Genomic DNA, 41027 nt, shown 5'->3' on the forward strand with positions numbered 1-41027 from the left:
GCCGCGCTGGTCGGCTCCAGCGGCGCGCTGGTCGGCGGCGGCCTGGCGCTGGCCGTCGCCGCGGTCGCCGCGACCGAGCTGCTGCGGTTCGCCTGGCGCGACCGGGCGGCGGCCGGCGTGGCGGTCCTGCTGCTGGCGCTGGCGCCGCTGCTGGTGCTGCTGTCGGCTCACGGCGGGTACGGCCAGCGCCGGGACGACGTCCTCGACGTTGCCTGCGGCGCGCTCCTGGTCGCGACCGCGATCCTGGTCTTCGCCGGCGTGCGGCGGCTCGCCGTGGCACGCCGCAGCGAGGCGGGCGACACCCCGTGGCGGGCCTTCGTCGGCCGCGACCGCGCGGTCGGCGGGCGACGGCCGGCCGGAGTCGGCCACGTCGCGTCCGGCCTCGCGCTGCTCTCGATCGCGCTGATCCGGCTCGGCGACCAGGCGATCGGCTACCGCAGCGGGGTGCCCGCCGTGGCCGGCGCGCTGCTGCCGCCGGTCCTGGCCGCGGTCGTCACCGTCGTCGTCGCTCCGGCGCTGGCCGCCGTCGCGCTCGTCGGCCGTCGCGACCGCGGCGAGCGCGAGCGGGCGCTCCAGCGTCAGGCCGTCGCGGCCCACCTGCACGACTCGGTCCTGCAGACCTTCGCGCTGGTCCAGCGGCGGCTCGACGATCCCGACGAGGTCCGGCGCCTGATCCGGCGCCAGGAGCGTGAGCTGCGCGACTGGCTGGCCGGCCGCGAGCCGGTCCGCGCCGGCACCCTCGCTGGGGCGCTGCAGCAGATCGCGGACGAGGTCGAGGCCGAGCTGGGACCGGCGATCGAGTTGGAGATGCTCGGCGATCGCCCGACCGACGAGCGGCTCGGCCAACTGCTCGACGCGACCCGCGAGGCGCTCCGCAACGCGGCGCGCCACGCCCGCGGCGCCGCGATCCGCGTCGTCTGCGACGCCGAGGGGCCCACGATCGCCGTCTACGTGCGCGACGAGGGCCCGGGCTTCGCGATCGACGCCGTCCCACCCGAGCGGCGGGGCATCCGCGATGCGATCATCGCCCGGATGGAGGCCGCCGGGGGGAGCGCGGTGATCGACACCGCGCCGGGTGCGGGGACCGAGGTCGTCCTGCGGCTGCCGGCGGCGGGGGCTGATCGATGAGCGCCTATCGCGCCCGTGTCGTGATCGTCGACGACCACGCGATCTTCCGCGCTGGCGTGCGCGCCGAGCTGGCCGCCGCCTGCGAGGTGGTCGGCGAGGCCGGCGACGTCGGCGAGGCGCTGGCCGTCATCCGCCGGACCGAGCCCGATGTCGTGCTGCTCGACGTCCACCTGCCCGGCGGCGGAGGCGTCGCCGTCCTCGAGGGCCTGCCGGGCCTCGACCGCCGGCCATCGGTGCTGGCGCTGTCGGTCTCCGACGCGGCCGAGGACGTGGTCGCGGTGATCCGCGCCGGCGCGCTCGGCTACGTCACCAAGACGATCGTCGGCGACGCCCTCGTGGCGGCGATCGACCGCACCCGCGAGGGCGAGCCGGTCTTCGGCCCGCGGCTCGCCGGCTTCGTGCTGCAGGCCTTCAGCGGCGCCGGCGACGCCGAGCAGGAGGACGACCTCGATCGCCTGACCCCGCGCGAGCGCGAGGTGCTCCTGCACCTGGCCCGCGGCTACGCCTACAAGGCGATCGCGCTGCGGATGGAGATCAGCCCGCGGACGGTCGAGTCCCACGTCGGGGCCGTCCTGCGGAAGCTGCAGCTCACGAGTCGCCACGAGGTCAGCCACTGGGCGGCGCGGCGCGGGATGCTCGACGGCGAGGACGAGTAGTCCCGGCGCCCGGCCGTGGTCGGGCGGGTCGGTACCCTCGCCCGCATGCTTGCGGTGATCACGGCCTACACGGTCGCCAAGGCGATCCACATCCTCGGCGTCGTCTTCGCCTTCGGCGCCACGATCGTGGTCCCGCCGATCGGCGCCTACCTGCAGCGGCACCAGCCGCAGGCGCTGGGCGCCTTCCACGGCGCGGTCGCGCAGCTCGGCCGGACGGTCGTCACGCCGGCGATGACGATCGTGCTGATCGCCGGGCTCTACATGGCCGCCGACGCGTCGCTGTTCTCGAAGGCCTGGGTCTCGGCCTCGCTGCTGATCCTGTTCGTGCTCTTCGGCCTCTACGGCGCGCTGATCATCCCGCGCTCGGAGGAGCTGTCCAAGCGCGCCGAGGCGATCGCGGCCGGGGACGCCGGGGCCGACCCGACGACCGACGGCCAGTACTCGACGATCGCGGCGCTCGTCGCGCGGCTGCACCTGGCTGCGATCGGGCTGGTGATCGTCGCCGTGCTGGTGATGACGCTGAAGCCCGGCAACTGAGCGCGCTCGGCGCCGCGGACCGGCCGGACGCCGCCAGCCGGGTCGCGGTCTGGCCGGCGCCCCCGGAGGGCGGGGCGTCCCACGGCCGCTTGGGGATCGTTGCCATCGTGGCAACGATCCCCAAGCGCGTCCGCGGAGCGGTCGCTAGCGGACGCTCGTCGTCCGCCCGGCGCCGCTGGCCTTGACCGTCAGCGTCCGGCTGGCGCTGCCGATCCGCGCGGTGAAGCGGATCGGGGTCGTGGCGCTGAGCCGTCGCTTGGCGTGGGTGGTGAACGCGAACGAGCGGCTGCTGCGGGTGATGGTGCGCGAGCGCCCCGCCACCCGGACGGTCGCCCGGACCTTCGCCTTCGAGCTGCTGCGGACCGCGCAGCGGACCGAGCGGCGCCCGTTCACGAGCCGGCAGGAGACGGTGATCCGCGGCGTCGCCCCGGCAGCGCCCTTCGCGCCCTTGTCACCCTTGTCGCCCTTCGGCCCGGCGGGACCCGTGCTGCCGCCCGGGCCCTGCGGCCCGCCGGCGCCGTCCTGGCCCTTCGGCCCCTGCGGGCCGCTCGGCCCGGCGGCGCCGTCGTCGCCCGGCTCGCCCTTCGGCAGGCCGCTGCTGGTCCCCGTCAGCGCGACCGCGTGCTCGCGGTCGGCCGTGTTGGTGTCGAACTCGAGCGTCGCGTTGGACGTCGCGTCCTTGCGGCTGGGCGCGAACCGGACCAGCACGCGGCAGGTCGCGTCGGGCGCGACCTCGGCGTTCGCGCACGAGTCGGACGAGGCGAGGAAGTCGCCCTCCGAGCCCGCGTCGGCGGCCTTCACGCGCACGCTCCCGATCTTCAGCGGCTGGTCGCCCGTGTTGCGGACGGTCACCCACTGGCCGGCGCTGATCGTGCCCTGCGGCTGGAGCGTGAACACCGGCACGTCGGCCGAGAACCGCGGGCCCTGGCCGGCGTAGGGCACGACCTGGATCCGCTTCTCGGTCGTGACCGGCGCCAGCGACGCCGCGTCGCTGAACTCGCGCATCGAGTCGTTGGTCACCGAGACGTCGATCGTGCCGGCCCGCAGGCCGGTCAGCTCGCGCGTCTGCGGATCGAGGATCGCGACCTTGCCGGCGCGACGGGCCGCGTCGGCGGCGTCCTGCCCGCGACCGATCGCCAGCGCGTCCGAGCCGCCCCAGTGGACCGACATCGGGTAGCGCAGCGGCACGATCCGCGTCCCGCTCTGCACGCCCGAGGGCTGGACGATGCTGCCCGACAGGGTCGCGCTGGTCGAGACCTCGAGCGTCTCCGGGGCCTGCAGGTCGATCGACTGCGCGAACGCCCGCACGTCGGCGGTCAGCCACTGCTGGTCGGCGCCGGCGTCACGGTCGACCGACCACTTCAGCCAGCCGGTGAAGCCGCCGCGATCGGGCGTCCCGTAGGGCGACTTGCCCGACGAGGGCAGGACCGTGTACGGCACCCCCTCGACGCGGTGGACGTCGGCGATCTGGGCGTGGCTGCCGGTCATCGTCGCGCCCTTGCCCGACGCCTCGCGGAAGTCGGTCAGGAGCTTCTCGATCAGCTGCACCTCGGTCCGGTCGCCGAGCTGGCTCTGCTTCGTCGCCGCCGGATCGTCGACCGGGTGGTGGGCGAAGACGGCCACGTTCTTGACCGCGTTGTCGCCCTCGGCGCTCTTCAGCGCCTGCTGGAGCATCGCCAGCTGGCCGAAGTCCGAGCCGCGCAGCGACCCCAGCGCGCTGTTGAGCAGGATGAACCGCGTGCCCTTGTGGTCGAACGTCCCCGACGTCGGCCCGAACTCCGCGGTGAACGGCGCCAGGTCGCCCTGGCCGGCTGCCCGGTAGGACTCGTGGTTGCCGGGCACGTAGTAGCAGGGCGTCTTGTCGGCGGACGGCGCCGGCGTGTCGTCACGCCCGATCTCGCTGCTGAGCGGGATCAGCTGGCAGCCGCCGGCCTCGAGCGTCTGGCGGGCGAGCGTCAGGTCCTCGGCCGCGCCGAGGTCGGTGATGTCGCCGTTGAGCACGATCAGGTCGGGGTGCTGCTGGCGGATCCGCTGCAGCGCCGCGACGCCGACCTTGGCCAGCTCCGGGTTGGCGGCCGTGAACTGGACGTCCGAGAGGGTCGCGAACGACCAGTCGTCCTTGCCGTTGGTCCGCCCGTCGGGCGAGAACAGCGGGTCGGGCCGCAGCGGCTCCTGCTCGGGGATCTCGACCGGCGCCGCGTTGTCGGCCTCGATCTTCTGGAAGATCACGTAGCCGTTGCGCTGCTTGGCGGTCGCGGTCTGGATCGCCTGCAGCTGCGTGACCTTGATCGGGAACTTCGTGTCCGCCGGCAGGGTCCACTCGATGTTCGTCCAGCCGGCGCTCTTCGGGCCCGCGGTCAGCAGGTTCTTCGACGCCCCGCTGGCATCGATCCAGTAGAGCGATCCGAACTCGAACTCGCCGTCGGAGTACAGGCGCACCCGCACCCGCAGCGGCTGGCCGGGAACGTCCGGACGGGTCTCGATCGGGGTCTTCGTGATCCCCATGTTGCGCCCGGGCGCGTAGGTCAGGCGCAGGCCCTCGGGATCGTTGGAGAGCGTCTTGGCGACGCCGCTGGTGCCGTTGGTCGTCCAGCGCGAGGCCTCGTCGGCGGCGTCGAAGGTGTAGACGTGGTCGGTCGAGACGCCGACGCTGGTCGGCAGCTTCGCCTGCTGGCCCCCGGCCTTGACGGTGATCACGGTGCCGCCGTCGGCGACGGCCGCGACCTTCAGGGCCGATCCGGACGGGGTGATCTTGACGACCCTGCGGTCGTAGTCCAGCTCCAGGTCGGTCGCCTCGATCGGGGCCGTGAAGCCCTGGGCGTCGCGGCCGACGACGCGCAGCGTGGTCGACTTGGTGGCGTCGGCGAACGACAGCCGCTCGCTCGACAGCTCGAGCGTGCGCAGCGGCCCGAGCACCCGCACCGGGGTGTCGGCCTGGGCGCCGTCGGTCGTCGCGCGGACGCGGATCGAGCCGCTCGCGTCGGCCGGGGCGCGCAGCACGCCGTCCGACGCCGAGCCCTCGTCGGCGCTCCAGCGGACGTCGCCGCGACCGATCGCGACCGGCGTCTGGTGGGAGTCCACGGCGGTCGCGGTCAGCGTCCGGTGGAGGCCCGGGAAGACCTTCGCGTCCTCGCCGTCGGGCGTCACGACCAGATCGCGGACGGCGCCGTCACCGCGGGTCACGAAGACGCCGACGCCGTTGGGGTCGCTGCGCTCGTTGCCGTCGGAGGGCACGTTGCGGACGCTCACCTGCTCGTCGCCGAGCTTGCGGCCGACCATCGTGGTCGAGCCGCCGCCGTCGAGGTTGACCGCGGTCTCGGCGTGCAGGTCGGCCATCATCCGCGCGACCTGGGGCAGCGTCGCGCCGCCCTTGCCGGTCCCACCGGGGCCGTCGACGGTCAGCAGGATCATCGTCTTGCCGCCGTCCTTGAACCCGATCGCGGTGCGCGGGGCGATCGAGTTGCCGGACGCTCCCGCGCCGGACTCGGAGTCGGGAACCTGCTCGCCGTTGCGGACGAGCTGGGCGTCGGTCCCGAGCGCGAAGCGGAACTGGCCCGCGATCTCGGGGCTGACGCCGTAGGAGACGGTCACCGGGTCGCCGACCTGGAGCGTCCGCAGCGCGTCGGCGCCGGCGTCGCGACCGACCAGCGCCGAGGTGCCGTCGGGCAGCTGGCCGGCGCCCGGGGCGGCGGCCGCGCGGGTGACCTTGCCGTCGGCCACGAGGACCTCGGCGGTGTTGCCGTTGCCGGCCTGGACGGCGCGGCTCGACGCGCCCCACTCGTCGCTGTAGACGCCGATCTTGCCGGCGGCGACGCCGACCTGGTTGAGGCCGCTGACCGGGTGGTCCTGGCCGCCGAAGGTCGCCTTCGCGTCGAGCGCCAGGTTGGCGAGCGCGCCGACCCGGTCGTTGGTGACGCCGATCGTCTGGCCGTTGTTGCGGGTGCCGGTCTTGCGCAGGCGGCCTCCCTGGTATTCGAAGCCGAGAGCGGCGTTCGAGTTGCCGATGTCGAAGAAGTCGCCGTTGACGCCGGCGACGGCCCCGGCGCGGTTGGCCTGCTCGCTCAGCGGCGAGCCCTGGGCGACCTTCTCGGCGTGCAGCAGGTCGGTGCCGACGGCCGGATCGGCGAGGTCGACGGTCAGCACCTGGCGGTCGACCCAGCCGGTCGACTCGAGGTACTTCTGGTGCTGGAGGACGATCCCCGGGCCGAGCGGCTCGCGGTCGTCGATCAGGGACAGGGGGTCGGCCGCGGCGGCCGCGCCGGGCAGGGCCAGCGCGATCGCCACGGTCGCGAATGGGACGCGCCAATGGCGGCGGCGCGCAGCACTTGATGACTCGGTCACCCGAGCTCCTTCGTTGCGAGGGGGGGGAAACGTTTTCGGCAACGATCGGCCGGAGCCGACGTCGTTGCCGAGATCTCCTAGCCTGAAGCCGCGTACGGAGCCGACTTGTGACGGGTCGGTGCAGTTCCTGTGAACAACCGGGGCCTGCGCCGGCGTCGGCGCACCGCCGCGCGCCACGCGCCGCACAGCGGCCCCTCGCCGGCCTCGTGCCGCCCCGTCGGGGGGTCGCCGGGCGAGCGGTCAGCGGCGAAGGCGGGTGCGGGGATAGCATCTCCCGCCTCATGAGCCAGCGTCTGCATTCGCCCGAGACGTTCGAGGAGAAGCTCGATCTCCTCCGCGACCTCCGCCATCAGGCGATCCACTCGGCGTCCGAGAAGGCCGTCGAGAAGCAGCACGCCAAGGGCAAGTACACGGCGCGCGAGCGGATCGAGAAGCTGCTCGACGAGGGCTCCTTCCAGGAGCTCGACACGTTCGTCCGCCACCGGACCTACGACTTCGACATGCAGAAGTCGCGGGCCTGGGGCGACGCGGTCGTCACCGGTCACGGCACGATCGACGGCCGCCCGGTCGCGGTCTTCAGCCAGGACTTCACCGTCTTCGGCGGCTCGCTCGGCGAGGTGATGGCCGAGAAGATGTGCAAGGTCATGGACCTGGCCGCCAAGATCGGCTGTCCGGTGATCGGCATCAACGACTCGGGCGGCGCCCGGATCCAGGAGGGCGTCGTCTCGCTCGGCGCCTACGGCGAGGTCTTCCAGCGCAACGTCGACTCGTCCGGCGTGATCCCCCAGATCTCGCTGATCATGGGGCCGTGCGCCGGCGGCGCCGTCTACTCGCCGGCGATCACCGACTTCATCGGGATGGTCAAGGAGACCTCCCACATGTTCATCACCGGCCCCGACGTGATCAAGACGGTCACCGGCGAGGAGGTCGAGTTCGAGGAGCTCGGCGGCGCGATGAGCCACAACACGAAGTCGGGCGTCGCCCACTTCGCGTTCGAGGACGAGGACCACGCGCTGGAGGAGACGCGCTACCTGCTCTCGTTCCTGCCCCAGAACAACCTCGAGACCCCGCCGGTCGTGCCGACCAGCGACCCGGTCGACCGCGACGTCCCCGAGCTCAACGACGCGGTCCCGGCGAACCCGAACAAGCCGTACGACATGCGCGAGGTCATCAAGCTCGTCGCCGACGACGGCGAGTTCTTCGAGGTCCACGAGCACTTCGCCAAGAACATCCTCGTCGGCTTCTCGCGGATCGACGGCCACGCGGTCGGGATGGTCGGCAACCAGCCGAACCAGATGGCTGGCGTGCTCGACATCGAGGCGTCGGAGAAGGCCGCGCGGTTCCTGCGCACCTGCGACGCGTTCAACATCCCGATCGTCACCTTCTGCGACGTCCCGGGCTTCCTGCCGGGCACCTCGCAGGAGTGGAACGGGATCATCCGCCACGGCGCCAAGATGCTCTACGCCTACGCCGAGGCGACGGTCCCCAAGGTCACGGTCATCACCCGCAAGGCCTACGGCGGCGCCTACGACGTGATGGCGTCCAAGCACCTCGGCTCGGACTTCAACTTCGCCTGGCCCCAGGCCGAGGTCGCCGTGATGGGCGCCGAGGGCGCTGTCAACATCATCTACCGTCGCGACATCGCCGGGTCGCCGACGCCCGACGAGCGCCGCAAGGTCCTGATGGACGACTACAAGGCCCGCTTCGCCAACCCCTACGTGGCGGCCGAGCGCGGCTACATCGACGACGTGATCGAGCCGTCGCAGACCCGCGCCAAGGTCGCCGGCGCGCTGCGCGTGCTGCAGACCAAGCGCGTCACCCAGCCGAAGCGCAAGCACGGCAACATCCCGCTGTAGGGCACCGCCGGCCCCGGCCTGCGCCGCTCGTCGCCCCGCAGGATCGGGGGCACCCCCGATGCGTCCCCCGGCCCGGCCGGCCAGGGTTCGCGGCATGCCGCCGCACGGGTCGCGAGCGGCGTCGCGCAATCGTCGAACGGGGTGCAGCATGTCGGTGTCGGAGGACCTCACGGTCCCGTACTACCAGCAGGAGACCAGCTACTACTGCGGCGCGGCCTGCGCCAAGATGGTCCTGGAGGAGATCGGCGCCGGCGCGCTCGATCAGGACGACCTCTACAACGACAACCACAGCCACAGCACGGCCGAGTCCGGGTGGTACAGCGGGCCGGACGGCGTGAACTGGACGATGAACGCCCGCAAGCCGGCGACGTTCAACAACTTCTTCGTCCTCTTCGACCAGTCGACCGAGGACTCGATCTCGCGCAAGATCGCCTGGACGATCCACCATTACCAGGTGGCGCCGATCGCGATGGTCTACGGCTCCGCCCACTGGATCGTCGTCCGCGGCTACCAGGCGGACAAGGCGCCGACGAGCAGCTCGGACACCAGCTACGCGCTGACCGGCCTGTTCATCAACAACCCGTGGCCGCCGACCGGGTCGTCGACGTCGGGCATCGCCGACGAGCACATCTCCTACACCAGCTGGCAGGGCACCTACATGACGGGCGTGCCCGGCGGCCACTGGGCCGGGAGCTTCCTCGCGGTCTGCGACCCGGAGCCGGCGGCCAAGGAGGTCGGCCGTCAGGTGCTGGAGCCCGGCGAGCGGCGGCGGACGATCCTCGATCCGCGCGAGGCGATCGAGGCCGGCCTGGCGGGCGTCGAGCGGCACGGCCTGCTCGACCACGACTCGTTCGCGCCGGCCTTCCGCGGCGCCGAGCCCGGCGAACCGCGCCTGGTCCAGCGCCTCGACCGCAGCGACAGCTTCTACTACGTGGTGCCCGTGCGGCAGCGCGACCGGACCAGCGGGATCGTCTCGGTCGGCGGGCTCGACGCGCGCTACCACCAGGCCGCGGCGCTGCCCGAGGACTCCGACTGGGATCTCGACTCGCTCGCGCGCGACGCGATCCGCGAGCGGTTCGTCGGCTCGCGGATCCTCGTCGAGGGATCGCGCGTCCGGGTGCCGATCCGGCCCGAGGCGGTCTGCGTCTACCCGACCCTGGTCTGGCGGCCGTGCCGCGAGTCGTTGTCGCCGAGCTACCCGTTCGCGATGATCACCGTCGGTGACCAGCGCTTCTACGTGCGATCCGACGGCCAGGTCTTCTCGCGGCTGCACACCGCCGACCGCGGCATCTAGCCCGCGCCGCGGGTGACGGGCGATGACCGAGCGGGAGGCCATCGCCCGGGCCCGCGCCGAGGCCGCCGTGCCGACCGACGGCGCGCCGATCGCGCGCCGGGTCGGGCACGGCGGTCCCGCCGGCCCGTACTGGCTGGTGACGCTGGAGGGCGCGAACCGGACGCTGGCCGTGGTGGCGATCGGCGACGACGGCAGCATCGTCGGCGCCGGGCGCCCGGCTCGCGCGACGCGCCACGTCGCGGTCGACGCCGGCCGCGCGCGAGAGCTGGCGGGCGCCGCGCCCGGCGCGACCGCCGAGCTGGTCTGGTGGCCGTCGACCGCCAGCCGCTCGCCGCTGTTCCCGCTCTGGCAGGTGCGGGTCGGCGACCACGACAGCTGGGTCGCGCTCGACGGGACCGTCCTGCGGGAACGCCCCGGCGCCGCGGCTCGGGCGGGGTGAGGCGGCGACGCCCAGGCGCTAATGGATGAAAGCCGATCGGGAATCTGTATATAGTGACGGGCCCACCGAGCCCCGGAGCCCGCCATGTCCTTCTCCGCCCTGATCGACGAGTACGACCGCGCCACCACCGCCGAGCCGGCGCGGGCGACCGTGGTCTTCTCGACCCGCGGCAGCCTGACCGGCCCGACCCGCGTCGAGCTGACCAGCCGCGACCACGCGATCGTCGTCGACGAGCCGCCGACGCTCGGCGGCGAGGACCAGGGCGCCAACCCGGTCGAGCACGCGCTGGTCGCGCTCGCCAGCTGCCAGGCGATCAGCTATCGCTTCTGGGCCGCGAAGCTCGGGGTCGAGTTGGACTCGGTCGAGATCGAGGCCGAGGGCGATCTGGACGTGCGCGGGTTCTTCGGGTTCGACGACGAGGTCCGCGCGGGCTACACCGGCGTCCGCCTGCGCGTCACCCCGCGCGGCCCCGAGAGCGAGCAGCGCTACCGCGAGCTGGCCGACGCGGTCGACGCCCACTGCCCGGTCCTCGACCTCTTCCGCAACCCGACGCCGGTCGCGCGCGAGCTGCTCGCGCCGACCGCCGCGGCGGCGTGAGCGACGCCACTCCCGGCGGCCTCCTCGCCCGCCTGCGCCGCGCCCTGGGCGGCGGCTACGCTCCGAAGATCGCGCCAGGACGAACCTCTGCCCCCGCCGCCGGCGAGGGCCCCGACACCCCGAACGAAAGCAGCCCCGTGTCAGACGACCCGCAGCCCCAGCACCGCCCCGAGACCGTCGTCCTGCACGGCGGCCAGTCGCCCGACAGCGCCACCAACGCCCGCGCGGTGCCGATCTACCAGACGACGTCGTTCACCTTCGACGACACCGACCACGCGGCCGACCTGTTCGCGCTCAAGGTCCCCGGCAACATCTACTCGCGGATCAACAACCCGACGTGGGACGTGCTGGAGCAGCGGATCGCCGCGCTCGAGGGCGGCGTCGGCGCGCTGGTGACGGCGTCGGGCCAGGCGGCGGTGACCTACGCGGTCCTCAACATCGCCCGCGCCGGCGACAACATCATCAGCGTCTCGCAGCTCTACGGCGGGACCTACAACCTCTTCGCCCACACGCTGCCGCAGTACGGGATCGAGGTCCGCTGGGCCGACGCCGACGATCCGGGAGCGGTCGCCCGGCTGGCCGACGAGAACACCAAGCTCGTCTTCGGCGAGACGATCGGCAACCCGCGCCTGAACGTCCTCGACGTGCCGGCCTGGGCCGAGGCGGCGCATGCCCACGGCCTGCCGCTGATCGTCGACAACACCGTCGCGACCCCGATCGGCGCCCGGATCTTCGAGCAGGGAGCCGACGTCGCCGTCCACTCGCTGACCAAGTTCATCGGCGGCCACGGGACGTCGATCGGCGGGGCGATCGTCGACAGCGGCAACTTCGACTGGGACGCCCAGGCCGACCGCTTCCCCGGCCTGACCAAGCCCGATCCCTCCTACCACGGGGTCGTCTGGCGCGAGGCGCTCGGCCCGGCCGCCTACATCGGCCGCGCGCGGGTGGTGCTGCTGCGCAACACCGGCGCGGCGCTCTCGCCGTTCAACGCCTTCCTCTTCCTGCAGGGGATCGAGACGCTGCCGTTGCGGCTCGAGCGCCACAACCAGAACGCGCTCGCGGTCGCCCGGCACCTCGAGGCGCACGACGCGGTCGACTGGGTCGCCTACCCCGGCCTCGAGTCCAGCCCCTACCACGAGGTCGCCCAGCGGGTCCTCCGCGGCGGCGCCAGCGCGCTGGTCACCTTCGGGGTCAAGGGCGGGCAGGAGGCCGGCCGCAAGCTGATCGAGTCACTGGAGCTGTTCAGCCACCTGGTCAACATCGGCGACGCCAAGTCGCTGGCCGTGCACAACGCCTCGACCACCCACGCCCAGCTCAACGAGGAGGAGCTGGCGGCCGCGGGCGTCACCCCCGACACCGTCCGGCTCTCGGTCGGTATCGAGCACATCGACGACATCCTGGCCGACCTCGACCAGGCGCTGGCCAAGGCCGCCGCCGCGGTCGCGGCCTGACCACGCCGAGTCCGGGAACCGTGGCCCGGGGCGAGCGTCGGCGCTCGCCCCGGGGCGGAACCCGCCGACCGCGCCGGCACCGTAGGTTCGACCGATGACGCACCAGACGCTCGAGTCCGGCGATCGGCCGGCGGGCGCCCCCGCCGCCGATCGCGGACTCGGACGGGTGGCCACCCAGCGGGTCGTGCTCTTCCCCGAGGGCGATCCGCTGCGGCTGGACAACGGCGCCCTGCTGGCGCCGGTCGAGGTCGCCTACGAGACCTACGGCACGCTCAACGCGGCCGGCACCAACGCCGTCGTCGTCTGCCACGCGCTGACCGGCGACGCCCACGCGGCCGGCCATCACGGCGACCCCGAGCGGCGCGGCTGGTGGGACGTCCTGATCGGCCCGGGTCGCGCGGTCGACACGGACCGCTGGTTCGTGATCGCGTCGAACCTGCTCGGCGGGTGCCGCGGCACGACCGGTCCCTCGTCGATCGATCCCCGCCGCGGGGAGCCCTACGGGCTCGACTTCCCGGCGTTGACGATCGCCGACCTGGTGCGCGTCCAGCGGGCGCTCGTCGAGCGGCTCGGCGTCCGCCGGATCCACGCGCTGGTCGGCGGCTCGCTCGGCGGGATGCAGGTCCTCGAATGGCTGCTGCAGGCGCCCGAGCAGATCGACCGGGCGCTGATCGTCGCGGCCACGGCCCGGCTGAGCGCGCAGAACATCGCGCTCTCGACGGCCGCTCGCGAGGCGATCCTGCGCGACCCGGGCTTCGACGACGGCCGCTACGTCGGTCGCGGCCCGGGACCGCGGGCGGGGCTCGCGGCGGCCAGGATGCTGGGCCACGTGACCTATGTCTCCGAGCAGGCGCTGGAGACGAAGTTCGACCGCCGTCGACGAGATCCGGACGCCCCTCCGCCGCGCGACGGACACGACTGGTTCGCGCCCGACTTCGAGGTCGAGCACTACCTGCACCACCAGGCGGACAGCTTCCTGCAGCGGTTCGACGCGCTCAGCTACCTGTACCTGACGCGGGTGATGGACGCCTTCGCGCCGTTCGAGCGCGACGACGCGGCCGAGCGGCTGGCGGCGCTGGCGGGTGCCGGCACCGAGGTGCTCGTCGGCAGCTTCAGCAGCGACTGGCGGTTCGGGCCCGAGCACAGCGACCGGCTGGCCGCGGCGCTGGAGGCCGCGGGGGCGAGCGTCCGACGGCGAGCGTTCAGCTCACCGTGGGGCCACGACTCGTTCCTGCTCCCGATCGACCCGTACCTGCGCGAAGTCGCGGCCCTGCTCGAAGCCTGAGGTCCAGGCCGGCACCGCCGTCCTGCTGCCGGGCGATGCCGGCGAGGAGGACGACGGTGCCGATCCCGAGCGATGCGAGCAGCCAAGCGGCGACGATCCCGAGGGCGACCGGCAGGGTTCCGACCAGCGCCGCGCAGGCGGCGAAGGTGGCGACGATGCCGGAGGCGACGGCGACGTCGAGACGGTGCGCCCAGAGGGCATCGATGGCCAGGATGGCCGACACGACCGCCAGGAGGACGGCGAGCGACAACATTGGGGGACCTTGTGGATGGGGGTTGGGGGAAGGTGCCGAGGCACCTGAGACCGGATGGGGACGGTCACGGCCCGTGCGGGGCCGATAGCACATCATCCCCGATTCGCCCAGCGGAAGGCAACGCGTTTTGCCCGATTCGCTCGCTTTCGGCGGTCGATGTCCCCGATTCACACGTGACGGCGGGACAGATCCGACCGAAGTGCAACTGCGTACGGCGTTGGGCGCAGCGGCGATCAGATCATCACCTGCGGCGCCGTCACACGGCCCGCCTCCCAGGCCCGCAGCGCGGCGAGCGCGATCGCCAGATCCTGGATCGCCAGGCCGGTCGAGTCGAACAGCGTCACCGCGTCGTCGGAGGAGCGTCCGCCGGCGTCGCCCGCCAGCACGGCCCCGAGGTCCCGCACGTCGTCGCGCCCGACCGCCCCGGCATCGACGGCCGCCGTCAGCTCGCCGCCGTGGCTGGCCTGCGCCCACTCGTCGCAGAACAGCTCGCAGGCGGCGACCGCGTCGATCGCCGCCTCCTGCTTGCCGGGCCCGTCGGCGCCGAGCATGTTCAGGTGCAGGCCGGGCCGCAGGTCGGCGAGCTCGACCACCGGCGTCGCCCCGGGGGTCACGCAGCAGACGACGTCCTGGCCGAGCGCCTCGTCGCGCGTCCCGGCGCGCCAGCCGTCGCCCAGCTCGGCCGCCAACTCGGCCGCCGCCTCGTGGCGGGGATCGCTGGCGACGCCGGGGCCGTAGCCGGCGGCGGCCAGGCAGCGGGCGGCCCAGCGCCCGTGGAGCCCGGCGCCGATCACCCCGACGGTGCTGGCAGCCGCCGGGGCCAGCGCGCGGGCCGCGACGGCGGCGACCGCGCCGGTCCGCAGGGCGGTGACGGCGCGGGCGTCGAGCAGCGCGCGCGGCTCCGACGTCTCGGCGTCGGAGAGCACCACGATCCCCTGGACCGTGGCCAGGCCCCGCTGCGGGTTGCCCGGGAACGACGAGATCCACTTCAGCATCGCGAAGCCGTCGCCGATCGCCGGCATCGCGCGGAAGTCGCCGAACGGCGGGCTCTCGAGGTAGACCTTGGACGGCATCCGCCAGGCGCCCTCGTGGTGGCGCAGGAACGCCTCGCGCGTGTGGGCCACCGCGTCGGCGGGCGAGACCGCGGCGAGGACGGCGTCGTGGTCGAGGACCGGGACCGTGGGCATCGGGCGAGCCTAGATGGGTTCTCGCTGAGCGCGCCGGGCGCCGGCCACCCGCGGTCCGCCGCTACCCTTCCCGACCATGGCTGGCGACCCGGATCCCGTCCGCATCGACGTCCCGGCGTCGGCGTCGCCCGAGGAGGCCGCGGCGCTGGTGGCGGCGGTCGAGCAGTTCCTGCGGGACACCGCGGTCGCCGTCGGCGGCGAGCCGCGGCTGGACCCGTGGACCCGGGCCGCCCGCCTCGAGGGCGTCCGTCGCGCCCCCGACGCCCATCCGTGGGCCGTCTGAGTTGACGCTCCCCCGCGAGGTGGCGGTGCCGCCGGCGCCGCGCGTGCGACCGCTGCGGACCCTCGTCCGCTCGCGCGTGCTGCGGTTGGCGACGCGCGTTCCGAGCGAGCGGATGCAGCGCTGGCGCACGGCGCGGACCGGCATCGGGCCGACGCTGCTCGACGTGGCCGAGGCGATCGTCCGCTCGGGTCCGATCCAGGTCGCGGCCGGGCCCGGCGTCGGCTCGATCCTCCCGACCGGCCTGCTGACGGTCGACCACGCCCAGGCCGGCCTGCTGGTCCGCGGCTCGGTCGAGCCGCCGTTCGCCGAGGCGCTGCGCCGCCACCTGCCGGCCGCCGGCGCGTTCTGGGACGTCGGCGCCAACCTCGGCTACTTCGCCCTGCTCGGGGCCCGGATCGGCGGCCCGGGAACGCAGGTCGTCGCGGTCGACCCGGTCCCGGCCCATGCCCGCTCGGTGGCCGAGATCGTCGCGCTCAACCGGCTCGAGGACGTCCACGTCCTGCAGTTGGCGGCCTGGCGGGAGCCCGGCGAGGTCGAGCTGGTGCTGCCCTCCGACGGCGCCTGGGCCCACCTGGCCGCGACCGTCGCCGGTCGCGCTCCCGGCGACCGCCTGACCGTCGACGCGATCCCGCTGGACGCGCTGCTGGAGCCGGGCTCCGGCCTGCGGCCCCCGGACGTGATCAAGATCGACGTCGAGGGCGCCGAGCTGGGCGTCCTCGACGGGCTCGCGCGGACCGTCGCCGAGCACCATCCGGTGCTGCTGGTCGAGACCCACGACACCGCCGACCCGGTCAGCGCCTGGGCGGCCGCCCACGGCTATCGGGTCGAGAACCTGGAGCGGCCACAGCCGATCGCCGGCCTCGGCGGCCAGCTGGCCGCGCTGGTCCCGGCGTCATAGCGCCGTCGCGTAGCCTCGGGTCGGTGGACGGCCCGATCGACAGGCCCTGCTGCGCGCCGCGTCGTCCCGCGGCGGACGCGGCGCCGCGTGCGGTCGCCGCGGCCGGCCCGTCGCGCCCGGTCGGCGCCGGCGGTCCGGGCGACCCCGGCGCCCGCCTGATCGCGCTGTCCGGCGGTCGCGTCCGGGTCGGCAACGAGGACGATCGCGCGATCCCCGGCGACGGCGAGGGACCGGTCCGGACGGTCGAGGTCGCGCCGTTCCGGATCGACGCCCACGCGGTCAGCAACCGGCGCTTCGCGGCCTTCGCCGCGGCGACCGGCCACCGCACGCTGGCCGAGCGCGAGGGCTGGTCGTTCGTCTTCGCCGGCCACCTGCCGGAGGACTTCCCGCCGACCCGGGCGATCGCCGCGACCCCGTGGTGGCGGCAGGTCCACGGCGCGTCGTGGCGCGCGCCGGAGGGCCCGGGATCGACGATCGACGGCCGGCTCGACCATCCGGTCGTCCACGTCACGCGCGACGACGCGCTGGCGTTCTGCGCCTGGGCCGGCCTGCGGCTGCCGACCGAGGTCGAGTGGGAGCACGCCGCCCGCGGCGGGCTCGACGGCGCCCGCTACCCGTGGGGCGACGAGCTGGAGCCCGGCGGCGAGCACCGCTGCAACGTCTGGCAGGGCGCGTTCCCGGGCGAGGACCGCGGCGAGGACGGCTTCCGGGGGACCTGCCCGGTCGACGCCTTCCCGGCCAACGGCTTCGGCCTCCACGAGGTCAGCGGCAACGTCTGGGAGTGGACCGCCGACCCGTGGGCGCGCCCCGGTGCCGTCCTGCGTCCGGCGCCGGACGGGTGGGTCGCGATCCGGGGCGGCTCGCACCTCTGCCACCGCTCCTACTGCGAGCGCTACCGGGTCGCCGCCCGCACCGCCGCCGATCCCGCCAGCACCACCGGCCACCAGGGCTTCCGCTGCGCGGCCGACGCCTGAGACCGGAATCGGGCGATGGCGGACGTCACCCGTCAGGCACCCGCCGCGATCGGCCCCAGCCGCGGCGTCAGGCCGTGCAGGTCGAACGCCCGGAAGCGCGAGAAGCTGGGGTGCCGCGGGCCGTGGAAGTCGGCCGAGCCGGTCGTCAGCAGCCCCAGCCGCTCGGCCTCGGCGACCAGCATCCGGGTCTGCTCGGCCGAGAACGTCACGTAGAACGCCTCGACCCCGTCCAGGCCCAGGGCCGCGAACCGCTCCAGCGTCTCGCGCACGCCCGCCGGGTCCTCGATGTCCCAGTACGGGTGCGCCCAGACCGCGACCCCGCCGGCGGCGTGGATCACCTCGATCGCCTCGGCGACGGTTGGCCGCGTCCGCTCGCGGTAGGCCGGCGCTCCCGGGATCAGGTAGGCGACGAGCAGGTCGGTCGCGGTCGCCAGGCCCTCGCTCCGCACCCGTGCCGCGTTGTCGGGATGGTCGAAGGCCGCCGCCGCGACGTGCGGGCGCCCGATCGTCCCACCGGCCGCCCGCCGCTCCGCCAGCGGCCGCTCGTCGACCGCCCAGCCCAGCTCGCGCAGCGCCGCGACCATCCGATCGCCGCGACCGGCCCGGTCGGCGCGCCACTCCTCGAGCACCCGCAGCAGCGGTGGCGACCGGTGGTCGATCCCGTAGCCGCAGACGTGCAGGTCGGAGCGGTCGCCGTCGATCGCCGAGACCTCGATCCCCGGCACGACCTCGATCCCGTCCAGGCCCGCCGCGGTCTCGAGCGCCTCCTGGACGCCCGCGACCGAGTCGTGGTCGGTCAGCGACAGCAGCCGGACGCCGGCGGCATGGGCGGCGCGGACCACCTCGGCCGCGGACAGCGCGCCGTCGCTGGCCGTCGAGTGCGCCTGCAGGTCGAAGGTCGGTCGCTCGCCCATCAGATCCCCGCCCCACCCTCGAAGAGGAACGTCGGCTCGCGCGGGGAGCGCTGGTGGCGGGCGTTGATCGACGCCCCGTCCGGCGGCAGCACGTGGCCGTGGCGGAGCGGGTCGTCGGTCTCCTCCATCCAGCGGTCGAGCCGGTCGCGCAGCTCCCGCAGGACCGTGGCGTAGGCCGGGTCGGGGACTCGGTTGACGCTCTCGGCGGGATCGAAGTGCAGGTCGTAGAGCTGCTCGGGCGGGATCGCGCGCTCGACCCAGTCCGCTTCCACCAGGACGTCCTTCGACGGACCGTCGTCGACGTTCGGCAGCACCGGTCCGACGTGCTCGTCGTCGTAGCGGCGGATGTACTTGAAGCGCGAGGTCCGGACCGCCCGCTGCGGCTCGTAGGCGGCGTGGAAGGTCATCTCGGCGAAGACCGCGTCGTTGACCTCGTCGACCGCCCCGGCCGCCAGCGGCAGCAGCGACCGGCCCTGCAGCCACTCCGGGGGCTCGATGCCGAGCAGGTCGCAGATCGTCGGGAAGAGGTCGATGTGGGAGACCAGCGCGTCGCTGACCCGGCCGTCCGCGAAGCCGCCCGGCCCGCGGACGATCAGCAGCACCCCGATCCCGCGGTCGGTCAGCGTCGCCTTGGCGCCCGGGAACGGCAGTCCGTGGTCGGTGGTCAGGATCACCAGCGTGTCGTCGGCGATGCCCAGCTCGTCGATCGTCCCCAGCACCGTCGCGACGCCATCGTCGAGGGCCCGGGCGCTCTGCTTGAAGGCGGCCATGTCGGCCCGCGTCCGCGGCGTGTCGGGCAGGTTCGCCGGCGGCAGGGCGTAGCGCTCGTCGCCCGGCTCGGCGGGCCGGAACTCGCGGTGGGTCTCGAAGAAGCCGACCGAGAGGAAGAACGGCTGCTCGCCGTCGGCCCGCTCGCGCAGGAACCCGGCCGCGGTCGGGGCGACGTGCTCCTGGGTCGTGTCGGGCACGCTCAGGACATCGTCGTAGCCGAGCACGTGGGGATCGGCGGAGAGGTGCTGCTCGCCGACCAGCGCCGTCCGGTAGCCGGCCCCGGCGAGCGTGTGCAGCAGGTGGTGCTCGTAGTCCAGCAGGCTCCAGCCACGATGGGCCAGGCCCATCATGCCGCCGGTGTGGCTCCACTCCCCCGTCAGCAGCGCCGCGCGGCTGGCCGAGCAGATCGGCGCAGCCGAGAACGCCTTGCGGAACAGCAGCCCCTGCTCGGCGAACGCCTGGATCGCGGGCGTGGGGACCTGATGGCCGTACGGTTGGACGTAGCGGCCGGTGTCGTGCGAGTGCAGGTAGACGATGTTGGGATGACGCGCGCGCACTGAGCGAATACTATGAATTCCGATGGGCGTTCTTCCTAATTCACCGGAGCGGGCCTACGTCGTGGCGGCGACGCCCCGGAGCGGGAGCACGCTCCTCTGCGAGACCCTACGGGCCAGCGGGGTCGCGGGCCGGCCGGAGGAGCCGTTCCAGCGGCTCCGGGACAGCGGCCTGTCGCATCAGCCGCGCGACTACTTCCGCGGCGTCGACGACCCCGAGCTGCTGGCGCTGCTGCCGGAGCGGCGACCCGGCGCGCCGATCGACGCCGACGACGCGCGCGAGCGGCTGACCCGGGCCCTCGCCGAGGACACGACCGCCAACGGCGTCTTCGCGACCAAGCTGATGTGGGGCTACCTGCCCGACTTCCTCGCCGGGATCCGGGCGATCACCGGCGACGACGGCGACGACCTGGCGACGCTGCGGTCCGCGTTCGGCCGCGACCTGCGGTTCGTCCAGGTCCGGCGGCGCGACAAGGTCGCCCAGGCGGTGTCGCTGTGGCGGGCGATCCAGACCCAGCAGTGGCGGGACGAGGGCTCCACCCGTCCCGCCCGCGTCCCGGGGCCGGACTCGGCCTTCCGCGACGCCGCCCCGACCGAGGCCGAGCCGGTCTACCACCACGGCGCGATCGCCCACCTGCGCGACCTGCTGGCCGCCGGCGAGGCGGCCTGGACGGCCTGGTTCGCCGACCACGGGATCGCCCCGGTCCGCGTGGTCGTCTACGAGCAGCTGGTCCCCGCGCTCGGGCCGACCGTCCGCGAGCTGCTGGGCGAGCTGGGGATCGACGACCCGCCCGCCGAGGGCTTCGACCGGCCGCGGATGCAGCGGCAGTCGAACGGCACCTCGGCCGCCTGGCGCGAGCGGTTCCTGGCCGAGGAGGCCGCGGGCGGATGAGCGACCACGCCGATCCGCTGCGCAGCGCCGAGCAGCACAGCGGCGAGCGCCGCAGCCCCCACGTCAAGTGGCACGACGGGCAGCTCCCGCGCGAGGAGCGCTGGCGGATCCTCGGGCAGCGCGGGGCGACGGTCTGGCTCACCGGCCTGCCCGCCTCCGGCAAGTCGACGATCGCCGCCGAGCTCGAGCGGGCGCTGGTCGACGACGGCCGGGTCGCCTACCTGCTGGACGGCGACAACGTCCGCCACGGGCTCTCCGGCGACCTCGGCTTCGACCGTCAGGGCCGCAGCGAGAACGTCCGTCGCGTCGGCCACGTGGCGCGGTTCTTCGCCGACGCCGGAGCGGTCGCGGTCGTCTCGCTGGTCTCGCCGTTCCGCGACGACCGCTGGTGGGTGCGGGCCCTGCACGACGCGGCCGAGCTGCCGTTCGTCGAGGTCTACGTCGACACCCCGCTCCAGGAGTGCGTCCGTCGCGACCCGAAGGGCCTCTACGCCCGCTCGCAGGCCGGCAGCCTGCCGGACATGACGGGGGACGGCTCGCCGTACGAGCCGCCGCTGCAGCCCGAGCTGCGGATCCGGACGGCCGAGCAGTCGGTCGCGGATGCCGTCGCCCGCCTGCGGGAGCTGCTCGACGGGCCCGGCGCGGCCGCGCCGACGGCCTGATCGCGGCGCCGCCCCGGGCGCGGCGGGCACGCCGTCGCGGTCTTCGATTCCTGATTGGAATAGGGAAATGCTGCATCGGAATGCCGATACGGGTGCCGTAGCCCCGTTCCGGCCGTAAACTCCGGAACTCGTATCCTCTTTTTCCCTCTTCGCGCCGCCGCCTCGCGGGCCGCTGGCCCGCGAATCCCGCTCCGCGCCTGACGGCCGCCACGACCCTCGCTCTCGACGACGTGTCCTCCCCTCTTCCGACCCTCACGACCGATCAGCAGGAGCACGTCCAGCGTCTGGCGGCGGCGCTCGACCGCGACCAGGCGATCTGGGTCAGCGGCTACTTCGCCGGCCTCGCCGCGCAGGGAGCGTCGGCGTCCGCCGCCACGATCGCGAGCGATGGCGCCGGCGTCGCCCAGCCGACCGCGGTCGCGCCCCCGGTCGCGCCGTCGACGCGGCTGCTGACCGTCCTCTTCGGCACCGACACCGGCAACAGCAAGGAGCTGGCCGGCCAGCTCGCCGATGCCGTCCGCCCGCACGGCATCGAGGCCAAGGTCGTCGACATGGCCGACTACAAGCCGCGCGCGCTGAAGGATGAGCAGGACCTGGTCGTCGTCACCGCGACGCACGGCGAGGGCGACCCGCCCCCGAACGCGATCGGCTTCTTCGAGTTCCTCGGGGGCCGCAAGGCGCCCAAGCTGCCCGGGGTCCGGTTCGCGGTCCTGGCGCTCGGCGACTCGACGTACGAGCACTACTGCTCCGCCGGCCGCCAGGTCGACGAGCGGCTCGAGGAGCTCGGGGCCGAGCGGCTGGCCGACCGCGTCGAGTGCGACGTCGACTACGAGGACGACGCCGCGGCCTGGATCGCCGACGTCGCCGGTCGGCTCGCGCCGACCGAGGCGCCGGCGGGAGCCGGCGCGCCCGCGCCGAACGGCACCGGCCCGGCGCTGAACGGCAGCGCGGCCGGGTCCGGCAGCGAGGTCGCGCACGGCAAGAAGCACCCGTTCACGGCGCCGATCCTCGACAACGTCGTCCTCACCGGGCGCGGTTCGACCAAGGAGACCCGCCACGTCGAGCTGTCGCTGGAGGGCTCCGGCCTGACCTACGAGCCGGGCGACGCGCTCGGCATCGTGCCCGGCAACGACCCGGCGCTCGTCGAGCGGCTGCTCGACCGCCTGTCGCTGCCGGCCGACGCGCCGGTGACGACGAAGCAGGGCCCGGTCCCGCTCGTCGACGCCCTGACCGCGACCTTCGAGATCACCGCGGCGACCCCGCGCTTCCTCGGGCAGTGGGCGGAGCTCAGCGGCGCCGAGGAGCTGGCGGCGCTCCGCGACGGCGACGCCAAGGCCCGCACGGCCTACTTCCACGAGCACCACGTGCTCGACATCGTCGAGCGGTTCCCGGTGCCGGGGCTCCAGGCCGAGCAGCTCGTCGCCGGCCTGCGCCCGCTCCAGCCGCGGCTGTACTCGATCGCCTCGAGCCTGGCGGCGGCGCCGGACGAGGCCCATCTGACGGTCAGCACCGTCCAATACGACCTGCACGGCCTGGGCCGGACGGGCGTCGCCTCGGGCCACCTCGCCCGCCTCGGCGGCGACGAGGACGCGGTCGTCCCGGTCTACGTGCAGGCCAACGAGCACTTCCGCCTGCCGGGCGACGACGTGCCGATCATCATGGTCGGGGCCGGCACCGGCGTGGCGCCGTACCGCGCGTTCATGCAGGAGCGCGAGGCGCGGGGCGCCGAGGGCCGCTCGTGGCTGTTCTTCGGCGAGCGCAACTTCCGCAGCGACTTCCTCTACCAGGTCGAGTGGCAGCAGCTGCTGAAGGACGGGGTCCTGAGCCGCCTGGATCTGGCGTTCTCGCGCGATGCCGGCCCCAAGGCCTACGTCCAGGACCGGATCCGCCGAGCCGGCCGCGACGTCTACGCGTGGCTCGAGGAGGGCGCGCGGATCTACGTCTGCGGCGACGCGACCAACATGGCTCCCGACGTCGACGCCACCCTGGCGGAGATCGTCACCGAGCACGGCGGCGTCGACCACGAGGGCGCCCAGGAGTACCTCTCCGCGCTGAAGCGCGACCACCGCTACCTGCTCGACGTCTACTAGATGCCGCCCGCCCGCCCCCCTGCCCGGCCGAGGTGACCGCCATGACCCCGAAGACGACGACCACCCCCGACGTCGACCGCAGCCGCGACCTCTCGCAGCCGCTGGAGAAGCTCGCGCCCGAGGAGCGGCTGAAGGCCGGCAGCGACTACCTCGCCGGCACGATCGCCGACGACCTCATCGACGAGATCACCCTCGCCGTCGACGAGAACAACAACAAGCTCATGAAGTTCCATGGGATCTACCAGCAGGACGACCGCGACCTCCGCGACGAGCGGCGCCGTCAGAAGCTGGAGCCCTTCTTCACCTTCATGCTGCGCGGTCGGATGCCCGGCGGCGTCTGCACGCCCGAGCAGTGGCTGAAGATCGACGAGCTCGGGCGCACCCACGGCAACGACCAGTTCCGGCTGACGACGCGCCAGACCTTCCAGTTCCACTACCTGGTGCGGACCGCCCTGCGCGAGGTGATGGTCGGGCTGCGCGACGTCGGGCTCGACGGGAAGGCCGCCTGCGGCGACGTCGCCCGGACCGTGATGAGCGGCGTGCACCCGGGGCTCTCCAAGCTCCACAAGCAGGTCTACGAGCAGGCCCGGATCGCGAGCGACCACGTGATCCACAAGACCAGCGCCTACGAGGAGGTCTGGTTCGGCGAGAAGCCGAAGCAGCCGCGCGGCGAGGACGAGGAGCCCTTCTACGGCAAGCAGTACATGCCGCGGAAGTTCAAGATCGGCTTCGCGGTCCCGCCGAGCAACGACATCGACATCTACAGCCAGGACCTCGGCTTCGTCGCGATCGCCAGCCGCGGCAAGCTCAAGGGCTTCAACGTCGTGATCGGCGGCGGCATGGGCCGCACCGACCGCGCCCCGGAGACCTACCCGCGCCTCGGCGACGTCATCGGCTACATCGAGGCCAAGGACCTGATCCCGACGCTCGACGCCGTGATGGGCGTCCAGCGCGACTACGGCGATCGCGTCACCCGCGCCCACGCGCGCTTCAAGTACACGATCGACGACAAGGGCCTCGACTTCGTCAAGGGCGAGATCGAGCGGCGCCTCGGCTTCGAGCTGGCGCCGGCCAAGCGGTTCGCGTTCACGTCCAACGGCGACCAGCTCGGCTGGACCACCGGCGACGACGGCCTGGAGCACTTCACGCTCTTCATCGAGAGCGGCCGCGTGATCAACCGCGGCGACCGGCGGCTGATGGACGGCCTGCGCGCGATCGCGCAGACCGGCACGTGCGTCTTCCGGCTGACGCCGAACCAGAGCGTGATCCTCTCGGACATCCAGCCGGAGGATCGCCCCGCGATCGAGGCGCTGCTGGCCGAGCACGGCATCGACAACACGCCGACGAAGGGCCGCAGCGCGCTGCGGCTCAACTCGATGGCATGCGTGGCGATGCCGACCTGCGGGCTGGCGATGGCCGAGGCCGAGCGCTACCTGCCGGACCTGATCACCAAGATCGAGGGCCTGCTGGAGCAGAACGGCCTGATGGAGGAGCCGATCACGATCCGGATGACCGGCTGCCCGAACGGCTGCGCCCGGCCGTACATCGCCGAGATCGCCCTCACCGGCCGCGCCCCGGGCAAGTACAACCTGTACCTCGGCGCCGGCTTCCACGGCCAGCGGCTGAACAAGATGGTGCGCGAGAACGTCGGCGAGGACGTGATCCTCGAGGTCCTCGGCGAGGCGCTCGGCCGCTACGCGCAGGAGCGCGAGGACGGCGAGCGGTTCGGCGACTTCGCGATCCGCGCGGGGATCGTCCCCGAGGTCACCGAGGGGCGCTTCTTCAACGACTGACGCCCGGCGGCGCGACGGCGCGCCGGGTCGGGCGCCCGCAAGCGCCGCGTCGCGCTTGCGGTGAATTCCAGTCAGGAATGAAACGATGCCGCATTGGAATGCCCGGAAATCGGGTAGTGCTTTGCTACTTTTGATGGTCCGTTCGCCGTCGCGGCTCCCTCTCGCGGCGGCACTCTCCCTCTCGGACCGAACGCCGTCATGAGCCTCATCTCCGACAACCCGGCGACCGCCGCCCCGGCCGACCTCGTGCTTCCCGACCTCGAGGCCGCGTCGGCCGCCGAGGTCGTGGCCTGGGCGCTGGACGAGTTCCACCCGGGGATCGCGCTCGCCTGCTCGTTCCAGAAGGAGGAGGCGGTGCTGCTGGACCTGGTCTTCGAGGCTCGTCCGGACGCGCGGGTCTTCGCGCTCGACACCGGCCTGCTGTTCGACCAGACCTACGACCTCTGGAAGCAGGTCGAGGAGCGCTACTCGACCACGATCGAGCGCTGGCAGGGGCCGACGCTGGCCGAGCAGGCCGCTCGCCACGGCGACAAGCTGTGGGCGACGAACCCGTCGCAGTGCTGCGGGATCCGCAAGGTCGAGCCGCTGCGCCGCGGCCTCTCGACGCTCGACGCCTGGGTCACCGGCATCCGCCGCGACCAGTCGCCGGCCCGCGCCGGCGCCGCCAAGGTCGAGTGGGACGACCAGTTCGGCCTGGTCAAGGTCAACCCGCTGGCCGACTGGAGCGACAAGGACGTCTGGCGCGAGATCGCCAAGCGCGACCTGCCCTACAACCCGCTCCACGACCAGGGCTACGCGTCGATCGGCTGCGTCCCGTGCACGCGCCCCGGCGAGGGTCGCGAGGGCCGCTGGGCCGGCAGCGACAAGGTCGAGTGCGGGCTGCACCAAGAGGACGCCTAGTGCGCGTCGGCGAGCGTTCGGGGCGCTGACGTGGAGCCGCAGTACATCGGCTTCGGCCTGCTGGTCGGGGTCCTGGTCGGCCTGACCGGGATCGGCGGCGGGTCGCTGATGACGCCGCTGCTGATCCTCGGCGGCGGGGTGCCGCCGGCGATGGCGATCGGCACCGACCTGGCCTACGGCGCGATCACCAAGACCGTCGGCGGCTGGCGCCACCTGAAGATCGGGACCGTCGACCTGGGCGTCTCGAAGTGGCTGGCCTTCGGCTCGGTCCCGGGATCGCTGGTCGGCGTCTGGCTGACCCACCAGCTCCAGGGCTGGGTCGGCGCGCGGTTCGACGACGTGCTGCTGGTCGGCGTCGCGGTCGCGCTGTCGATCGTCGCCGCGGCGATCCTCTACCGGGTGCTGTTCATGCCGGGCGCCGCCGACCGCGAGCGGCACACCGTGACGCTGTCGCGCCGGGTCAAGGTCCAGGCGGTCACGATCGGGGCCGTGATGGGCGCGATCCTCGGCATGACCTCGGTCGGCTCCGGGGCGCTGATCGGGCTGGCCCTGATCCTCGTCTTCCGGCTGACGCCCCACCGGGTCGTCGGCACCGACGTCTTCCACGCCGCGATCCTGCTCTGGACCGCGGCCCTCGCCCACGGCGTCGCCGGCAACGTCGACCTGGTCCTGACCGGGACGTTGCTGCTCGGCTCGATCCCCGGGGTCTGGATCGGCACCTGGCTGCTGCCGCGGGTCCCGGCGGCGGGCCTGCGCCCGGCGCTGGCGTGCGTGCTGCTGGCCAGCGCGCTGGCCGTGCTGTCGAAGGCCGGCGCCGAGATCCCGCCGTGGGTCATCATCAGCGCCCCCATGGCCGCCGGCTGCACCGCCGCGATCGTCCACCGTCGTCGCACCCGCCTGGAGGCGGTTCCCGCATGAGCACCTCGTCCGCATCCGCCACCGGCGGGCTCTCCAAGATCCGCGCCCTCGAGGCCGAGGCGATCCACGTGATGCGCGAGGTCGCCGCGGAGTTCGAGCGCCCGGCGCTGCTGTTCTCCGGCGGCAAGGACTCGATCGTGCTGCTGCGGCTGGCGGAGAAGGCCTTCCGCCCCGGTCGCTTCCCGTTCCCGCTGGTCCACGTCGACACCGGGCACAACTTCCCCGAGGTGATCGAGTTCCGCGACCGGCGGGTCGCCGAGCTCGGCGAGCGGCTGATCGTCGCCCACGTCCAGGACACGATCGACGCCGGCCGGGTCGCCGACGGCTTCGACACCGACCAGCTGAAGGGCTCCCGCAACCAGCAGCAGACGCAGACGCTGCTGGACTGCATCGAGGAGCACCGCTTCGACGCCTGCTTCGGCGGGGCCCGCCGCGACGAGGAGCGGGCGCGGGCGAAGGAGCGGATCATGAGCTTCCGCGACGACTTCGGCGGCTGGGACCCGAAGAACCAGCGACCCGAGCTGTGGAACCTGTTCAACACCCGGCTGCGGCAGGGCGAGAACGTGCGCGTGTTCCCGATCTCGAACTGGACCGAGCTCGACGTCTGGCAGTACATCGCGGAGGAGCAGCTGGAGCTGCCGCCGATCTACTTCGCCCACGAGCGCGACGTCGTCCGCCGCGACGGGATGCTCTACGCGATCAGCGAGTTCCTGCAGCCGCGCGAGGGCGAGGGCGAGGTTGCCGAGCGCCTCAGCGTCCGCTACCGGACCGTCGGCGACCTGACGATCACCGGCGCGGTCGAGTCGACCGCGACCACGCTCGAGCACGTGGTCGCCGAGATCGCCGCGACCCGGGTGACCGAGCGGGGCGAGACCCGCGCCGACGACCGCGCCTCCGAGGCCGCGATGGAGGACCGCAAGGTCCAGGGGTACTTCTAGTGTCCGACCTGTACGCCGACGTCACCCGCGACGAGCGCCCCGCCGACCTGCTGCGCGTCGCCACCGCCGGCTCCGTCGACGACGGCAAGTCGACGCTGATCGGGCGCCTGCTCTACGACACCAAGCAGGTCCTGGCCGACCAGCTGGCCCAGGTCGAGGCGGCCTCGGTCCGCCGTCACGGCGAGGGCGTCGTCGACCTCTCGCTGCTGACCGACGGCCTGCGCGCCGAGCGCGAGCAGGGGATCACGATCGACGTCGCCTACCGCTACTTCACGACCGGCGACCGCAGCTTCATCCTGGCCGACACCCCCGGCCACCTGCAGTACACGCGCAACATGGTCACCGGCGCCTCGACCGCCGACCTGGCGATCGTGCTCGTCGACGCCCGCAACGGCGTGGTCGAGCAGACCCGGCGGCACACCTTCATCTCGGCGCTGCTCGGGCTACGGCACGTGACCTTCGCCGTCAACAAGATGGACCTCGTCGACTGGGACGAGCAGCGCTTCCGCGAGATCGAGGCCGAGACGACGCGGATGTCCGCGCAGCTCGGGATCCCCGACATCCACGTGATCCCGATCAGCGCGCTGGAGGGGACCAACGTCGTCGATCGCGGCGCCTCGCCCGACTGGTACCGCGCCGACGGCGAGCACCCGACGCTGCTGGAGCACCTGCAGACCGTCGAGGTCGCCAGCGACCGCAACCTCACCGACCTGCGGTTCCCGGTCCAGTGGGTGATCCGGCCCGGTGGCGGGAGTGGCGGCGGGGACGCCATCGCGGCGGCGAGCCACGACCTGCACGACTACCGCGGCTACGCCGGCCAGGTCGCCGGCGGGGTCCTCCGCCCCGGCGACGCGGTCCAGGTCCTGCCCTCGGGCGCCCGCTCGACGATCGCGCGGATCGAGACGCTCGACGGCGACCTCGACGAGGCCGCTCCGCCGCTGTCGGTGACGGTCCACCTGGCCGACGACGTCGACGTCAGCCGCGGCGACGTGATCGCCGGGATCGGGGACGAGGCCACGGGCGGCACGCCGCCGCAGGTCCTGCGCGAGCTCGAGGCCGACGTCTGCTGGATGAGCGACCGGCCGCTGCGTCCCGGCGCCCGGCTGCTGATCAAGCACACGACGACGACCACCGCCGCGCGCGTCGAGGCGCTGCTGGATCACGTCGACCTGCACACGCTGGAGCGCCACGCCGACGCCCCGGCCGAGCTGGGCCTGAACGAGATCGGGCGCATCCGGCTGCGCGTCAAGCGCCCGCTGATCGCCGATCCCTACGACCGCGACCGCCAGACCGGGGCCTTCATCCTGATCGACGAGGGCACGAACGACACGGTCGCCGGCGGCATGATCCGCTGAGCGGCTAGTCGTCGTCGGTCCCGCGCGCCGCCCGCTCGATGCCGAGACGGTCGCTGATCGTCTCGGCATCGGCCGGGCGCGCCAGCGCGTGGCCCTGGCCGACCTCGACGCCGAGCTCCAGCAGTGCGGTGATCGTCGTCTCGCGCTCGATCCCCTCGGCGGTGACGCTGGCCCGCAGCTCGGTCGCGACCTGGACCACGGCGCGGACGATCGCGCGGTCGGTGTCGGACTCCGCCACCCGCTCGACCAGGTCGCCGTCGAGCTTGATGTGGTCCAGGCGGACGTTGCGCAGGTGGGCGAGGCTGGAGAAGCGGGCGCCGAAGTCGTCGAGCGCCAGCCGCACGCCCGCGTCCTGCAGCCGCCGCAGGGTGTCGATCGCGTCGGCGTCGTGCTCGAGCATCGTCGCCTCCGAGATCTCGAGCTCGAGCGCCGCGGGCGGCAGGCCGTGGTGCTCCAGCCGCTGCAGCACCAGCGTCGCGTAGTCGAGCGACCGCAGCTCCTCGGCGCTGACGTTGACCGCCGCCGGCGCCAGCGTGCCCGCGGCGCGCCAGGTCGCGGTCTGCCGCAGCGTCTGGTCGAGCACCACCCGTCCCAGCTCCGAGATCGACCCGGTCGCGGCCGCCACCGGCACGAAGTCCGACGGCGCCACCGGTCCGAGGTCGTCGTCGACCCAGCGGGCGAGCGTCTCGATCCCGACCACGGTCCGGGTCACGAGGTGCACCAGCGGCTGGTAGACCACCTGCAGCCGGCCGTCGGCCAGCGCTCGCGGCAGCCGTTCCTCGATCGCCATCCGGACCCGCGCCCGGTCGGCCAGCGGCGGCGAGAAGACCTCGCTGCCGGAGCGCCGGTCCTTGGCCGCCAGCATCGCCAGGTCGGCCGCGCGAACCAGGTCGTCGACCGTCTGGCCGTCGCGCGGCGCGACGGCGATCCCGGTGTTGGTGCGGACGCTGACCCGGTGGTCGTCGAGCGGCACCGGCTGCGCCAGCGCCCCGTCGATGTCGCCCAGCAGCAGCCGGGCCGCGCGCTCGTCGGCGCCCGGCAGGACCAGGACGAAGTCGTCGCCGCCGTAGCGGAACGCGGCCGGCCCGTCGGGCGGCGCCGCGGCCCCGAGGGTCGCGCGCAGGCGCTCGCCGATCTCGCTCAGCAGCCGGTCGCCGGCCTGGTGGCCGAGCGCGTCGTTGATCCGCTTGAAGGCGTCCAGGTCCAGGAAGACCACGGCGACCTGCCCGCCGGTCGCCGCCAGCGCGCCCTCGAGATGCTCCGTCATCGCGGCCCGGTTGCCGAGGCCGGTGACCGCGTCGCGGTACGCCAGGCGGTGCATCGAGGCGGCGGTCTCGTGCCGCTCGCTGACGTCGCGGAACAGCCCCTGGAGGACGCGCCGCCCGTCGTGCTCGACGATCCCGGCCGTGATCTCGACCGGGATCCGGCGGCCGTCGCGGTGCAGGACCGTCCCCGACGTCGGGGCCCCGGTCCGTCCCCGCGCGCGCTTGGTGAACGCGGCCGCCCGCGCCGGCTGGTCGTCGTCGGGGTGGAGGTCGAGGAACGGCCGGCCGACGATCTGGGCGCGGCTGCTGCCGATCAGCTCCTCGCCGGCGGCGTTGACGTCGACGATCACCCCGCTGCCCGGGTCGGCCAGAAAGATCGCGTCGCGTGCGTGGTGGAAGAGCGCCTGGTGCCAGCGGTGGCTCTCGGTTGCCGCCTCGAGCGCGCGGGCGTACGAGTAGGCCGCGGCCGCGATCCGCCCGGCGGCCTCCAGCACGGTCAGCTCCTCCGCCGCCCAGTGGCGGACCTCGCGGGTCGCGTCGACGGCCAGCCCGCTGTGGATCGACAGCCGCCGCTCGGGGCCCGGCGCGTCGGCGGTCCGGCCGAGCGGCACCAGCACGCAGGAGCGGACGTCGGCCGCTTCCAGCAGCTCGCGCTCGCGCGCCGCCGCGTCCGGCAGCGCGGAGACGTCGTCGATCGCGACCGAGTCCCCGGCCTCGAAGCGGGCGTCGCGCCAGGGCAGCCGCTCGCGGATCGCGCGCGGGCCCTCGGGCATCCGCGGCGCCACCCCGTCGGCGGTCCACTCGACCAGCACCGCGCGCGACTCCTCGGCGAGCGCCAGGTAGAGGATCACGCGATCGACGCCGAGCCCGGCCCCGAGCTCGGCGGCGGCCTCGCGGGCAGCGTCGGCGAAGGCCCCGGGACCCGCCTCGGAGAAGCGGATCGCCCAGGCCGCGACCAACTCGGCCTCGCGAGCGGTCCGTGGCGCGGCACCGCCATCCATGCAGGAGTTCTACTGCACTCGACGATCTGCCCGAGCGGGCGGGGTCCGCGAGGCGGCTGCATGCCCCGTCCTGGCGTCGCGTCGAGCGGCCGGCCCCCCGCCGACCGGTGGGGACCCCACCGTCCGCGCGGCCTCGACGGACGGGGATCGAATAGCCTTGCCGCGCTCATGTTCGGGAAGATCCTGGTCGCCAATCGTGGCGAGATCGCCATCCGCGTCATCCGCGCCTGTGAGGAGTTGGGGATCAAGACGGTCGCCGTCTACTCCGAGCTCGATCGCGATGCGCTGCACGTCCAGCGCGCCGATGAGGCGTACCTGCTGGGCCCGGCGGAGGCGTCCGCCAGCTACCTGAACGTCGACCGGATCATCGAGGTGGTCAAGGAGTCCGGCGCCGAGGCGGTCCACCCCGGCTACGGCTTCCTGGCCGAGAACGCGCCGTTCGCGCAGCGGCTGGCGGACGAGGGGATCGTCTTCATCGGTCCGCCCGCGTCGGCGATCGACGCGATGGGCTCGAAGACCAAGGCCCGCGAGCTGATGCAGAAGGCCGGCGTGCCGATCGTGCCGGGGACGACCGACTCGGTCGACACCTACGAGGACGCGCTGCGGATCGCCAGGGACGAGATCGGCTACCCGGTCGCGGTCAAGGCGGCGTCGGGCGGCGGTGGCAAGGGCTTCCGGGTCGCGCTGACCGAGGACAAGCTGAAGGACGCCTACGAGGGCGCCAGCCGCGAGGGCGAGAAGTTCTTCTCCGACGGCACGGTCTACCTGGAGCGGTACCTGCCGAACCCGCGCCACGTCGAGGTCCAGATCATCGCCGACACCCACGGCAACGTGATCCACCTGGGCGAGCGCGACTGCTCGATCCAGCGCCGCCACCAGAAGCTGATCGAGGAGGCCCCGGCGCCGCCGTGGGTCGTCGACGAGGCGCTGCGCCAGAAGATCGGCGAGATCGGCATCAACGCCGCCAAGGCCGTCGACTACGTCGGCGCGGGCACGATCGAGGGGATGCTCCAGGACGGGGAGTACTTCTTCCTCGAGATGAACACCCGCGTGCAGGTCGAGCACTGCGTGACCGAGATGGTCACCGGCATCGACATCGTCAAGCAGGGCATCAAGGCCGCCGCCGGCCTGCCGCTGGACTACGCGCAGGAGGACGTGGTCCTGCGCGGCCACGCGATCGAGGCCCGGATCAACGCCGAGTCGGCGCCGATGAACTTCGCCCCGACCCCGGGCGCGATCGGCCGCTACCTGGAGCCGTCCGGCCCCGGCGTCCGCGTCGACTCCGGCGTCGGCGCCGGCGGCGTCGTCTCGCCCCAGTACGACCCGATGGTCGCCAAGCTGATCGTCTGGGACGAGGATCGCGAGCAGGCCACGAAGCGGATGCTGCGCGCGCTCTCGGAGTACGAGATCGAGGGCCTCACGACCCTGCTCCCGTTCCACCAGGCGATCTTCGCGACCGACAACTGGGCCAAGGCCTCGACCTGCTCCGAGCTGCTCGAGGACAAGGACTGGCTGAAGTCGACCGCACCCGCCGAGCCGGTCGTCCCGATCGACCTCGAGGACGACGAGACGGTCAGCCACGACTACGTCGTCGAGGTCTCCGGCCGCAAGTTCGACGTCAAGGTCCACGGCGCGGCCTTCGGTCCGGTCGCCTCGGCCAACGGCAGCGCGGCCGCCGCGCCGGGCAAGAAGGCCAAGCGCAGCGAGCGCAAGAAGTCCGCCGGCGGTGGCGCCGACGACCTGCCCTCCCCGATCCAGGGCAACATGTGGAAGGTCGTCGCCAAGGAGGGGCAGGAGGTCGCCGAGGGCGATCTGATCTGCATCATCGAGGCGATGAAGATGGAGAACGAGATCACCGCCCACAAGGCCGGCACGATCACGACGCTCGCCGCCAAGGAGGGCGAGCCCATCAACACCGGCGACCTGATCGCGACGATCAAGAGCGCCGAGGCGGCCGAGTAGCGGCAGCGCAGCTTCGACGGCGGTCGACGGCCGCCAGCCCACGCAGGTTCGAACGGCGTCCCGACGGGCGCCGTTCCTGCGTTCCGGGCGGTCCCTTGACGAACCCGTTGATCGGAGTAATGTTGCCTACGCAACAACTTCTCCTCCGAATCGAACCGGGGACACCATGCAGATCGACGGCATCCACCACATCTCCACCATGACGGCCGACGGCCGGGCGGCGACGGAGTTCGCCACCGGGGTCCTCGGTCTGCGCCTGGCGGCCAAGACGGTCAACCAGGACGCGCCGGACATGTACCACCTGTTCTTCACGGACGAGGACGCCGAGCCGGGCTCCGACCTGACGATGTTCGAGATGCGCGGCCTCCCGAAGGGCCGCGCGGGGGCGGGCCAGGTGCACCGGATCGTCTACCGCGTCGCCGACGCCACCGCGATCGACTTCTGGGCCGCGCGGCTGACGAGGCACGGCCTGCCCAACCGCCGCGACGGCGAGCGGCTGCTGTTCGAGGATCCCGAGGGCCTGGGCTTCGAGCTGGTCGTCGACGACAGCGGCGACGCGCCGCTGCGCGCCCGCCACCCGCAGATCCCCGAGGAGGTCGCGCTGCGCGGCTTCGGCGGCGTCCGGATCTACAGCCGCGCGCCCGAGCGCTCGGCGGCGGTCCTGACCGGGGTCCTCGGGGCGACCGAGCTCGACGCCGAGCGCTACGAGCTGCGGAGCGACCGGCGGGGCGGCATCGTCACCCTCGACGCCGCGCCGGCCGAGCGCGGGCTGCAGGGCGCCGGCACCGTCCACCACGTCGCCTTCGGCATCCGCGAGGCGGACTACACGGCGTGGGATCCGCACGTGGCGCAGTCGGGGCTCCACACCTCGGGCCTGGTCGACCGCTACTACTTCCACTCGATCTACTTCCGCGAGCCGGGCGGCGTGCTCTACGAGCTGGCGACCGACGAGCCGGGCTTCGAGGCCCGCAACCCGAAGGACGAGTGGGGCCGCAAGATCATCCTGCCGCCGTGGCTGGAGTCGCAGCGGGCCCAGGTCGAGGCCGGCCTGCAGGTGATCCCCGACCCGCGCGAGGAGTGGGACCCGGCCTTCCTGGCCGGCACGGCCGCCTAGGACGTCCCGGAGACGACCACCGGCCGGCCCCTCGCGGGTGCCGGCCGGTGGCCTTGCGCTGTCCTGTCGCCCCGGTCAGTAGCAGACGTCCCCGAGCACCGCCTCGGCCGCGGGCAGGACGTCGGTGGTTCCCAGCACCGGCAGCTGGACGGTGGCGACGACGTCGCCCTGCTCGCAGCTGAGCTGGCCCTCGCGGAACTCCGTGTTCGGGATCCCGCTCAGGTCGGCGAGCCAGCGGAAGACCGCGCCGGGGCTCTTGGTCCGCAGCGACGGGCCGCGGCGGACGTAGACGCCATCGCCGTTCTTGCCCCAGCCGGCGCGGATGATGTTGAGCTTGCCCGCGGTCGTGTTGCGGATCACGATGCTCCTGGCGAGCACCCCGAACGCGTCGGTCCGCAGGTGGACCTTCAGCAGCTCGTCCTCCTCCGGCCCGTCGCCGTCGTCGTTGCGCTCGACCGTGTCGCCGGAGTAGACGGCGAACGTCGTGTCCATCAGCTCGACCTGGTCCAGCTCGACCCGGTTGCGGGCGGAATGGTCCAGGCAGCTGCCGTAGACGTCGCCGTTGCGGTCGCCGTCCTTGTTCGTCGGCGGCAGGCAGATCCAGCCGCCGATGTGGAGCGTCCCGTTGGCGGCGGTCTGGATCGACGCGTCGGTCGGGACGGTCACCTGCTTGCCGTTGACCTTGAACCCGCGCCGCACGTCGGTCGAGCACTGCTGGTCGCCACCGACGCAGATCGAGGCGTTCGACGGCAGATCGGGGATGTCGAGGTTGGTCCCGACGTCCTTGCCGGCGACCTTCAGCTGCACGTCGGTGCCCGGCTGGGCGGCCCGCCAGTCGACCCGCAGGCCGGTCCAGTCGAGCAGCTCGAACTCCTGCGAGGTCTTCAGCTCGCTGGCGTTCAGCTCGACGTCGCTGGGCTCGTCCGACGTCCCGCCGTGGAGCGTGACGTCGAGCGGCGCGGGATCGGCCGCGAAGCCGGTCTTGACCGCCGTCTTGTCGCCCGGGCCGCCGCTGCCGGCGGGCAGGGTCAGCTTGGCGTGGGTGAGCCCCGCCAGCAGGCGGCCCTGGACGTGCAGGACGCCGTCGCGCTTGTCGAGGTCGACCTTGTTGCGGCCGTCCTCGGGCAGCGCGGGCCGTGCGTCGCCGCTGTCCCAGATCTCGAAGTCGATCCGGCCGAGCGGCGCGTCGGGCGTCACCTCGACGTCCTTCAGGTCGACCACGAAGTGCGCGGGCACGTCGCGGACGGTCGCCTTGACGTTCTGCGGCTTGCCCTTCAGGTCCTGGCCGGGCGTGCCCTGCGGCAGGTTGCGGGCATCGATGTCGAGCCGCGGGATCGTCGACGACGCGGTGTAGTCGAGCTTCGCGGCGTCGAGCTTCAGGTCGAGGTCGTTGGGGATGTCCTCGATCCGGCCGGTCATCGTCAGCGGCGCGGCGACGGCGTCGTCCGGCGTGTCGGCCTGGATGTCGAGGTCGACGTCCTGGCGCGACCCGTCCGGCAGCGGGTCCAGGTGCAGCTGGCCGCTGATCCGCTTCGCGGTCTCGGTCGGCTTGGTCGCGTCGGGCACGTAGGTCGTCAGGCCGAACCTGCCGCCCTTGACCTCGAACAGCTGCGCCGCGACCGCGAACTGGCCCGGGAACCTGCGCATCGCGACCTTCGACTGGCCGTCGGCCAGGTCGGGGGCCGGGGTGGTGCCGTCCGTCACCTTCGCCTTGACCATCCCGACCTTGTCGTCGGTGGTCACGTCGATGCCGTCGGACCCGTCGGCCGGCTTGAACCCGATGGTGACCGTCTTCGGCAGCCGGTCGATCCGGGCGTCGATCCGCTTGGCGTCGCCGAACAGCGGCGTGGTCGCGTCGACCTTCGCGCCGATGCTGCCGATCGGGGCGCTGCCGTCGTAGGTCAGCGCGCCGGCCGTCTTGTCGAAGACCAGGTGGACGCTGTCGGGGATCGTGCTGAGGTCGGCGTCGACGGCGATCCCGTCGCCCGCGTAGCGGACGACGATCGGCTGGGCCGCCAGCTTCAGGCCGCCGTCGAGCTTCTTCATCGCCGGCTTGGTGCTGCCGTCCGGCTGCTGCTCCGGGCCCTTGGTGATCCCGACCCGCGCCTCGCGCAGGCCCTTGACGCGCGCGTGGGCGACGAAGCTCGCCGGCGTGTCGACGATGTCGGCGCCGGTCTCGTCGGGTTGCAGCCCGCCGTCGGGGCCGCTGGAGAGCAGCGCCTCGACCTGGCCGATCGGGGCGTCGGCCTGCAGCTCGATCCCGGAGCCGCCGGGGGTGACGGTGATATCGGCCTTCGGCGGCAGTCCGCGGATCTCGCCCTCGACCCGCTTCGCGCGGTCGATGAGCGGCTTGCTGGAGCTGGCCTCGACCGCGATCCGCTGGACCGTCTCGCCGAACGCGTCGTAGGAGATCGCGCCGGTGGTGGGGGCGAAGCCGACGAGGATGTGCCGCGGCAGGTCCTCGATCGTCGCGCTCGCGCGCAGGTCGTCGTCGCCGGAGTAGCGCAGGACGACCGGCTGCGTGGCGAGCCGCAGGTCGCCCCGGAAGCCGCTGAACGCGCCCTGGGCGTCCTTGTCGATCGCGACCTTCGCCGCCTGCAGGCCCTTGACGCGGGCATGGGCGACGAAGCGGTCCTTGGTGTCGACGATGTCGGCGCCCAGCTCGCCCGGCTTCAGCCCGCCGTCGGGGCCGCTGGAGAGCAGCGCCTCGACCTGGCCGACCGGTGCCGTCGTGCCGAGGTCGATCCCCGAGCCGCCGGGCGTGAGGGTGATGTCGGCCTTCGGCGGCAGGCCGGTGATCTGGCCCTCGACGCGGGTCGCGCGGCCGACCAGCGGCTTCGGCGACGTGGCCTTGGCGGCGATCTTCTGGATCGTCTCGCCGAACGCGTCGTAGTCGATGGTGCCGGTCGCGGGCGCGAACCGGAGGCCGACGTGGCGCGGCAGGTCGGAGACCGTCGCGTCGACGTCGAGGTCGGGCGTGTCGACCACGGCGTGCAGCGGCTTGCGCGGCCCGGTGCCGAGCTGCAGGTCGGCGACGATCCCGTCGGCGGCGTCGAAGCTGGCGCTGCGCAGGTCGTCGATGCGGCCGGCGAACGACTCCACCGCGCCGCCGGTCCGGACGTTGACGTAGGGGTGGTCCTCGGTCAGCAGCTGCGGGTCGCCGTTGGCGAAGCCGGCCTCGATCGATCCGAGGGTGCCGCCGGTGGCGGCGAACGTGCCGCTCCTGGCGCTGGTCTGCTCGACGGTCATCCCGGTCGGCAGGTCGCGGGCTCTGGCCACGACCTTGGTGGCGACCTTGCCGCCCGTGCTGTCGACGTAGGTGGCCGCGACGTCCTTGACCGGTGCGCTGGCCCGGTAGTCGATCTTGCGCTTGTCCGGGCCCAGGTCGTCGAAGGCGACCTGCAGCGACTCGGGCAGCGGCCCGACCGTGACGCCGATGTCCTTGCGAGTGGCGCCGTCGACCAGCTCTGCCTGGGCCTCGAGCGTGGTCGGGGTGCCCGAGCCGGCGCGCACGACGGTCCGCGTCTGGCCGATGCTGAGGCCCATCCGCGACAGCGAGGGCGCGGGCGCGTACTTCAGCCGTGCGCCCATCGGGGAGGTGCGGTGGTCGGCGGTGCCGTCGTAGAGCCCGCCGAGCGTGGTCAGCTCGGGACCGGCGCCGGTCTGGGTGACGCGGACGTCGATGTCGGTGGTGCCGGCGGCGGTCTTGGGCAGCTCGGCGGTCGCCGTCCAGCGCTGCGGGGCGCGCGATCCGCGAGCGTCGTAGCCGACGTTGATGTGGTCGCGGGGGATGCCGCCGTTGAGGGGATCGTCGATCAGCGCCTCGATCTGCAGCGGCAGCTCGGACTTCTCGCCGGGGAGCCGCTCGATCCGGATCTCGAACTTCTCGAGGCTGATGACGCTGATCGTGCCGACGACGTCGGGCTCGGGATCGGCATCGACGTTGAGCTTGGTCGGCACCGCGACGAGCGCCAGCTGCTTGCGGACGATCTCACCGGTCGGCGTCTTGAGCTTGGTGGCGAACTGGTAGTCGACCGCGTTGTCGCCGCAGCCGATCGTCTCGAGCGTGCCGATCGAGCCGCCGAGCACGGGCTTCAGCGCGTCGACCAGACCCTGCGTCAGCGGGCAGGTGACGGTCTTGACCTCGTCGAACGGCTGCTTCCTGCCGGTCAGGATCCCGCCCAGATCGAGCCGGGTGAGCGCCGTCAGCGTCTCCGTGAGCCCGAGCGGCGACCGTGGCCGCGCCTCCGCTCCCGCCGGCAGCGCGAGCGCGCCGGCGATCACCGCGGCCGTGGCCGCGGTCCATTTCCTGCCTGGCATGAGGTCCCCCTGTTCGCTTGACCGCGGCGCAGGCTAGCCGGCGGCGGGGAGGCGCGGAACGGTGAGGCTCCCCAAGGCGTACCCCGAGGTTTGCGGCCCGCCGGCACTGCTCGAGGCGCTGGCCGGCGAGCGCGTCCGCTGCGGGGGACGGTCGACGGCCGGCTCCCGGGGAAGCCGGCCGTCGACCGCGCCAGGGCGGTGGGGCGCTAGTCGCAGACCCCCGTCAGCCATCCTGCGGCGGGGAAGATGTTGGTCGTCCCCAGCAGCGGCAGCTCGACCGTCGTCACGAGGTGCGCCGCGCCGCAGTTGAGCGTGCCGCTGGAGTCCTCCTTGTTCGGCGGGAGGTCCAGGTCGGCCAGCATCGTGAACTGCGCGGGCAGGCCCGGCGCCCGCGGGATCGCGAACAGCGGCTGACCCTCGCGGACGTAGTTCGGGTGCTTTCCGGTGTAGCCGGCGCGGATGATGTTGAGCTTCTCCGCGACCGTGTTGCGGATGTTGATGTTCCGCGCCCGCAGTCCGGTGCCGTCGGTGCGCAGGTGCAGCAGCAGGAGGTTGTCCTCCTCGGGGCCGTTGCCGCTCGAGTTGCGGTCGACCGTCTCGCCGGTGTGGACCCCGAACGTCATGCTCTGGACCTCGAGCCGATCGAGCTCGACGCGGTTGGACGCGGTCCGGTTGATGCAGGAGTCGTAGACCGCCCCGCTCGGCGTTCCGTGGGTCGTGGTCGGAGTCAGGCAGATCCACCCGCTGACCACCACCGGGCCGCTGGCGACGGTCCGGATCGACGTGCCGACCGGCACCTCGACGAGCTTGCCGTTGACGGGGAACCGCCCCAGCACGTAGCGGTCGAAGCAGTCGTCGTTGCCGACCACGCAGACGAAGGCCTGCGTCGGCAGGTCCTCGATGTCGACGTCCGTCCCCACCTCCTTGGCGGAGACTCCGAGGTGCAGGTCGGTGCCGACCTCGTTGCTGCGCCAGTCGACCCGCAGGCCGTTGCGGTCGATGAACTCGAACTCCTGCTCGGTCTTCAGCTCGCTCGCGGTCAACTCGATCCGCGAGCGGTCCTCACCACCCATCCCGCTCCACATCACCAGGTCGAGCGGCTCCGGGTTCGCGGCGAACTGCGTCTTGACCTTCAGCTTGCCGGTCTCCGCGCCGGTGCCGCTCGGCAGGGTCAGCCGGGCGAACCGCAGGCCCGGCAACAGCCGGCCCTGGATGTGCAGGTTGCCGCTGCGCTTGTCGAACTGCAGCTTGTTGCGGTTGTCGACCGGCAGCGCGGCCCGCGGGCTGCCGACGTCCCAGAGCTCGAAGTCGACCAGGCCCAGCGCCTCGCCCTCCTTCGGCGTGACGACCAGGTTCTGCAGGTCGACGTCCAGCTCGGTCGGGATGTCCGTGATCGTCGCCTTGACATTCTGCGGCTTGCCCTTCAGGTCGTCGCCGGCCTTGCCCTGGGGCAGGTTCCGCGCGTCGACCGTGACCTTCGGGATCCTCGTCGAAGCGGTGTACCGCAGCTTCTGCGCGTCGAGGCCGAGCGTCATGTCGTCGGGGATGTCCTCGATCCGGCCGGTCATCGCCATCGGCTCGGGAACGGCGTCGTTGGGGTTGTCGGTCCGGACGTCGAGGTCGATGTCCTGGCGCGAGCCATCGGGGAGCGGGCCGAGGTGCAGCTCGGCGGCGATCCGCGTCGACTTCTCCTCCGGCTTCGCCGGATCGGGGGCGTAGCCGACCAGCCCGATCGTGCCGCCGGCGATCTCGTACAGCTGCGCGGCGATCGCGAACTGGCCCGGGAGCTTGCGCAACGCGACCTTGGCCTGGCCGTCGACGAGTTCCGGCGCCTCGGTCGTGCCGTCGGTGATCTTGGCCTTGATCCGCCCGACCCGCTGGTCGGTCGTCACGTCGACGCCGTCGTCGTAGCCCTCGGCCGGCCGGAATCCGACCGTCACCCGCTGCGGCAGCCGGTCGATTCGCGCGTCGAGCTTCTTGGCGTCGCCGAACAGCGCCGTCGCCGAGTCGACGCGCGCTCCGAGGCTCGCGATCGGGGCGCTGGCGTCGTAGGTGATCGCGCCGGTCGGTCGGTCGAACGTCACGTGGACGTCGTCCGGGACGGGGGACAGGTCGCCGTCGAAGCAGAGCCCGTCGGTCGGACGCGTCGCCGGGTCCTGGTCGGCGCACCGCGGGTCCGCGGTGTACCGGACCGCGATCGGCTGGGTCGCGATTCGCAGCTGCGCGTCGAGCCGCTGCAGCTCCTGCTTGATCGTGCCGTCATCCTGCCGCACCGGGCCCTTGACGATGTCCACGTGCGCCTGGCGCAGGCCCTTGATGCGGGCGTGGGCGACGAAGCTCGCCGGCGTGTCGACGATGTCGGCGCCGGTCTCGTCGGGCTTCAGCCCGCCGTCGGGGCC

The 41027-nt window shown here is 73.2% G+C and carries 29 protein-coding genes; 22 read left to right on the plus strand and 7 right to left on the minus strand.

What is annotated here, in order from left to right; all coding sequences use genetic code 11:
• The 3 genes from PAI11_RS27285 to PAI11_RS13540 form a co-directional block, all read left to right on the plus strand.
• A partial coding sequence (locus PAI11_RS27285) for an ATP-binding protein (RefSeq protein WP_050897240.1) occupies positions 1–1128 on the plus strand: 1128 nt, incomplete at its 5' end.
• Entirely contained in the window at positions 1125–1784 is a 660-nt protein-coding gene (locus PAI11_RS13535; protein WP_040600253.1) for a response regulator, read from the plus strand. The genes PAI11_RS27285 and PAI11_RS13535, both read left to right, overlap by 4 nt.
• A 45-nt stretch (positions 1785–1829) precedes the next feature.
• Positions 1830–2321: a DUF2269 family protein gene (locus tag PAI11_RS13540; protein ID WP_007575668.1), complete on the plus strand. Its 492-nt coding sequence runs from the start codon at positions 1830–1832 to the stop codon at positions 2319–2321.
• A 144-nt stretch (positions 2322–2465) separates the two neighbouring features.
• On the opposite strand, the gene PAI11_RS28320 is transcribed toward PAI11_RS13540, so the two are convergent.
• A complete protein-coding gene (locus PAI11_RS28320) occupies positions 2466–6605 on the minus strand; it encodes a phosphodiester glycosidase family protein (protein ID WP_007575670.1) in 4140 nt (1379 codons plus the stop codon).
• A gap of 338 nt (positions 6606–6943) precedes the next feature.
• On the opposite strand from PAI11_RS28320, the gene PAI11_RS13550 reads away from it, so the two are divergent.
• The 6 genes from PAI11_RS13550 (at position 6944) to metX (ending at position 13584) form a co-directional block, all read left to right on the plus strand.
• Entirely contained in the window at positions 6944–8518 is a 1575-nt protein-coding gene (locus PAI11_RS13550) for an acyl-CoA carboxylase subunit beta (protein WP_007575673.1), read from the plus strand.
• Between the two features lie 148 nt (positions 8519–8666).
• Positions 8667–9812 carry a C39 family peptidase gene (locus tag PAI11_RS13555; RefSeq protein ID WP_007575675.1) on the plus strand — a complete coding sequence of 382 codons (1146 nt, stop codon included), beginning with the start codon at positions 8667–8669 and terminating at the stop codon, positions 9810–9812.
• 22 nt (positions 9813–9834) lie between these two features.
• Positions 9835–10251, plus strand: a complete 417-nt coding sequence (locus tag PAI11_RS13560; protein WP_007575677.1) for a hypothetical protein — start codon at positions 9835–9837, stop codon at positions 10249–10251.
• Positions 10252–10335: 84 nt separating this feature from the next.
• Entirely contained in the window at positions 10336–10848 is a 513-nt protein-coding gene (locus PAI11_RS13565; protein WP_007575679.1) for an OsmC family protein, read from the plus strand.
• Positions 10849–10985: 137 nt separating this feature from the next.
• Positions 10986–12299, plus strand: a complete 1314-nt coding sequence (locus tag PAI11_RS13570; RefSeq protein ID WP_007575681.1) for an O-acetylhomoserine aminocarboxypropyltransferase/cysteine synthase family protein — start codon at positions 10986–10988, stop codon at positions 12297–12299.
• 94 nt (positions 12300–12393) lie between these two features.
• Complete coding sequence (gene metX, locus PAI11_RS13575) at positions 12394–13584, plus strand: homoserine O-acetyltransferase MetX (protein WP_007575683.1); 1191 nt, start codon at positions 12394–12396, stop codon at positions 13582–13584.
• Positions 13585–14070: 486 nt separating this feature from the next.
• Here metX and PAI11_RS13580 read toward each other — a convergent pair whose 3' ends face one another.
• Positions 14071–15024 (minus strand): ornithine cyclodeaminase family protein, encoded by a 954-nt coding sequence (locus tag PAI11_RS13580; RefSeq protein ID WP_007575685.1) that lies wholly within the window; start codon positions 15022–15024, stop codon positions 14071–14073.
• 76 nt (positions 15025–15100) lie between these two features.
• On the opposite strand from PAI11_RS13580, the gene PAI11_RS13585 reads away from it, so the two are divergent.
• From PAI11_RS13585 to PAI11_RS13595, 3 genes are read left to right on the plus strand one after another with little or no spacing between them, the layout of a single operon-like run.
• Positions 15101–15307 carry a DUF8022 family protein gene (locus PAI11_RS13585; protein ID WP_007575687.1) on the plus strand — a complete coding sequence of 69 codons (207 nt, stop codon included), beginning with the start codon at positions 15101–15103 and terminating at the stop codon, positions 15305–15307.
• 19 nt (positions 15308–15326) lie between these two features.
• Positions 15327–16205: an FkbM family methyltransferase gene (locus tag PAI11_RS24455; protein ID WP_007575689.1), complete on the plus strand. Its 879-nt coding sequence runs from the start codon at positions 15327–15329 to the stop codon at positions 16203–16205.
• Between the two features lie 23 nt (positions 16206–16228).
• Positions 16229–17179 (plus strand): formylglycine-generating enzyme family protein, encoded by a 951-nt coding sequence (locus tag PAI11_RS13595; RefSeq protein WP_007575690.1) that lies wholly within the window; start codon positions 16229–16231, stop codon positions 17177–17179.
• A gap of 32 nt (positions 17180–17211) precedes the next feature.
• On the opposite strand, the gene PAI11_RS13600 is transcribed toward PAI11_RS13595, so the two are convergent.
• Both PAI11_RS13600 and PAI11_RS13605 read right to left on the minus strand, forming a co-directional pair.
• Entirely contained in the window at positions 17212–18093 is an 882-nt protein-coding gene (locus tag PAI11_RS13600; protein WP_007575693.1) for a PHP domain-containing protein, read from the minus strand.
• Positions 18093–19421 carry a sulfatase family protein gene (locus PAI11_RS13605; RefSeq protein WP_040600256.1) on the minus strand — a complete coding sequence of 443 codons (1329 nt, stop codon included), beginning with the start codon at positions 19419–19421 and terminating at the stop codon, positions 18093–18095. Before PAI11_RS13605 ends, PAI11_RS13600 begins: the two co-directional genes overlap by 1 nt.
• Before the next feature lie 22 nt (positions 19422–19443).
• Between PAI11_RS13605 and PAI11_RS13610 the strand changes: the two genes are divergently transcribed.
• The 8 genes from PAI11_RS13610 (at position 19444) to PAI11_RS13645 (ending at position 28966) form a co-directional block, all read left to right on the plus strand.
• Entirely contained in the window at positions 19444–20310 is an 867-nt protein-coding gene (locus PAI11_RS13610) for a Stf0 family sulfotransferase (protein WP_040600257.1), read from the plus strand.
• On the plus strand, positions 20307–20972 hold the full coding sequence (gene cysC / locus PAI11_RS13615) for an adenylyl-sulfate kinase (protein WP_007575699.1): 666 nt from the start codon (positions 20307–20309) through the stop codon (positions 20970–20972). The genes PAI11_RS13610 and cysC overlap by 4 nt, the downstream gene beginning before the upstream one ends.
• Positions 20973–21202: 230 nt before the next feature.
• Positions 21203–23062: an assimilatory sulfite reductase (NADPH) flavoprotein subunit gene (locus PAI11_RS13620; RefSeq protein ID WP_007575701.1), complete on the plus strand. Its 1860-nt coding sequence runs from the start codon at positions 21203–21205 to the stop codon at positions 23060–23062.
• Between the two features lie 41 nt (positions 23063–23103).
• Entirely contained in the window at positions 23104–24855 is a 1752-nt protein-coding gene (locus PAI11_RS13625) for an NADPH-dependent assimilatory sulfite reductase hemoprotein subunit (protein WP_007575703.1), read from the plus strand.
• Positions 24856–25053: 198 nt separating this feature from the next.
• On the plus strand, positions 25054–25755 hold the full coding sequence (locus PAI11_RS13630) for a phosphoadenylyl-sulfate reductase (protein WP_007575705.1): 702 nt from the start codon (positions 25054–25056) through the stop codon (positions 25753–25755).
• Between the two features lie 30 nt (positions 25756–25785).
• On the plus strand, positions 25786–26673 hold the full coding sequence (locus PAI11_RS13635) for a sulfite exporter TauE/SafE family protein (protein WP_007575707.1): 888 nt from the start codon (positions 25786–25788) through the stop codon (positions 26671–26673).
• Positions 26670–27611, plus strand: coding sequence for a sulfate adenylyltransferase subunit CysD (gene cysD, locus PAI11_RS13640; RefSeq protein WP_007575709.1), 942 nt, complete (start codon positions 26670–26672; stop codon positions 27609–27611). Before PAI11_RS13635 ends, cysD begins: the two co-directional genes overlap by 4 nt.
• Positions 27611–28966: a sulfate adenylyltransferase subunit 1 gene (locus tag PAI11_RS13645; RefSeq protein ID WP_007575711.1), complete on the plus strand. Its 1356-nt coding sequence runs from the start codon at positions 27611–27613 to the stop codon at positions 28964–28966. The genes cysD and PAI11_RS13645 overlap by 1 nt, the downstream gene beginning before the upstream one ends.
• A 4-nt stretch (positions 28967–28970) precedes the next feature.
• Here the strand turns inward: PAI11_RS13645 and PAI11_RS13650 are convergent, their stop codons facing one another.
• Positions 28971–31232, minus strand: coding sequence for a putative bifunctional diguanylate cyclase/phosphodiesterase (locus PAI11_RS13650; RefSeq protein ID WP_007575714.1), 2262 nt, complete (start codon positions 31230–31232; stop codon positions 28971–28973).
• Positions 31233–31400: 168 nt separating this feature from the next.
• On the opposite strand from PAI11_RS13650, the gene PAI11_RS13655 reads away from it, so the two are divergent.
• Positions 31401–33194: an acetyl-CoA carboxylase biotin carboxylase subunit gene (locus PAI11_RS13655; protein WP_007575716.1), complete on the plus strand. Its 1794-nt coding sequence runs from the start codon at positions 31401–31403 to the stop codon at positions 33192–33194.
• A 166-nt stretch (positions 33195–33360) separates the two neighbouring features.
• Positions 33361–34308: a VOC family protein gene (locus PAI11_RS13660; protein WP_007575718.1), complete on the plus strand. Its 948-nt coding sequence runs from the start codon at positions 33361–33363 to the stop codon at positions 34306–34308.
• A gap of 75 nt (positions 34309–34383) precedes the next feature.
• Here the strand turns inward: PAI11_RS13660 and PAI11_RS13665 are convergent, their stop codons facing one another.
• Both PAI11_RS13665 and PAI11_RS27290 read right to left on the minus strand, forming a co-directional pair.
• Entirely contained in the window at positions 34384–38628 is a 4245-nt protein-coding gene (locus tag PAI11_RS13665) for a hypothetical protein (protein WP_040600258.1), read from the minus strand.
• A gap of 206 nt (positions 38629–38834) precedes the next feature.
• The coding region (locus tag PAI11_RS27290; RefSeq protein WP_040600259.1) for a hypothetical protein at positions 38835–41027 on the minus strand (2193 nt) is incomplete at its 5' end.

The organism is Patulibacter medicamentivorans (assembly GCF_000240225.1).
GTDB lineage: Bacteria > Actinomycetota > Thermoleophilia > Solirubrobacterales > Solirubrobacteraceae > Patulibacter > Patulibacter medicamentivorans.

Coding starts and splice junctions, on each gene's coding strand:
- PAI11_RS13535 (WP_040600253.1), top strand. CDS start 1,125: ATGAGCGCCTATCGCGCCCGTGTCGTGATCGTCGACGACCACGCGATC.
- PAI11_RS13540 (WP_007575668.1), top strand. CDS start 1,830: ATGCTTGCGGTGATCACGGCCTACACGGTCGCCAAGGCGATCCACATC.
- PAI11_RS13550 (WP_007575673.1), top strand. CDS start 6,944: ATGAGCCAGCGTCTGCATTCGCCCGAGACGTTCGAGGAGAAGCTCGAT.
- PAI11_RS13555 (WP_007575675.1), top strand. CDS start 8,667: ATGTCGGTGTCGGAGGACCTCACGGTCCCGTACTACCAGCAGGAGACC.
- PAI11_RS13560 (WP_007575677.1), top strand. CDS start 9,835: ATGACCGAGCGGGAGGCCATCGCCCGGGCCCGCGCCGAGGCCGCCGTG.
- PAI11_RS13565 (WP_007575679.1), top strand. CDS start 10,336: ATGTCCTTCTCCGCCCTGATCGACGAGTACGACCGCGCCACCACCGCC.
- metX (WP_007575683.1), top strand. CDS start 12,394: ATGACGCACCAGACGCTCGAGTCCGGCGATCGGCCGGCGGGCGCCCCC.
- PAI11_RS13580 (WP_007575685.1), bottom strand. CDS start 15,024: ATGCCCACGGTCCCGGTCCTCGACCACGACGCCGTCCTCGCCGCGGTC.
- PAI11_RS13585 (WP_007575687.1), top strand. CDS start 15,101: ATGGCTGGCGACCCGGATCCCGTCCGCATCGACGTCCCGGCGTCGGCG.
- PAI11_RS13600 (WP_007575693.1), bottom strand. CDS start 18,093: ATGGGCGAGCGACCGACCTTCGACCTGCAGGCGCACTCGACGGCCAGC.
- PAI11_RS13610 (WP_040600257.1), top strand. CDS start 19,444: ATGGGCGTTCTTCCTAATTCACCGGAGCGGGCCTACGTCGTGGCGGCG.
- cysC (WP_007575699.1), top strand. CDS start 20,307: ATGAGCGACCACGCCGATCCGCTGCGCAGCGCCGAGCAGCACAGCGGC.
- PAI11_RS13625 (WP_007575703.1), top strand. CDS start 23,104: ATGACCCCGAAGACGACGACCACCCCCGACGTCGACCGCAGCCGCGAC.
- PAI11_RS13630 (WP_007575705.1), top strand. CDS start 25,054: ATGAGCCTCATCTCCGACAACCCGGCGACCGCCGCCCCGGCCGACCTC.
- cysD (WP_007575709.1), top strand. CDS start 26,670: ATGAGCACCTCGTCCGCATCCGCCACCGGCGGGCTCTCCAAGATCCGC.
- PAI11_RS13650 (WP_007575714.1), bottom strand. CDS start 31,232: ATGGATGGCGGTGCCGCGCCACGGACCGCTCGCGAGGCCGAGTTGGTC.
- PAI11_RS13655 (WP_007575716.1), top strand. CDS start 31,401: ATGTTCGGGAAGATCCTGGTCGCCAATCGTGGCGAGATCGCCATCCGC.
- PAI11_RS13660 (WP_007575718.1), top strand. CDS start 33,361: ATGCAGATCGACGGCATCCACCACATCTCCACCATGACGGCCGACGGC.
- PAI11_RS13665 (WP_040600258.1), bottom strand. CDS start 38,628: ATGCCAGGCAGGAAATGGACCGCGGCCACGGCCGCGGTGATCGCCGGC.